This window comes from Archangium violaceum Cb vi76 (assembly GCF_000733295.1).
In the GTDB taxonomy this organism is placed as follows: domain Bacteria; phylum Myxococcota; class Myxococcia; order Myxococcales; family Myxococcaceae; genus Archangium; species Archangium violaceum.
Genome location: NZ_JPMI01000216.1, coordinates 1 through 57,257 on the forward strand (window position 1 = coordinate 1; position 57,257 = coordinate 57,257).

The window sequence follows — 57,257 nt, forward strand, 5'->3', positions numbered from 1 at the left end:
ACGCTCCGGTCATCGTCGGGGTCGAGCGGGTCGCGCTCGCCCGGGTCGAGTTTGCCGTCGCGGTTCGAGTCCTCGATGCCATCGGCCACGCTGCCGTCGTCGGTGTCGGAGTCGAGCGGGTTCGTCGTGGTGGCGGTGTCCTGATCGGGCTGGAAGATGGACAAGTTGGTGCCCGAGCCCTGGGGCGTGTCCAGGCCCAGTTCGGTGCCGTCCTGGAGGCCATCACCATCGGTGTCCTTGTTGCGCGGGTCGGTCTCGCCCGGGTCCACGTAGCCGTCGCAGTTGGCGTCCTCGTTGCCGTCCAGGATGCCGTCGTCGTCGGAGTCGTCATCGTTCGGATCCGTACCGGTGGCCGTCTCGATGCTGTCGGCGATGCCGTCCTTGTCGGTGTCGACGCCGATGAGCCAGGTGTAGGTGGCCGGCGTGGGGTCCACGACGCCGCCATAGGTCCGGGCGCGCACGGCGAAGGTGTGACGGCCGTCGGTCAGGTCCGTGTAGTTCTTCGGGGTGCTGCATGGCACGAAGGTCCGCCCATCGAGGCTGCAGTCGTAGCCGCCGATGTCGAACCGGCCCGGGGAATCGAAGGTGAAGGAGATGGTGGTGCTGCGGGTCTCGGCCTCCGGCGGGGTGATGGTGAGGATGCGCGTATCCGGCGGCTTCGCGTCGATGGTGAAGGGGACGCTGGTGGAGGAGCTGGTGTTGCCCGCCGCGTCCTTCGCCGTGGCGCTGACGGTGTGCGGGCCGTCCGTGAGCGGAGTCGGTGCCGGGAACGACCAGTTGCCCGCGCTGTCCGCGACCACCCGGCCAATCACCTTGCCATCCACGCTCACGATGACCGTGGCGTTGGGCTCGGCGGTACCGGTGAACAGGGGCCGCTGGATGGTGAGCACGGCGCCCGAGGTGGGCGCGGTGATGACGGGCGGGTTGGGGGCCACCGAGTCCACCGTGAAGGTGGTGCTCGCCGGCTGGCTCGGGGTGCCCGTGCCGTCCGTGGCGATCGCGTTGACGGTGTGGGGGCCCTCGCCCAGCGGCGTGGTGCCCGTGCAGGACCAGTTACCAGAGGAGTCCGTGGTCGCGGTGCACAGCTCCGTGCCGCCCGAGTTCCTCACGGTCACCGTGGTGCCCGGCAGGGCCGTGCCGGTGTACGTGGGCGTGTTGTCGTTGGTGATGGAGCCATTGGCCGGCGTGGTGATGACGGGCTTCGGGACGATGGCCACCTCGATGCGCGTGGGGCCGCTGCCGGCCGGGCTGCGCGAGGGCGTCGTCACCGGGTCGATGCCCAGCAGGCCGCCCGCGGTGATGAAGGCCTGGTTCTCCACCGAGCCCGTGGTGGTGGTCTTGACCTGCATCCGGAAGGAGATGCTGGTGCTCTCGCCCACATCCCCCGGGGCCACGATGCCCCGGATGGTGCCGCCCGCGGAGGACGTGGCGCCCGTGCCCAGGTACACGGTGATGGAGTGGGTGGCCGAGTCGTAGAACGCGGTGTCATCCCCCTTGGCATCGGTGCGCGGGCCCGGCGCGGCGGTGTCGCTCGCCGCCACCGTGAGGAGCTGGATGGACTCCGGCACGTAGTCGAGCAGCGCGGGCAGCGGATCCGTGAGGACCGTGTCGCGCGAGTGGTCATCGCCCACGTTGCGGGTGGTGATGGTGTACTCGAGGATGTCGCCCGGGCGGACCGTCCCGTCGGCGCGGGTGATGTTGCGCACGGACTTGAGGGTGTTGGTGAAGTCCGGGGCCTGGGTGGTGATGGAGGTGATGAAGCCGCCCAGCCAGAACTTGTCGCCGCTGGTGTTGACCTTCACCGTGGCCGTCTTGGCGCCCGCGGCCACCGTGACGTCCACCACGTCCAGGTCCATGCCGGACAAGCTGCCGGGCGTGCCGGTGAGCTGGGGACGGTCATACCGGTGGCTGATGGGCAGGGTGTCGAGCACCCCGTCGGCGCCGGTGGGAACGCCGGTCAGCGGCGTGTCGGTGCGCACGCCGGTCCTGTTGGTGGTCCACGAGCGCGTGCTGTTGAAGAAGTTGTTGGGCGGGTTGAGGTCGTTGCTGAGCAGCGTGCCGTTGAACTCGAACGTGTCGTTGATGTCCGGCGCCGGGTCATCACCCTCGAAGGCGATGACGCCCAGCTTGGCGTCCTGGGCATACGTCGGCACGTGGAAGCCCGCCAGCGAGATGGTGGTGCCGGGCGTGCCCGCCACCACGCGCATGCTGTCGAAGAGCTTCAGGTGCCGCTTGGTGATGGAGCCCGGCTCCTCGTAGAAGACCACCATCCACCAGGCGTCGAAGAGGTACTCGCCCGTCGTGGTGTCGAAGGGGATGGCCTGCACGTCACTGACCTGGTAGACGCCCGGGCCGTACGCCTTCACCAGCTCCGTGATGTCCGCCGTGGACTGGTACTGGTACTCCGTGCCCGGGTCCTGCTGGAAGGCGTAGTCGTCGGCGGTGAGGAACTTCTCGAAGCCGGCCACGCCCGAGCGCGACACCGTGGCGGTCAGGTCCGGCGCGGCGATCATGTCACCGGCGGACGAGTTGAAGCGGGTGGCCGCCCAGTAGATGCGCGCGTGCGCCACGCGGGCCCCGGGGGGCAGGGTGAGCACCGCCTGGCTGCGGGCGTGCAGGGGATTGGCCGGTGCCGGCGCGCTGCCGTCAGGCGGGAGGTAGGGACTGGTGACGGCCCCGGTGTTCTCGAGCGTCCAGTCGTTCAGGGTCCAGAAGAAGTCCGGGGAGGTGTCACGGCCGGAGCAGGTCCGCTCGCCGTAGACGAACTCGTTCGGCGGCATCCTCCCGGTGAGCGGCCGCGGCGTGGTGCTGCGGCAGTCCTGGCCGAGCGTGTTGCCGATGAGCGCGAAGTTGCCGTACAGGTCGGCCGTGTAACGCAGCTTGGGGTCCGCGTTGTTGGTGGGTGTCTGGGCCCGGGCGCTGCCGGCCGTCAGCAGCACCGCGAGGGCGAGCAGCAGTGCCGGCGCGCCCTTCAGCGGCGCGAGGCTCCGGCTCTCGGTGGGGAGTGGCGGTACGTGATTTCTCATAGGTGCCACGAGGGACTCGGGGGTGGAGAAGGACCGGGACGCCCCCTGTGCAAACTCGACGCCATCGGCCGTTCGGGTGTTCAGCTTAGGTCACTTTGATTCCCGGCCGCGAATTTCGAGCCCTCGCTCGCCTGCTCTTCCTGGGGCGGCGGTTGCGACTACAAGCATGTGGCGGAGGGAGGCGTGCTTCCCGAGGGGGCGGGGGAGCGTGGCGGAACGCCTCTGTGGCGAAACGCCACGCCACACCCATGGGGCGGCCCACCTGATATGAGCGGCGCCCATGAGCATGATGAGCTGGCTGCTGTGGATGGTCCTCTCCTCGCTGACGGGCAGCCCGGTGCTGTCCGGCCTGGCGGTGCTGGCCCTGGTGATCCTGGTGGATCGCTACACGGTGGGAATCCTCCCCAGCCCGCTGAGGGCCATGGGCCGGTGGCAGCGGGCCTCCAAGCTGCAGCGGCTGCTGCGGTCCAACCCGCATGACCGGCGGGCGCGCTACGAGCTGGCGGACCTGTGGGTGCGGCGGGGGAAGTACGCGGCGGCGGTGGAGGTGCTCAAGCCGAACCTGGAGGCGGGTGACGACGATGTGGGGACGCTGTTCCTGCTGGGGGTGGCGTACCTGGGGGCGGGTGACGCGGCGCGGGGTGAGCTGTTGCTGGACGAGGCGGCGAAGCAGGAGCCGGGCTACCAGATGGGGGCGGTGGACCTGGAGCGCGGGCGCTTCCGGCTGGCGCGCGGGGACACGAAGGGCGCCATCGAGGCCCTGAAGGGCCTGTGCGAGGCGCGGCAGGGGACGGTGGAGGGGCGGGTGCTGCTGGCCCGGGCCCTGGACAAGAGCGGCCGGGACGCGGACGCGGCGCTCCTGCGCGAGGAGGCCTGGAAGGAGTACGTGGCCGCTCCCAGCTTCCAGCGGCGCCGGGAGCGCCTGTGGGCCTGGCGGGCACGCCCCAGCCGGCCCCTGGCCTACGGGGTGGCCCTGGTGGCGGTGCTCGCCCTCGGCCTCTCCGTGTTGAGCCGGGTGACGGCCCCCGAGCCCTCGCCGGACGGCTACGGCTTCTACGACGAGTAATCCTGCTAAGCTGCGACTTCCATGTTTCCGACCCCCGCCCAGGTCCTGAGGCAGCGCGAGGGGGCGCTCGCCGAGACTCCATTCCCCCTGCTGCTGCACGCGCTGGCCATCGAGGAGCGCACGTGCACGCTGGAGCTGAAGGTGCGCCAGCGCGAGAAGCGCATCACCTTCGAGGACGGCGCGCCGGTGGCGTGCTCCAGCAACCTGCTGCACGAGACGCTGGGCAAGTTCCTGGTGGAGAAGGGGAAGCTGTCCGAGGTGGACTACCAGAAGGCGCTGGCGGAGAGCGTCCAGACGGAGGTGCCCATCGGGGGGCTGCTGGTGCAGAAGGGGCTCATCAGCCCGTTCGACCTGTACAAGCAGATGCAGGCGAACATGGCGCTGAAGCTGCTGGACTGCTTCCGGTGGACGGACGCGCGCTTCCGGCTCATCGCGGACATCGAGCCGCCGGACACCAGCGTGCGGATGAACACGTCGCAGCTCATCCTCACGGGCATCTCCACGATGATGCCCTTCGACGAGGTGGCCACGCACTTCACCTTCACGGATGACCGGCACTTCGCGCAGGTGCCGGGCGTGGAGGGGCCGAGGCTGTCCTCGAAGGACGCGCGGCTGTTCCAGGCGCTGCGCTTCCGGCCCACCTTCACGGAGCTGCAGCAGCGCTCGGGGCTGGACACGGATGCCACGCTGCGCCGGCTCTACGCCTTCTGCCTGCTGGGGCTGGCGGACTTCGCGGAGGAGGTGGACAAGCGTCCGCAACCTGCGCCCTCGGCGGTGGCCGCGGCGCCCATGCCGGGACCGGCGCTGACGCCGATGCCGGGCTCGCTCGAGACGGTGGATGTGGCGGCCCTGGCCCCGGCGGCCACGGGGCTGCCGTTCTCGGACGAGGACGAGGCGGTGAAGAACGCGCTGCTGAGTGCCTTCATGTCGCACCGCGGCCAGGATCCCTTCGACTTGCTGGGGGTGCCGGAGGACGTGCAGCCGGTGGCGCTGCGCAAGGCGTTCCTGGCGCTGACGGACAAGTTCTCGCCGCTGCGGTTCCAGACGGCGGACCTGAAGGAGAAGGCGGAGGGGCTGTTGGTGGGGTACGCGAGGGCGTACGGGGCGCTGTCGGAGGTGGAGCAGGCGGCGCTGTGGCGCAAGCGGAGGGCGGCGGCGCGGGAGAAGAAGGTGGGGACGGGGCGGCCGTCCACGGCGGAGCAGTTCCGCATCCGGACGGACCTGCTGGACGCGAGCACGCAGTACGACGAGGCGCGCAAGCGGCTGAAGGCGGAGAACTACGCGGGCGCCTTCGAGTACTTCGAGTACGCGTGCGACATCGACCCCAAGCCGCTGTACCGGGCGTACCGGGCGTGGGCGCGCTACCTGATGAAGCCGGAGGCGCACGGGAAGCTGGCGCTCCAGGAGCTGCTGGACGTGGTGAAGCAGGAGCCCGGGTGCGAGGAGGCGTGGTTCTTCACGGGCGAGGTGTCGCGCGGCGAGGGCCAGTGGGCGCAGGCGGAGGATGCGTACCGCAAGGCCTTCAAGCTCAACCCGAAGAACCGGCAGTACGTGGACCTCATCCAGGACACGATGAAGCGCGTGAAGCGCTGAGCTCACTGGAGACGGACCTGCCCATGCTTCCCGGTCAGGCCCGGGTGCCGCGCGGCTTCCGGGCTGGGGCCGGCGGGCGCTCCGGCTTCATGCGGATGCCGTCGAGAATCACTCCCAGCATGCGGGGGTAGAGCTGCTCCGCGGTGATCTCCAGCTCCTCGAGCACGTCTGGCCGCAGGAGCTGGTCCACCAGGGTGAGCATCATGCGGACGACGAGCCGGGGCTCCACGTCCGCGCGCAGCGCACCGGCCTTCACCCCCGCCGCGAGGAACGCACCGAAGCGCGCCTGCACCGACTCGCGCCGCAGCTCCGCCAGCTTCTGCCAGAGCATGGGGGCGTCCCGCTGGAGATCCCGCAGCAGCGTGGCCGAGCTCCCGTAGCGGCCCGCCAGCGTGCGGACGAAGGTCTCCAGCCGCACGCCGAACTCCACCCGCTCGTCCTCGACGATGGCCTGCAGCGCCGCACCGAGGCGTGCGAGGCCGGTCTCGATGACCACCTCGCCCAGCGCCTCCTTGCTGGAGAAGTGCCGGTAGAGCGTCTTCTTGCTCATCCGCAGCTCGGTGGCGAGCTCATCCATCGTCACGCGCGAATAGCCGTGGGTGAGGAAGAACTGCTCGGCCTTCTCCAGGATGCGGGTGCGTGCCTCGTCCGCTTCCGTCACGCGAGGGCTCCCTGGCGAGGCCCCTCGTACACCATTCCCACGCCGCCGCCGGGGCCGATGGTGACGTTGCGGCGCACCGGGCGCTCTGGCGTGTCGCTCGCGAGCGAGAAGCGGTGCACGGCCAGCAGCGTGCCCAGGACGATGCGCATCTCGTACTGCGCGAAGGCCGCTCCGATGCAGCGACGCGCGCCGCCGCCGAAGGGCAGGTACTCGAAGGGCGAGTACTTGCGCTCGAGGAAGCGCTCGGGGCGGAAGCGCTCCGGCTCGGGGTAGGTGGCCGGGTCCACGTGCGCCAGGGCGATGGCGGCCATGAGGGCGGTGCCGGGTGGCAGCTCGCGCCCGCGCAGGGTGAAGGGCGCCACGGTGCGGCGGCCCACCACCGCGACGATGGGATGGAGGCGCAGCGACTCGTCACACACCGCGGTGAGGTAGGGCAGCTTCGCGAGCGCCTCCGGGTCGGGCACCGGGCCCAGCGGGGCCAGCTCCTCCAGCAGCCGCTGCTTCGTCTCGGGGATGCGGTGCAGGTGGTAGAGGGCCCAGGCCATGCCGATGGCCGTCGTCTCGTGGCCGGCGATGAGCAGGGTGCGCAGCTCGTCCTTCAGCTCCGCGTCCGTCATGGGCTGGCCGTCCTCGTCCCGCGCGGTGAGCAGCAGGCTGAGGATGTCGGTGTGGCCGGCCTCGTGTCCACGCCGGGTGGTGAGGTCCTCCGTCAACAACTGGTCCAACTCCGTCACGTAGCGCTGGAAGCGCGCCCAGGGGCCCATGCCGCCGAAGGAGCGGCGCAGCGGCACCGCCATCATCAGCAGCGGCGTATACGCCTCCATGTAGCCCGCCAGCACCTCGCGGTAGCGCCGTACGCGCTCCGGCTCCTCGATGCCGAAGACGGCGCGGATGATGACCTCGAGCGAGATGGACTGGGTGAGCTCCTGGGCGCGGAAGGGGCCGCCCGGGCGCAGCGTCTCCACCGCGCGCAGGGTGAGCTCCTGCATGAGCTGCCCATAGGCGCGCATGCGCTCGCCATGGAAGGGGGGCATGAGCAGCTTGCGCTCGCGCTTGTGGCGCTGCCCGCCCATCAGCAGCAGCGAGTTGTCTCCCACCGCGGGCGCCAGGGGGAGCTGGCCCAGCGGCTCGAAGGTGGCGGGGTCCGCGCTGAAGATGTCGCGGATGCCCTCCGGGTTTCCCGTGATGACCACGTTGCCCACCGGCAGCGGCGCGGTGAACGGATCTCCGTAGCGCTCGCGGCAATCGACGAAGAAGCGGGTGACGTCCCGGATGAAGCGGAACGTCTGCACCGGGGTGATGCGAGGCCCGGACGGCAGTTGCGGGGTGCTCATGGCTCGTCCTCCTGGGAACGGCGCTGGAAACCGAGGAAACTATAAAAGTTTCCCGAGTTTCCGGCAACCCTTCCTGGGCACGGGTCACATCAGCTCGACGGCCAGGTCCAGACGGGGCTCGAAGTGGCCCGAGGGCAGGGCGTCGAGCTGTCCCTCCCAGCGCACCTGGGCCCGGGGGGAGAAGCGGACACCCCGGCGGCCCCATTGTCCGAGGAGCAGGTCCATCCGGAGCGAGGCCTCGGCCTCGTGCCGCAGACCCCGGTGGAGGGTGTACGTGGGGGACCAGGCGGCCTCCAGGCGCACCGCGTTGGCCAGCGAGCCGGGCAGGTCCACGCGCTGCGAGAAGGAGAGCCGGGGGCCCACGGCGGGCGCGAGCTCGTCACGCCCCCAGCGCAGCGCGGCCCGGGCACCCAGGCCCAGCGCGGCGTGGTGCTCGAAGCGGCGGCCCTCGTCCAGTACGAGGAGCGCCTCGGCCTGGGCGGTGGCCCGGTGCGGCAGCGTCTGTCCCTGCTCCCTCGATTCGAGCAGGGCCTCCATGCCCCAGCCCAGCTCATCGAGCAGGGTGCTCCGGTGCCAGGGCGGCTCGCGCAGCAACGTCCGGTAGCCCAGGAGCGTGAGCCGCGAGTCCAACACGCGCGGCAGTCCCCGCCGGGGCTCCAGGCGTATCTCACCGTCGAGCACGCGCAGCTCGCTGCTGGGCCGGTAGCCGTGCAGGTACGGCTCGCCCAGGGCCTGGCTCAGGCCCGCCGTCCGCAGCCCCACCACGGGCCGCACCCGTCCCGAGGGCGCCAGGTCCATGCCCACCATCACCGCCGTCCGCGCCGCGCCCGAGCTCCGTGGGGCGCGCGAGGACAGCTCCCGCTCCACCCGCGTCTTGCGCGTGCGATCCCTCTCCAGGAAGGCGAGGGGATCCACCTCGGAGAAGAGCCCCGTCTGAAGTCCTCCCTGCACCTCGGTGGCGGTGATGAAGGTGGCCTCGATGGCCTCGGCCCGCGCGAGCAGCCGTGCCTCCGCTTCCGTGGGCTCCCGCTTGTCCGCGGTGGCCAGCGCCTGCTGCAACAGGGTGATGCGATCGAGCGTCGCGAGCTTGCGCTGCAGCACGTCCTCCCGCTCGAAGAGGAACTGGCGCTCGCGCACGTCTTCCTCGGGCGTGGACACGGCCGTGTGGATCTTCACCAGCAGCGCCCGCTCCACCTTCAGCCGCTCATCCTCGGCCCGGTCCACCTCCGAGCGCTCCACCCGTACCGACCAGGCGAGGTACGCATGCAGCAGCGTGCGCACGGACTCGCGCTCCGGCTCCGGCGCGGAGGCGAGCACGGCCTCGGCCAGCGCGGGCACCCGGGACCAGGCCTCGCGGCGCTTCTCCGGCTCGGGGGATTGGAGCCGCCGGTGCAGCAGGCGCAGCCTCGTGTGCGCCTCGGGCCCCACCCGCGTGGCCAGGGCCTCGAGCGCTTCCTCCCGGGCCTCGTGGGCGCGCAGGGCCCGCTCGCCGGTGGACTCGAAGTCGTCCGGGATGTGCTCCAGCAGCTCCACCCGGGTGAACGCATCCAGCACGGCACCGGGCAACACCCAGAGGGAGCCGGGTGAGCGCACCCGGCGGTCCTCTTCCAGCGCGCCGTTGACGAGGAAGACGAGCGCGCTCGCGCAGTTGTCGGTCAGGAAGTAGTAGGGCAGGTAGCCGCGCCGCTCCATCTCCCAGATGCGCTCCAGCAGCCGCACCTGTTCGCTCGGGGTGAGGCGCAGGCGGAAGCGGCGGATGGTGCGCTGCTCCAACTCCAGCGTCTCGTGCGCGAGGTCCCCCATGGTCGAGGTGAGGAAGCCCAGCGAGAAGCCTCCGGCCAGCCCCCTCGCGATGTAGCGCGGGCCTCCCGTCTCCACTCCCGTCAAGGCCACGGGCTGCACCACCGCCTCGAAGCCCGGCCCTCGCGGGATGGCCCCCTCGTGCCACACCGGCCGCATCAACAGGTGGCCGAAGAGGGACTCGGGCTGCCGGCCCGTGGAGGCCACCATGAGCAGCTCGAAGTGCGACAGCTCTCCGGCGTTGGCCCACCTGTCGAAGGCGGGGCATGGCGCGCGGGGCGGCGGCGTCCAGAGCCCCTGCGCGGCCAGCAGCTCCCCGAGGGCCCGCGTCTTGGAGAGCTCCTGGCAGGACACCCGGTCATCCACCGGGAGGGCCTCCTCGCGCAGGGACTCGGCCGGGACGAACAGCTCCTCGGCGAAGGTGACCAGGTCCAGGGACGCGCTCTTCTGTCCGCGCGCCCGGCTGAAGGCTCCCGCATAGGAGAGGAGGGACTGCTCGCTCAGGGTGAGCGGCCGCTCGAAGGGGGCGAGCCAACCGGACAGCCGGCGCCAGCCCCGAGCCCGGCTCCACTGGCGCGCATCGTCCCAGCGTTGCATCACCGCGTGCACCACCGCGCGGCGGCGCCACAACCGCTCCAGCTCGGCGTCGGTGAGGCGGGTGGTGCGCAGCGTGGCCCGCCGCTCCTGGGTGGGGACGAAGTCATAGAGGTGGAATTGGCGCCGGTCCTCGCTCCAGTCCGGCCGGCGCTCGGAGTCGTTGCCCATGCCCAGCGGCGCCGGCTCCGGGTGCAGCACCAGCTCCAGCGAGCCGCCGGGAGGACGGCGCAGCGCGGGGGGAAGCGCGGCGAGCCCGGCCTCCACCTCCGTGACGAGCGCCGCGTCCTTCGAGGCCGGAGCGCGCAGCACCAGTCCATGCTCCGTCTCCAACGTGCGGACGCGCTCGGCGAGTGTCCTCGCGGCGGCGGGTTGCGCCACCACGAGCCCGGTCACCAGCGCCACCAGGGTCCTCATTCCACGACTCCGTAGGCCGCGAGGAACGCGAGCCGGTCCTCCTCCAGCCGCTGCTCGGTGCGAGCGAGCTGCCCCACCCGCGCGAGCCATCCGAGGGCGTGCTCGGGCGTGAGCATGGAGGACTCGGCGAGCGCGAGCAGCTCGCTCCGGTGCTCGCGCAGCACCCGGCCGAAGAGCCGGAGGTTCTCGCGGCGGATGCGCGCCATGGCGGCGAGGTCCTCGATGCTGGGGCCGGCCCCGAGCGCCAGGTCTTCCCGCAGCTGATGGGTGCGCGCGCGCAGATACGCCTGGGCGGCCTCGCCCACGTTCGCGGGAGGAGGGGGGCCCGCGGACGGGGCCTTCATGATCATCCAGAAGGCGAGGCCCAGCCCGCCCAGGGTGGCACCCACGACACTGAAGGACAGGACGTTGCCGCCCCTGCTGCTCTGGGAGTTCTCCGAGCTCCCCCCGGATTGGGACTGACTGGCTTCGCCCTCGCCCGAGTTGCCCGAGTTGGACTCACTCGAGGGGCCCTGCGAGCTCTCCCCGGACTGGGACTGGCTGGAGTCGCCCTGGCTCGAGTTGCTCGAGTTGGAGTCGCTCGAGTTGCCCGAGTTGGATTCACTCGAGGGGCCCTGTGAGCTCTCACCGGACTGGGACTGACTGGAGTCACCCGAATTGGACTCACTCGAGTTGCCCGAGTTGGACTCACTCGAGTTGCCCGACGCGTTGGACGAGGCGCCCGAGCCCGAGTCCGAGTTCGAGGCGCTCATGGAGCCCGCGCCCACGGCTCCAGGTGTCTGACATCCCGAGACCAACAGCCAGGTGATTGCCCCGATGACGCGTGTCCGCTGACCCTTCATCTTCATGCTGCCCCCTGAGGTGATGTTCACGCGCGGACAGCCTAGCCATTGGCGTGCCGACGGTCCTGCCTCGGACTTCCAGGGGGTTGCGGGGACTCACTCCAGGTCCGTGCGAAGAGCACTTGGCGCTCATGTGCAGGCCCATGCACGAGCCCCGCGCATTGACGCGGTGCGCTCAGGATGTGGGTCAGCCAATCACCGCGTCTCAGTGCACCACGGTGACAGGCCGTCCGGCGTGCTGAACGACGCGGTCGCTCACGGAGCCGAGCAACCACTTCCCGCCGGGATTGAGGCCGCGGGCGCCGATGACGATGTGGTCGGCGCCGAGCTTGTCGGCCATGGAGACGATGGTGTCGGCGGGGCGGCCGATCTCCACGACCTTTTCGACCTGGGCCTTGGGGAGATCGGAGGCGACTTCATCGAGCATGCGCCGGACGGCATCCAACTCCTCGGGGGAGCGCTGGGGCCCGGAGATGATCTCCGAGTCCAGGAAGCCGAGGGCGAGCATGCGAGGGGGCTCGAGGACGAAGAGGAGGGTGATGCGCGAGCCCGTCTGCTGTGCCAGGTCATGGGCGAAGCGCGCGGCCTTGCGAGAGGTCTGCGAGCCATCGATGGCGACGAGGATGTGGTGGATCACGTCCGCCTCCGGGGAAGGAACCGGGGGCGAGGACCCCCATACCGTCAGGGTGGGGCGGGGCGCGCCAGGGGCAAGGGGAAGGCGCCCGCCCGCCCGTCCGCAGGGCCGCCAGGGCGGCTACGGCTTCACGGTGGTGATGAACTTCGTCTTCCCGCCCTCGACCTGGAGAATCACGGCCTCCTTCACCGCGTCGCGATTCTTGTCGAGGTTGATGGTGCCACCCACGCCCGGGAAGTCCTTGGTGGCCGCGATGGCGTCGCGGATGGATGCGCGCGACAGGTCCGGCGCGCGCTTCATCGCGTCGATGGCGAGCTTCGCGGCGTCATAGGCCAGGGCCGCCACGCTGTCCGGCAGGGCGCCGCCGTGGGTCGCCTTGTACTTCGCGATGAACTCCTGCACGCGCGCATCCGGGTTATCCACCGAGTAGTGGTTGGAGTAGTAGCTGCCCTCGAGCGCGGCGCCGCCCAGCTCGAAGAGCTTGTCGGACTCCCAGCCATCGCCGCCGAGCAGCGGCACGGAGAGCCCCAGCTCGCGCGCCTGCCGGGCGATGAGGCCCACGTCCGTGTAGTAGCCGGGCACGAAGAGGGCCTCGGGCCGGGCCTGCTTGAAGGCGGTGATCTGCGCGCGGAAGTCCGTATCGCCCTTGGAGTAGCTCTCGTTGGCGACGATGGCGCCGCCCATCTCGGAGAACTTCCGGCTGAACACGCCCGTCAGCCCCACCGAGTAGTCGCTCTTGTTGTCCTGCAGCACGGCCACCCGGTTGAGCTTCAGGTTCTCGCGGGCGAACTTCGCCATCACGAAGCCCTGGAAGGGATCGATGAAGCAGACGCGGAAGATGTAGTCGCCCCGGCGGGTGACTGCGGGGTTGGTGGAGGTGGGGGTGATCATCGGCACGCCGGCCGCCTGGGCCTTCTCCGCCATGGCCATGGAGTTGGTGGAGGCGGCCTCGCCGAGGATGACGGACACCTTGTCGTGGGAGATGAGGCGCGTGGCCGCCTGGGCGGCCTCCTCGGGCCTGCCCTGGCTGTCGTAGACGCGCACCTCCAGCTTCTTGCCCTTCACCCCGCCCGCGGCATTGGCCTCCGCCACGGCCATGGCGATGCCATTGCGCGCGGAGACGCCGAAGGTGGCTTCGCTGCCCGTGAGGCTGCCCACCTGGCCCAGGAGGATGGTGTCCGTGTCCGCCGGAGGAGCCCCCGCGGCCGGGGAGGGAGCGGGCTGGGAAGCGGGCGCGGGGGAGTCCTTCTTCTCACAAGCGGCCACCAGCACCGTGAGTGCGGCGAGCAGCATCGGGACGGCGGAACGGCGCATGCGTACTTCCTCCACGAATGGCGTCGCCCGCCTTCTAGCGCACTCCCGTCCCGCTGGCTTGCCTCGCTCCTTCGTGCTCACGTTGACACCCGGGGAGGGGCCGATTTTCCTTCGGCCGCCCCTCAGGAGGACACCGGGAATGCGGCTTCGGGAGATGACATGGAGGTTCATCGCGCCATGCGTGGTGGCCATGGTGCTGGCGGCCTGTGGATCGGGGGGGTATGACCTGACGTGCGCAGGGGCGGAGGACTGTCTCGAGTCCGAGCTCTGCCATCCGACGGACAAGGTGTGCGTGCAGTTGTGTACCACCCAGGAGCACTGCCCCCTGAAGGCCGAGGCCTGCGAGGCGCTGAGCGACCCGAGCGGTCCGAAGATCTGCAAATGCCCGGCGGGAACGGCGTGTGTGAGTGACAGGGAGTCGTAGCCGCCAGGGGTAGACTCCCAGGCCGGCGGCGGGGGACCCGTGAAGAGGCTCGAGGCCGACGAATGAGTGATGAGACGGGTGAGGGCCGGGGACCCTCGTACGATGCGCGGGAGGATCTGGAGAGCCGGTTGCGCCTGGCGACGCCGGAGTACACCACGCGCGGCATCCTATTCCTGGCCACGTTGACGTCCGTCCGGGAGCTCGGTGGTGAGGAGATGGTGAAGCGCTGCGTGGAGGCGAGCGGGGAGTCGGAGTTCGTGGAGTTCTTCAACTATCCCACCAGCGCCCTCCTCCAGATGCTGGGCACCGCGGCCGGGCTGCTGGGCGCCAGCCGGGGGGGCTACGCGGAGGTCCTGCGGTACATCGCGAAGCGGACCGTGGAGCTCTACATGACGTCCGTGGTGGGCCGGTCCGCGCAACTGGTGTCCTCGACGGACCCCATGCGCCTGGTGCGGACCCTGGAGGCGCTCTACAAGGTGTCGATGGTCTACTCGGCGCCCACGGTGGTCTGGAAGGGGCCCAAGCGAGGAGTCCTCACCGTTCAACGCACCTTCACGCCCCTGGCGTATCACGAGGGCGGGGCGCTCACCCTCGGGGTCATGTTGGGCTTGAAGAACGTGGAGGCACACGCGCGGCCCACGGGACCGCTCAGTCTGGAGTTGGAGCTCTCCTGGGAGTAGGCGGGGCGCGGGTTCAGCGGCGGGTGAGCTCGAGGTAGATGAGGTTCTCGGTCTCGTCCCGGAAGAGCGCCTGCCGGCGGAGCTGACTCCTGGGAATGTCGCTCATCCATCCCGCCACCTCGGACTCGTCGCGGTAGATGAGCCACCAATCCATGCAGGCCTCCATGTATGCCTTGAAGGCGGAGTCCTTGTGCGGGTCGGCGTAGTTTGCCAGGAGCAGCCGCCCGCCGGGGCGCAGCATGGAGAAGAGCTGGGCGGTCAGGCGGATGGCGACGGGCTGCGGGAGGTAGTCGTAGAGCCCGGATGCGTAGACGAGGTCCATGTCCTCGAAGCGCAACTGGTCGCGCAGGATGTCCTTCACGGAGCCGGCCACCGGCTTGATGCCCAGGTATCCGAGCTCACTGTCGATCACCCCCAGGCTCTGGAGATCCTGATCCAGCGCCAGGAACTCGCTCACCTGCCGCTGCTGCACGGCCCGCGAGCGCCGGGACTCCCGCAGGTGGCCGCACGCCACGGAGAGGATCCGGGCATCGGCTCGCTCCTCCGACACCTTGTCGATGTACCGCGCCAGATAGTCCCTGCGCCCCCGGAGGGAGGCGGTGCTCGTCTGCGCACACAAGAACCGGTTGAGCTCCACTCCGGTGGCCGTGGTGCCGAGGCGCTCGGGGGCGAGATCCTCGTAGACGAAGTCGAGCATCACCGCGTCGCCGGCGTACCGGCGGGGCTTCTCGAAGCCGCGGCGCGTGAAGGGCTCCTGACGGACGAGGGAATGAACCGGGTGGGGGCGGCACGTCTCGATGCAGAAGCGCCGCCAGTCCTCGGGGACGAGCGTGGCGCGCGCATGTCCCAGGGACGAGAGCAGGGTGCGCATGCCCTGGGAGATCTCCCCGCCGAGTATCTGCGCATGGGCCAGGTCCAATGCTTCCGTCAGGGGAGCCCGCCACCGCGAGGCCCACTCCTCCGTCACGTTTGATTCGTGCGAGCTGCCATTCACCTGATGCGCGTGTTCCTGCATGTCATTTCTCGTTGGCTCGCCCCCCTCTCCCCCCCAGGTGAGGGCTCCTGCGCCTGGGAGTCCGTTTGTATGGGCTGATGCCCACGTTGAGTAAAATGGCTTGTGACGGCCCACCTCTTCCTCGGGAAATGCCCCCTGCCTGCTGCCCTGGCGGGACCATGCGTGAGAGGAATCATCCGCGCGAGGCTCGGAGCACCTTGCTCGCGACGGCATCGAAGAGGAGGTTGGGTACCCACTTCGCCACGCCGACGGCGCTGGCCATCTGCCAGGGGAAACCGTACTCGGCCTCGGCGCGCAGGATGGCCTGTCCCATCAACTCCACGGCCGCGTCCGCCTCCAGGAGGAAGGGCATGGTGTGTTGGATGCGGGCGGTCATCTCGGTCTTCACGAAGCCGGGCTGGATGCAGGTGACGCGCACCCCGGTGCCCTGAAGGTCCACGCGCAGGCTCTCCAGGAAGGTGTTGAGGAAGGCCTTGGAGGCCGAGTAGGCGGCGTTCTGGGGGAGACCCCGGCAGCTGGCGAGGCTGGAGACGCCCACCAGGTGTCCGCGGCCGCGCTCCACCATGCGGGGCAGCACCGCGGACAGCGTGGCGGCGGCCCCGGTGACGTTCACGTCGATGACCTGCTTCGCGTGCTCCCAGGGGAAGTCCCGGGCGTTCGTCTGCCCGCCCACGCCGGCGTTGGCCACCACCAGGTCCAGGCCGCCACAGGCATCATCCAGCGCGCGGATGCGCTCGAGCGTGGTGTCGGCGTGGGAGACATCCAGCTCCATGGGCTCGACGTGGGCGCCAGCTGCCCTGGCTTCTTGCGCGAGCGCCTCCAGGTGGGCACCGCGCCGGGCGGCGGCGTACACCTTCACGCCCCGCTTGCCCAACCACAGCGCCAGACCGCGTCCAAGGCCGCTGGAGGCTCCCGTCACCAGCGCCGTCCGATAGCTCATCTCGTTCATGGGCTTCCTCTCTGGGAGGAGCCTGGCGCGGGGGGAATGGAAGCGGCCAGCGGCGTTGGCTTCATCTGTTCTCCACGTGAATCCAGCGGACGCCATGGCGCCTTCTTCCCCGCTCGGTTTGTCAATACCACTCAGGTGGTAGTGACAGCGTTTGTTGGGGTTTGTACGGGAAGAAAGACTCGATGGGTTGTGTCACCATGACATCCCTTTCACTTCCCCGCCGAGGAGCGACCGCATGAGCCGTGACTCACGTGAACGGACACTCACCTCCAAGCTGACGGAGGCCCTGACCAGCTCTCTGAACCTCTCGGAGGTGTTCGCCAACGCCGAGGACCTGCTGTTCCGGCTGACGCCAGCGGACTACATGGCGCTGTGTGTGTCCCGGCCGGGCCCGCGGGGTGATTACGACTGGTGGGTGACGAAGATGCCGGCCCCGTTCCTCGCCCGCTACTCCGAGCTGGCCGAGCATGACTTCGTGCGCTGCGCGGTCATGCGCGAGCGCGACAAGGTGTTGCGTGACGAGGAGATGGTGGCGCATCGCAAGGTGCTGGAGCGCAGCCGGTGGTACGCGTACTGCCGCGAGCTGGGCATGCCGCTGGAGCACGTGATGTCGGTGTTGCTGGACGTGAAGGGAGGGGTGCACGCTGGCCTCACCTTCTACCGGGAGCGGCGCCGGCCGTTCTCCAGGCGGGACCAGGCCCGGCTTCAGGCTCTGACGCTCCTGCTGACCCAGACGGTGCGCAATTGCCGGATGTACGGTGAGGTGGCGGCGCGCGGACAGGAACTGAGCGCGTACTTCCAGCATCGGGCCACCCGGTGCATCGTGCGGGTCAATCCCCTCGTGGAGAGGATGCGGACTCCGCCCACCACCGCGTTGCTGATGAAGTGGTTCCATCCGTCCGAGCTGGTGGTGCCTTCGGGTCTTCCCACGGTCCTGGTGGAGCGGCTCGCGATGCTGGCGGCCATGGGCGGAGCCGGGGCGCCCGGTCTGGACACCTGGGAGCGAGCAGGTGAGGAGCGGGGCCTCGCGGGCCAGGACCTGCGGGTGACCTTCTCCCGGCTGCCGATGCAGGACGGCCAACACCTCTGGGCGTTGGAGTTCCAGGAACTGCTGCGTGCCATTCCCGTGCCCGAGGCCTGGCGTCAGAGCCTCACCGCGCGCGAAGCCGAGATCGTGAGCTACGTGCTCCGGGATTGGGACAACCAACTCATCGCCGACCACCTGGACCTCGCGCTGGCAACGGTGAAGAAGCATCTGCAGAACGTCTTCGACAAACTGGGGGCGGACAGCCGGACGGCCCTCATCTTCCGGGCGTCGCTCCTCTGCCGGGGGGCCCTGTCATGACCTCTCCTTCTCCATTGGCCATGCCTTCTGAGTGGCAGCAGCGGCTCACTCCGCGCGAGGCGGAGATCGTGAACTGTCTGCTGCGCGGTTGGGACAACCAGTTGGTCGCCGAGCATCTCGGCGTCGCGTTGGGAACGGTGAAGAAGCACCTGCAGAACATCTTCGGCAAACTGGGTGTGGATGGCCGGGCCGCGCTCATCTTCCAGGCGGCCTGTAATCGAGAGCCCAGCTGAAGCACGGGAGAGGGGGGCGGCAGTGCCCCCCCTGTCTCTGCCGTCAGTAGCAGGCACATCCCGCGGGTTTGGTGCACTGGATGGAGATGGAAGTCGGTCCGTGAACGGATGCGCGAAGCTGTCAAAAGCGGGGCAGGGAGAGGAGGTTGTCCGTATGGCGGCCGTTCGCGATGGTTCGCAGGTACGGCGGATTGGTTCGGACGACGTCCACCTTCACATCCCCGTAGGGACTCTGGACTCGAGCGTCACCGTTCTGGTTGTCGATCCAGTCGATCATCTGCTCACGAGAACACGCATTGGCCTCTCCCGATTGAGGATTACGCCAGTGTACCGCTGTGATGTGCTCGTGCATGTTGCTGCCGCTGGGGATGCGGATAGCGGTGATGTAGACCATGAGAACTCCTCTCGATGTCGGACGTGCATGAGGAAGGGCGCAACACCGGGGTGGGCCCTTCCCCATGAGCCCGACCTGGCACGCACCGGTAATGGCTGGCGTGCGAAGCGCAAGATGCAGGGAGGAGACGGAGGCGTCTGTACCACTCAGGAAGTACGCGCCGGGTACTCCCCGCCCTCATCGGAGAAGAGGCTGCTGAAGAGGACACGCGTGTTGCGCGCGGACAGCACCAGTGCCGCCTGTTCCCTCGGGTCCGTCAGCGAGCGCAGTACCGAGGCCAGTTCGGCCACATGATCCCCATCCGCGTCCCCATGGCCACGCAGGAAGGTGACGGCCTTGCGGATGTTCGGGATGGTGTTGGCCGCGAGCAGTCGCTCCACGGCGCCGCTGGCGTATTGCACGGACAGGTATTCCAGCACGTAGGCCGTGCCGAGGAACGCGGCGGGCACGCCGGACCGCGTGGTGTAGCGGTTCCAGGCGACGTAGGCGATGACCGCGGGGCTCAGCTGCGCGCGCTCGACCCGCCCGGCCGGCCACCCCAGGTTCTTCAGGTCCGCCAGCAGCCACCGCTCGTGGCCGCGTTCCTCCGTGGACTTCTGCAGGAGCAGCTCCGCCAACTGGGGATGCGAGCCCATCCGCTTCATCCGGCGGCCCGCCTCCGCCAGGAGCGGCGTGGTCCACCGCACGTAGTGGTACGTCTGCACCAGGTAGTGGGCGTAGCTGTCGGCATCGATGCTCCCGTCGATGAGCCGCCGGGCAATGGGGTGCGCGTTCAGCTCCTCCACGAGCGTGCGCGCCTCGTGCTCCAGGGCCTTCATCCAATCCATCTGCGTCTGCGTCTCGTTCATCGTGTGCATGGACGTCTCCTGTCCGGGGCCATCTCGGCTCCCGGGGGTGAATGGGAAGTGAGTGGGGAAGTGGGTCAGCCCCGAGCGCGGCGCGAGCCACCGCTGCCCAGGGAGGCGAAGCAGGCCAGGGTGGTGTCCGGAACCTCATCCAGCGCCGCGACGAGCGGCAGGGAGTAGCGGTGGAACCCCGAGTCGTAGAGCGGCTCGGCGATGAAACGCGCCCCCATCTTGTGGGCGAAGAGCGACAACACCCGGGGCATCCGCAGTCCGCTGAAGTTTCCCTGCCGGGCGCACTCCCGCTCCGAAGGGGTGAAGCGAGGGGCGCTCGGCGTGGCCGGCGGCTCCGCGGGCGCGTGGGCCCGCGCATGCCAGCGCTGGCTCACCAGCCCCTGCCGCATCGCCAGCTGATGGATGAGCCGGGCGTCCTCCTCGGAATCCGTCTCCATGTTCGCGGACGCGATCCAGTGCGTTACTCCCCGCTGCCGGCTCTCCGCGTAGAGCCCGGCCTGCAGCCACACGAGCGCCTCGGAGTGGCGCCACTCCTTGAGGACGCAGAAGCGCGTGCTCTCCGCGAACACCAGTCCCGGCATTCCCACGTCTGACAGGTCCAGCTTCTGCTCCAGCTCGATGCCCAGGTGGCCACCCGTGGCGTACGCCACTTCGGGATTGGGCAGCAGCAGCCTCGAGGTGGCCACCGGCGTATCGTCCGCGTAGACGATGAGATGAACCGTGGTCTCCAGGGTGTCGAAGCCATTCACCTCTCGGAGTGTCGGAGTGGCCTTGCTCGAGAGCAATCCCATCTCCTTGCCGAAGACGGCCCAGCGGAGGCGCAGCGCATCGTCGAGCTGCCGCTGGGTCGTGGCGACGCGGCAGGACAGTGTCGTCATGTTTCCCCTCACATGAAGAGACACGGCCTCGTGCCGTGTCTTCGCCCATTTCTTCGTCGCCACCGGCTCGAGTTCGCCGGGCCCTGTTTTTTTCTTCACCGTTCGCGCTGGAACGTGGGTGTTGCCGTTTGTCCATACCACTCGAGGGGTACAGACAGCGGGATCCGTCTCCCCCAACCTCTCCCGCCGCACGTAGGCCATGTCTGTCGAACTTCAGGGGTCCCGTTCCGAATGAGTGGGGGCGACACAATGAACGCATGGGCGAAAGAGTCCTGGCGAGGAGAGGGGATGCGCCAACCACCATCGACCGACGAGAAACTCCTGCATGAGCGTGTGCTCCGGCGGGATCCCGTGGTTTCCACCGAGGTCTTCAACAGGTACATGCCGTGGCTCGTCAAGGTCGTGATGAAGTGGAGGGGCCTTGTCGAGGACGACGCCAATCAGTGCGCCGCCGATGTGATCTTCAGCTACCTCAGCAAGCCTACCTTGTATGACCCGGGCAGGAGTCCCCTGTTTGTCTACCTGAGGCAGGCCGCCCTGTATCGGGCGCGGGACAAGCATCGGAAGGCGGATGCACGGGACCGGAAACATCAAAAATTCGCCAGCGATGTCGAACTTCGCGCGATGGATTCGAATGGAGCGTTGGAGAAATCCGTGGAGGCGAAGCTCGTCATGGAACAGCTCGAGAAGCGCCAGGTCTTGAAGAATGAGCGGGACAAGAAGGCCGTCATGCTCATCCTCGTAGGGGAGCGCTCCACGGAGCGTCTGGCGGAGGCATTGGAACTGGGCCCGCTGCCCAGGGACGAGCTGAAGCGGAAGGTGAAGCAGAATCTAGACCGCCTCAAGAAGTTGCTGGTGCGTTTTGGACAGTCGCTGGAGCGTGGGGAAAAGGAGGAGCCCGATGACGAATCCTAAGTGGCTCGCGGTCGCGGCCCGGAGCAGCGGGCAGCACACCTGGACGCTCGGCTACGTCTTCGAGAAGTACCGCGAGTACGAGAGCAAGTCCGCCGAGGCGCTCGCGGAGGAGCTGGGCTGCTCGCTGGAGACGCTCGCGTGGCTGTCTCTGTGTCGGCGTCCCAGCCAGGAGCACTTCGCCGAGCACCTGGAGCAGATTGGCAATCGCTTCGAGGTGGAACCCCATCTGCTCGCGGCTGTGATCCGGCACGTCGAGGTCCTGGATCGTCTTCCCCCGAGCCGGGGCGCGCAGGAGGAGGAAGGGGAGGTGACCGTCCTGCTCGCGGCGAGAGATCACTCCGACGAGGGCGATGAGGATGACGAGGACGAGACGAGCCCATGACCGAGACATGGCTGCGGGAAGCCGTGGTCGCGTGCTGTCTGCCGTCCTCCCCGTCACTGAGCGAGCTGTCCAAGAAGATCAGCATGGTGCTTCCCATTCGCCTGCTGGCCATGCCCGGTCTCACGTGTGGCATGGCGCGAGACTGGCTGGACGCGAAGGGGCGCGAGCATGGCGGGCTGCCGCGCACGAGCCGCCGTCTGCATGGGTGCATGGTGGCGCATGCGGGCTGGGGCGCCCTCTTCTACGACGCGCGGGACGAAGCGCTCCAGCAACGCTTCACCCTGGTGCATGAAGTGGCGCATTTCGTGCTCGATCACCATCTCCCCCGGGCCCGTGCGTTTCGAAGCCTGGGGGAGGAGATCAGTCCGGCCCTCGACGAGCCGCGGGACGCTGCGCCCCATGAGTCCCTGTTCCTGACGCTCCAGCGGATTCCTTCCGGCGCCCAGGTCCGGTTCATCGAGCGCAATGTCTCGGGCGACCCCTGCACGGGCAAGGCCATGGAGTCGGAGCTGCGCGCGGATCGCCTCACCTATGAGCTGTTGGCTCCTGCTCGGGAAGCGCTTCCCCTGGTGCGGGACCTCGGCCGGCAGGAGGCGGAGCGCGAGCTGGCCTCTCGCTTCGGGCTCCCGATGCGAGAGGCCCGGACCTATGTCCGGTTGTTGTTGGCGCGGGAACCCGCGCGCCGTCCCTTCTTTCTGAAGTTCACGCCCACGGAGGATCGGTAACGATGGATGACGGAAACCCGTCAGTTGGTGAGAGGGGATTCATCGGAGACGCGGATTACAAGGCGAGCCTGGGGGAGGAGCTCTCCACCACGCTCGATCTGCGCACCTGGGAGAAGGGGTGGGAAGTCGAGCGGTTGATCTCCCGCATCCGCACGCAGGTCTCCAGCTCGGAGACCGCGGAGGCGCGCATCCGGGATGTCATCCGCCAGGAAATCTTTCCCGACCTCAAACGGCAGACCCGGATTTCCGAGGCGGGCGTCTATGAGGCCAGTCCCGACAGGTTGAAGACCGTTTTCGAGAGCCTGCTCTTCCCGGGACGGGTCGAGGCGGTGAGCAGCATCGCCGCGTTCCATGACAGTCTGGCGCTGGGCATCACCCAGATTGGCGTGGCCATCGTGGGCTACGGGGGCGTGTCCGGCACCTTCTCCCAGCGCCTGTTCCGCAAGGACGTGAGCGCGCGCACCCCGGACACGCTGAAGGTGGTGCAGGACTGTCTGGAGCGGCGGCACGAGCGCGGCATGCGGGACGACCTGTCCATGCTGATGCGCCGCTACATCCGGGCCTACGCCGAGCGGGCCATCCTCCTGGACAGGTCGCAGGCGGAATGGCGCATCGGTTCGGGCAATCCCTGCTCGCGGGAGATGCTCTCCGGCGCCAACTACAAGCCCCTGTTGAGTGCCTCGCTCGACGTGCTGCGGCGGCTCATCCGGAAGCACAAGAAGTTCGTGTTCGTGCCCAGGGAGTTGGACGAGGAGGGCTACCTGACGATCGGAAGTGCCTTGAAGCCAGGCGAGTACGCCATCCTCCACACACTCGAGGAGGACAGCAGCTACTTCGTCCGGCGGTGGCACTACGACGGCCGGATGGGGGATGACGCGCTCGCCTTCGTGCGGGAGTACTGCCCGGAGGTCTTCATCGGACTGTTCCGGGCCTCCGAGCAGACTCCGCCGCGGCTCTTCTACGCACACCGGGAGCACGTCCACATCGCGGCCCATGTGGCCCTGGCCGATAGCCTCGTGCGGCCCGACCGGGGCTTCCCGATGCTCCTCGATGTCGCGGATGTCTCGTGCCGTGGCGTCTTCGGTTCGGAATCGTTCCTGGGCCTGGTGAACGACGCCTATACGCGCGCGGGCTCGAAGCATCACCTCTTCGGCGGTCGCTGACGGGAGACCTGAGACATGGCTGATGACAAGAACCCGAAGTCCCCGGGCACGGATGTGCCTCCCTCCGGCCAGGCCCGCCCGGTGTCTCCCCAGGGCAGCCCGAGGGCTCCCACTCCGCCGCCCACCACGGCCCCCCGTGCTGCGCCTGCCCGTCCCGCGACTCCTCCAGGTTCGAATCCAGGTTCGAACGTCGTCCGGCCGGCGGCTCCGGCTCCGCAGGCGGCTGGCCAGGGCACTCCGCCACCTTCGGGGACGGGCCCCGCGCGTGGCGGGCCCGCTCGTCCACCGCAGCCGGCTCCCGCGAAGGCCGGGTCACCTCCAGCGGCGGACGGGGCTCGCGGCGAGCGTGCTCGTCCCGCCACGCCTGTGGAGCAGAGGGCGCCACCGGTTCCGGAGAAGGACGTTCCGGCCAATGAAGTCATCCGGGAGCTCCCAGAGGATGTGCTCGGAGCGCTCGAAGAGCTTCAGCGCGAAGCCAACGAGGTGACCGCGAAGCTGGATCCCGAGCTCGAGGGGGCGGTGGGCTTCACCCACTTCGACACCGCGTCGAGCCAGGACAACCTCGTCACCGTCCTGATGACCCGGAACGATCTCCACCAGCTGGCCTCCCAGACGCTCGTGCGGGTGAAGTCCAAGGAGGACAAGCGCGTCTACCTGGGCCTGGTGGTGCGCGGTCCCTTCGCCGAGCCCGATGCCGTCTCCGCCAACTCCACCATCGCCGTGGGCGTGGTGGTCCAGGGCAAGAAGCTCACCTATACCTTCGACTACCACGGGCGCGCGGAGATCGAGATCCTCGGCGAGGAGCTCGAAGGCGGGAAGCTGGTTCCTCCGGGCCGCCGGCCCCGGCCGAAGAGCCCCGTCTTCCTCCTCGATGAAGCGGAGAGCGAGCGTGTCCTCGGCATGAAGGGGAACCTGTGTCTGGGAATGGTGGTGGGCTACAAGAACATGGAAGCCCGCTTCGACCCCATGGACAAGTCCGTCCTGCCTCGTCACACGGGCATCATCGGAACGACGGGTGGAGGCAAGTCCACGACCGTCGCGACGCTCATCCATCGGGCGCAGAAGGCGGGAATCGCCACCATCGTCTTCGACGTGGAGGGGGAATACACGCATGTGGACAAGCCCACCGAGGACCCGGCGATGGGCGAGGCGCTCAGGCGCCGCAAGCAGCAGCCCGAGGGCGTGAAGGAACTGCACATCCATCACCTGATGGGCCGGGACAGCCGCAATCCCAGGCACAGGAACCTGCACCCCTTCGCGTTGAACTTCTCGAGCCTCTCGCCCTACGCCATCTCGGAGATCCTCGGCCTGTCCGAAGCCCAGCAGGAGCGCTTCCACAAGGCCTATGACGTCACGAAGCTGTTGCTGGAGGAACTGGGCATCTATCCGAAGACGGCCGAGGAGCGTCAGCAGGTGTTGGAGCTCGATGAGCTGTCGACGGGCTACCCGCGCATGACCATCCAGCACCTCCTGGACGTCGTGAGCACCTACATCTACAGCCTGAGTGACGAGGGGAAGGCGGAGACCCGGAGCCGCTCGAAGTCCTCGTCCCGGAAGGCGAGCAGCTCGTCGGAAGCGGGTGAGGGCGCCGAGGCCGAGGAGCCGGTCCAGCCGAGCATTCCCCCGCTGTACAGCGAGTTCAAGCACCACTTCGGCCGGGTCATGGGCCGGGTGATGGCGCATGCGAGCCGGAACGAGATCAGCTGGAAGGCGCTGGCCAGCAAGCTCCACTCCCTGCGCCGCCTCAAGCTGTTCGATGTCGGCTCGGCGCCCGGCGTGGACTACGGCTCGATGCTGACCCCCGGGCGGGTGTCGGTGATCGACCTGTCCGATACGGACTCACCCCAGCTCAACAACCTCGTCATCGCGGACATCCTCCGCGGGCTCCAGGAGACGCAGGAGGCGCGCTACCAACGGGCCAGTGAGCAGGGACGGTCCGTCACGCCGGTGCTCATCATCATCGAGGAGGCGCACGAGTTCCTGTCGGCCAGCCGTATCTCGCAGATGCCCGTGCTGTTCGAGCAGGTGGCCCGGATCGCCAAGCGTGGCCGCAAGCGGTGGCTGGGGCTCGTCTTCGTCACCCAGTTGCCCCAGCACCTTCCCAGCGAGGTGCTGGGCCTGCTCAACAACTTCATCATCCACAAGATCACGGACAGCGCGGTCATCTCCCGGATGCAGAAGACCGCGGGCACCATCGACGAGAGCCTCTGGAACAAGGTGTCCAGTCTCGCGCCCGGACAGGCGCTCGTCTCGTTCAGCAGTTTCACCCGGCCGTTGATGGTCGCGGTGGACCCGGCCCCGGTGAAGCGGCTGCTCGTGGAGTAGCCGGGGAGGGGAGGGCTTCTACCACCTGGGGGGGAGAGACCGGGGTCTTCTCGGAGTCCATCATCGGACACACCCTTTGAATGGACTCCGAGGAGGAACATGCATGAACCTGGACTCGCGCGAGCGGGCGCTCACCTTGGAGTTGAAGGAGGCACTGGCCAGCTCCCTGGAGCTTCCGGTGGTGCTGTCCCGGATGGAGGGCGCGCTGTTCCAACTGCTTCCGGCGGAGCACGCGGCCTGGTGCGTGTCCAATCAGGTCCGTCCCGCGGGTTATGAGTGGGTGACCACGGGCAGGCTGGCCGCGTTCATGGACCGGTATCGGGAGGTGGCGGGCGGCGACTTCGTGGCCGGCTCGGTGTCACACCTGCCCAACGTGGTGTTCCGGGACTCGGAGATGGTTCCGCGCGAGGTGTTGGTGCGCAGCCCGCCCTACCTGCTCTGCCGTGAGCTACACACCCCCTTGGAGCGCGTCATGTCGGTGCGGCTGGACATGAGACAGGGCTGGCACGGGGGATTGACGCTCTACCGCGAGCGCTCCCTGGAATTCTCCGAGCGCGAACGGGAGCTCCTGCAAGGGTTGACGCCCTTCCTGGCGCGGACGATTCGCAACTGCCGGAAGCTCGGCGGCAGGGTGATGGGCAGACGGTTCCCGGAGTCGCTCCTGCGCCAACGCGACCTGGAGTGCATCGTCCTGACCCCAGCCTTCTCTGAGGTTCAGCGCACGGCCCGGGTCACCGCGTTGCTGGAGGAGTGGTTCTCTCCCTCCGAGCGGGGTCCCTCGGGTCTCCCTCGCGAGTGGTTGGCGCAATTGGTGTGGCTCGAGCGCATGGAGGGCGCCGGTGCGTTCGGGTTGGACACCTGGGAGGGTGCTCGCGGGGAGCGGAGATTGAGGGTGACGTTCATCCGGCTGCCGCAGCAGGAGGGCCAGCGGCCGTGGATGGTGGTGCTCGATGAGTTCTCCTCTTCGCTCTCCGTTCCCGCGGTCTGGCGGCAGGAACTCACCCGGCGTGAGGTCGAGATCGTCGGCTACGTGCTCCAGAACTGGCTCTATGAGTCCATCGCCGCGCGCTTGAACATCAAGCCGTACACGATGAACACGCACGTGAGGAACATCCGCAAGAAGCTGAAGGCGGAGAACCGTTCGGAGCTCATCTCCAAGGCCGCGCTCCTCTTGCTGGAGGAACGGCAATAAGCGCCTGTCCGGGTGGCGTGGGCAAGTGGGCGGTCCACTGCCCACCGGCCCACGCCCATTCGGAAGCCGCCGTCAGGGCTGCTTCTGCAACTGGACGGTCATGGACGTCATCCCGCCCGAGGCGTTGAGGGTGAACGCGCCCGCGGTGAGGTGCGCCTCGGTGAGCCGCACCGCCAGGGAGTCGGTGATGGTGTCATTGCTGCTGAAGTCGATATCCCAGAGCTGGAACACCCACGGCTCGGCCAGCAACTGGCTCGCCTTCGCGGTGCAGCCCCCGGAGGTCCAGGCCGGGGTGTAGCTCTCCACCTCGGGAGTCTCGGTGGAGGTGGTGGAGCCCGGACACCGCATCGCGACGACGACATCCGGTGCGGAGCCATCTCCATCCCAGGAGGTGCCATTGTCGCTGGAGGCGATACGGGCCGAGGTGGGCTGCACGCGCCAGACGCTGTTCGGATCCACGCCGCACGTCTGATCCGTCCGGCACACCTGGGCGGAGCCACAGGCCGAGCACGTGGCCCCCGCCTTGCCGCAGGCGGAGGCGGTGTTGCCCGTCTGGCAGACATTGTTGAAGCAGCAGCCCGCGCAGTTCGAGGCGCTGCACTTCTGCTCGGTGCCGCCTCCTCCCGGGGTTCCTGGCGTGTCGTCATCACCGCCGCAGCCAGTCAGGATGGACAGCGCGAGGACGGCCCCTGCGAAAAACCTGTTCATGTCTTCTCGATGGAAGGGGAGGGTGCTCGAAGTGGGGAACGGCGCCGGGACGGACCTCTCCCCCTCTCGAAGGCCCGTCCCGGGACGCACCAGCCAGGGCCAGCGGTCGCCGCGCAAGATGCGCCAGGGCGGACACCGTGTCTGTACCTCGCAGGTGGTATTCCAGGCGGTCGTCCTCTCCGCGCCGCGAGCAGGGCAAGGGGCCTCTCGCGGGCCTTCACTCCCAGTCGCCGGGTAACCAGCACGCCGGGCGCTGACGGCACGATTTTTAATGCGGACCAACTTAGTCCTGTTTAAAGAGCCACCACGCACAGGTGCCTCCACAACTGGGGGCACCGGATGGCTGGAGAGATTCCAAATGCTCCGGATGAGCAAGATGACCGACTACGGCATCGTGCTGCTGACCGAGCTGGCGCGCGCCGGGAGTGAGACGCGCACGGCGAGGGAGTTGGCGGCCGGTACCGGTGTGCCCCTGCCCTCGGTGAGCAAGGTGCTCAAGGGGCTGCAGGGTGCCGGCCTGCTGGTGTCGCACCGCGGCGCGAGTGGCGGCTATGGCCTGTCCCGGCCCGCCGAGCACATCCCCCTCACGGAGATCATCTCCGCGCTCGAGGGCCCCGTCTCCCTCACCGAGTGTGGAGCCCAGGGGGGCCATGCGCCCACCGGGACCTGCGAGCTGGAGACGGTGTGCCGGGTGCGCGGCCATTGGCGCGTCATCAACCGCACCATCCAGGACGCGCTCGGGCGGCTGACGCTGGCGGACCTGTGCGCGCCGGTGCCGCGTCTGGTGGGCCTCGGGGTGCCCGCCCGCCCGGCCGCTCCCGCCCAGAACCCGAACCCCATCCCCACCACGGCCGGAGGTGCCCACTCATGAGCACGCAGAGCATCCAGGAGCTCACCAAACGGCAGTACGAGGCCGGCTTCGTCACCGACGTGGAGTCCGAGGCCATTCCCCCCGGCCTCAACGAGGACATCATCCGCCTCATCTCCTCCAAGAAGGGCGAGCCGGACTTCATGCTCGAGTGGCGGCTGCGTGCCTGGCGGCACTGGCTCACCATGAAGGAGCCGCGCTGGCAGAAGGCGGAGTACTCGCCCATCAACTACCAGGACATCATCTACTACTCGGCTCCCAAGAAGAAGCCGAAGCTGGACAGCCTCGACCAGGTGGACCCGGAGATCCTCAAGACGTACGAGAAGCTCGGCATTCCGCTGCACGAGCAGAAGCTGATGCAGAACGTGGCGGTGGACGCCGTGTTCGACTCGGTGTCGGTGGCCACCACCTTCAAGGACAAGCTGGCCAAGGCCGGCGTCATCTTCTGCTCCTTCTCCGAGGCGGTGCGCGAGCACCCGGAGCTGGTGAAGAAGTACCTGGGCACGGTGGTGCCGCACTCGGACAACTTCTTCGCGGCGCTCAACTCGGCGGTGTTCAGCGACGGCTCGTTCGTCTATGTGCCCAAGGGCGTGCGCTGCCCCATGGAGCTGTCCACCTACTTCCGCATCAACGCGGAGAACACCGGCCAGTTCGAGCGCACCCTCATCGTCGCCGACGAGGGCGCCTACGTGAGCTACCTCGAGGGCTGCACCGCGCCCATGCGCGACACCAACCAGCTCCACGCCGCCGTGGTGGAGCTCGTCGCGCTGGACGGAGCCACCATCAAGTACTCCACCGTGCAGAACTGGTACCCCGGTGACGAGGAGGGCCGCGGCGGCATCTACAACTTCGTCACCAAGCGCGGCATCGCCCACCACCGCTCCAAGATTTCGTGGACGCAGGTGGAGACGGGCTCGGCCGTCACGTGGAAGTACCCTAGCGTCATCCTCAAGGGGGATGACTCGGTGGGCGAGTTCTACTCGGTGGCGCTCGCCAACCACCGGCAGCAGGCGGACACGGGGACGAAGATGATCCACCTGGGCCGCAACTCGAGGAGCACCATCGTCTCCAAGGGGATTTCGGCGGGCCGGGGGCAGAACACCTACCGAGGGCTGGTGAAGGTGCTCAAGAGCGCCGAGGGCGCGCGCAACTACACCCAGTGCGATTCGTTGCTGCTGGGCAGCAAGTGCGGGGCCCATACGCTGCCGTACATCGAGGTGAAGAACTCCTCGGCGCAGGTGGAGCACGAGGCGTCCACGTCGAAGATTGGCGAGGACCAGCTCTTCTACTGCCAGCAGCGGGGCATTTCGAAGGAAGACGCCGTATCGATGATCGTCAATGGCTTCTGCCGGCAGGTCTTCAAGGAGCTGCCCATGGAGTTCGCCGTGGAAGCGCAGAAGCTGCTCAGCGTGAGTCTGGAAGGGAGCGTGGGATGAAGCCGCTGCTCAGCATCAAGGGCCTGCACGTGCGCGTGGCGGGCCGCGAGGTCCTCAAGGGAATCGACCTGGAGCTCATGCCCGGCGAGGTGCACGCCATCATGGGTCCCAACGGTTCGGGCAAGAGCACGTTGTCGCAGGTGCTCTCCGGCCGCGATACGTACGAGGTGACGAAGGGCGAGGTGCTCTTCGATGGGAAGGACCTGCTGTCCATGCAGCCCGAGGAGCGGGCGCACGCGGGCGTCTTCATGGCGTTCCAGTACCCGGTGGAGATTCCGGGCGTGGGCAACCTGCACTTCCTGCGCACGGCGCTCAACGCCCGGCGGCGCACCGAGGGCAAGGAGGAGTTGGATGCCATGGACTTCCTCCAGCTGGCCCGGGAGAAGTCCAAGCTGGTGCAGTTGGACCAGGCCTTCATGCAGCGCTCGGTGAACGAGGGCTTCTCCGGCGGCGAGAAGAAGCGCAACGAGATCTTCCAGATGGCGGTGCTGGAGCCGAAGCTGGCCATCCTCGACGAGACGGACTCGGGGCTGGACATCGACGCGCTGCGGATCGTCTCCGGAGGCATCAACGCGCTGCGCTCGGCGGAGCGGAGCATGCTCGTGATTACCCACTACCAGCGGCTGCTGGAGTACGTGGTGCCGGACAAGGTGTCGGTGCTGGCGAACGGGCGCATCGTCAGCACGGGCGGGAAGGAGCTGGCGTTGGAGCTGGAGAAGAAGGGCTACGCGTGGCTGGGCCAGGGCGCTGGCGGCAAGGAGGCGCGGCCGTGACGGACGTGGGGCTCCAGCACTACCTCGATCTGGCCGAGCGCTTCCAGGCGGAGCGGGCGGCGGGTGCCCCGGCGTGGCTGCGGGCCTTCCGGCAGGAGGGCATCGCGCAGCTGGCGCGCCAGGGTTTCCCCACGTCGAAGCTCGAGGACTGGAAGTACACGAACGTGTCGCCCATCTCCGGCCAGTCCTTCAGCCCGGTGCGCACCGTGCACGAGGCGGGGGTGGAGGCGGCGGTGGCGCGGCTGGCGCTCCCGGGGACGGGGCCCCTGCTGGTGTTCGTGGATGGCTGGTATGTCCGGGAGCTGTCTCGGCTGGAGGGGCTGCCCGCGGGCCTCACGGTGCGCAGCCTGCGCGAGGCGCTGCAGGATGGCGAGCCGCTGGAGGCGCTGGTGGGCAGCCGGGCGCGCGCGGACGCCAGTGCCTTCACCGCGCTCAACGCGGCGCTGCTGGAGGAGGGCGCGGTGGTGCGGGTGGCGCCGGGCACGGTGTGTCCCGAGCCCGTGCAGTTCCTCTTCCTCTCGCGCGGTGACACGCACGTGGCGCTGGCCAGCCCCCGGGTGGTGGTGCGGGCCGGGGACAACAGCGAGCTCACGCTGGTGGAGAGCTACGTGGGCGCGGCGCCGGGTGTCTCCTTCACCAACGCGGTGACGGAGGTGGTGCTGGGCACCGGGGCGCGGGTCACGCACCTCAAGCTGCAGGCCGAGTCGGAGACGGCCTTCCACATCGGTGGCCTGCACGCGGAGCTGGGGCGGGACAGCCGCTTCGCCTCGCACATCATCTCCCTGGGCGGGGCTCTCGCGCGCAACGAGGTGCATTCCGTTTTCGGCGCGGAGGGCGGCGAGTGCACCCTGCAGGGCCTGTACGTGGGCCACGGAACGCAGCACCTGGACAACTGGACGAACCTGGACCACGCGCACCCGCGCTGCTCCAGCCGCGAGCTGTACAAGGGCGTGCTGGACGACAAGGCACGTGGCACCTTCCACGGCAAGGTGCTGGTGCGCCCGGACGCGCAGCAGACGGACTCGCGCCAGTCCAACCGCAACCTCCTGCTCTCGGAGGCGGCGATGGCGGACGCGCGGCCGCAGTTGGAGATCCTCGCGGATGACGTGAAGTGCGCGCACGGCGCGACGGTGGGCCGGCTGGACGAGCAGGCGCTCTTCTACCTGCGCTCGCGCGGCATCTCCCGGGCGGAGGCGGAGTCGCTGCTGACGCACGCCTTCGCCAAAGAGGTGGTGGGCGCTGTTCCCCTGGCGTCGCTGAGGGATCAGGTGGAGGCGCTGCTGGCGCGCAAGCTCCCGGGAGCGAAGGAGGGAAGGGCATGAGCGGGGCACCTTTCGACGTGGCGCGAGTCCGCGCGGACTTCCCCATCCTCCACCAGGAGGTGCGGGGCCGGCCGCTGGTGTACCTGGACAGCGCGGCGACGACACAGAAGCCCCAGGCCGTCATCGACGCCCTGGTGCGCTACTACACGCACGACAACGCCAACGTGCACCGCGGCGTGCACGCGCTCTCGGAGCGTTCCACGCAGGCCTACGAGGGCGCTCGCGAGCGGATCCGCGAGTTCATCAACGCGCGCGACACGAAGGAGATCATCTTCGTGCGCGGCTGCACCGAGGCCATCAACCTGGTGGCGCAGTCGTTCGGCCGCAGCAAGGTGGGCCCCGGTGACGAGGTGCTCATCACCGCCATGGAGCACCACTCGGACATCGTGCCCTGGCAGATGCTCTGCCAGCAGGTGGGTGCCACGCTGAAGATGCTCCCGGTGGATGAGCGGGGAGACCTGCGGCTGGAGCAGCTCGAGGCGAACCTGACGGAGCGCACGCGGCTGCTCGCGGTGACGCACGTGTCCAACGCGCTGGGGACGGTGAATCCGGTGCGCGACATCGTCAAGCGGGCCCACGCGAAGGGCGTGCCGGTGCTGGTGGATGGGGCTCAGGCGCTGGCGCACTTCCGGGTGGACGTGCAGGACCTGGACTGCGACTTCTACGCCTTCTCCGGCCACAAGATGTTCGGGCCCACGGGCATCGGCGTGCTGTACGGCAAGGCCTCGGTGCTGGAGTCGATGCCGCCGTGGCAGGGCGGCGGGGACATGATCCTCACCGTGACGATGGAGAAGACGGTCTACAACCGGCTGCCGTACCGCTTCGAGGCGGGCACTCCGGACATCTCGGGCGCGATCGGGCTGGCGGCGGCGATGGACTACCTCGACACGGTGGGGCTGGACGCCATCTCGGCGCACGACCAGGAACTGCTGGAGTACGGGACGCGGGCGCTGGAGGGCGTGCCGGGGCTGAGGCTGTTCAGCCGGGCGCGGGAGCGCTCCGGGGTGTTGTCCTTCCTCATGGAGGACGTGCACGCGCACGACGTGGGCACCATCCTGGACCGGGAGGGCGTGGCCATCCGGGCGGGGCACCACTGCGCGCAGCCGTTGCTGTCGTGCTTCGGGGTGGCGGCCACGGTGCGGGCGTCGTTGGCCATGTACAACACGCACGAGGACATCGACGCGCTGGTGCGTGGGCTGCACAAGGTGCGGGAGGTGTTCGCGTGAGCTCGGACCTGCAGGACCTGTATCAAGAGGTGGTGCTGGAGCACGGCAAGCGTCCGCGCAACTTCCGCGAGGTGGAGGGCGCCAACCGGCGGGCGGACGGTTACAACCCGCTGTGTGGGGACCAGCTCACGGTGACGCTGCGGATGGACGGCGACGTCATCAAGGACGTGGGCTTCGTGGGGCAGGGGTGTGCCATCTCCCGGGCCTCGGCGTCGCTGATGACGGGGGCGGTGAAGGAGCTGTCCCGGGCGGACGCGGAGCGGCTCTTCGAGCTGGTGCACAAGCTGGTGATGGAGGGCCCCGAGGGGTTGGACATGGAGGCACTGGGAAAGCTGGCGGTGCTGTCCGGGGTGAATGCGTTCCCGGCCAGGGTGAAGTGCGCGAGCCTCGCGTGGCATGCGCTGCGCGCGGCGCTCGAGGGCAAGGAGTCCTCGGTCTCGACGGAGTAGGGAGGAAGCTGGGATGAGAGGATTGCTGACACCGCTCGCGCGCGACTGCGAAGTGACGATGATTCCGAGCGGCGAGCGGGTGACGGTGCCCGCGGGCACCGAGGTGCGGGTGCTCCAGACGCTCGGCGGCAACGTGACCGTGCAGGGCGACTACGGGCAGCTCATGCGCATCGACGAGAAGGACGCCGAGGTGCTGGGCGCCGACTATCTCGCGCAGAACCCGAAGGCCGAGGAGCCCAAGGCCACCGAGGGCACGTTCGACGAGGAGCGTGTCTGGGAGCAGCTGCGCACGGTGTACGACCCGGAGATTCCGGTGAACATCGTGGAGCTGGGACTGGTGTACGCGTGCAAGGCCACGCCGTTGCCGGAGGGCGGTCACCGGGTGGAGATTCAAATGACGGTGACGGCCCCGGGGTGCGGCATGGGGCCGGTGCTGGTGGATGACGTGCGCCAGAAGGTGACGGGCCTGCCCGGGGTGAAGGAGGCGGACGTGCAGTTGGTGTGGGAGCCGCCCTGGGATCAGAGCCGCATGTCGGACGTGGCGCGGCTGCAACTCGGCTGGATGTAGCCCCGTGCATATCCCCTCTCCCTTTGGGAGAGGGTTAGGGTGAGGGTCTGAATCTGGCCCGCACCGGGCCGTCAGGAGGGGATATGCGAAAGCCAGTCTGGAGTGGTCTCGTTCTCTGTGCCCTGCTCGGATGTACGGGGCCGAAGTCCTCGACGGGGGGAGAGGAGCCCCAACCCCCGCCCGCCACGGTCGAGGCACCCACGGAAGCGCCTCCCCCGAGTGAGCCGAAGGCCCCCGCCGCCGCGGACTCCGCGCCCCGGGCGCTCCAGGTGACGGCGTCCCCGGCGCCCAAGGACGACATCATCCTCAAGAGCGTCGAGCTCCAGGGGGACACGCTGGTGGCGAGGGTGATGCACTCGGGCGGCTGCAAGCCGCACACGTACGAGCTGCTCTGGAGTGGCGGCTTCCAGAAGTCCGCGGCGGGCGAGCCTCAGGCGGAGCTGGTGCTGGCCCACGAGGCGAACGGGGATTCCTGCGAGGCGCTGCTCAACCGGACGGCGAGCTTCGACCTCGGCCCGCTGAAGCAGCGCTGGCGTGAGCAGAACAAGAGCGAGCACGGCGCGGTGGAATTGCGCTTCGCCGGCTCGCAGCTCACCGGCCGTTACACGTTCTGAGCGGGACCGGCACGGGGCCGGTCCTCGCGTGAGCTCACGGCGTCGCGAGGTCCGGCGCCGGGGTGCTCTCCGGCGGCTTCGGGGCGACGGGGGGCAGATTCAGCTCCTCGGCGCGCGGCTGCAGCCCGGTGACGGCGGTGATGAGGCTCTCCATGCCGTTGAAGAAACCGATGGCCTCCAGCGGCCGGTTGAGCCACCCGGTGGTGATGCAGTAGTGGCTCGTGTGGGGCGCGGTGTGGTGCACGTCGTGATGCCCGCGGCCGAGGATGATGCCCCGCGCCTGCAGCCACGACACCAGGGGCGAGACGTGCTCCATGTGCGACCACTTGTGGAACTGGTTGGTCCCGAAGACGCCCAGGCACAGCATCAGCACGAAGGTGAGCGCGGCCGAGGCCCACGGCGCCTCCGGCCCCGAGGGCAGCAGCAGCGCGAGCCCCAGCACCGGCACGCTCACCAGGCAGTTGTGGCCGTTGGTGGCCACGAAGCCATGGCGGGTGATGTCGAGCGGATCCTCGTGGTGGACGCGGAAGGGCGTGACGAAGGTCTTCCCCAGCACCGGCGTGGTCCGGGAGAACCACGTGTCGAACAACCAGTGCACCAGTCCGGACACGAAGTCGGCCGTCACGAAGCCCAGCACCGCGCTCAGCGCGATCATCACCCCCGTCTGCGCGCCGGCCGCCTGCGCCACGCGGCGGGCCAGCAGGGCGCACAGGACGAAGAAGAGAACGACGCCGAGCTTTTCCTGCCACTGCGCGGGGCGGGCCTGGGTAGACGAGGCAACGGACATGCGGGGTTCCTGGGGTGGAGGCCAGGCCCCGGAGTGGGTCCTGCCTTGAGTGTTCATCAGCCTACACCATCAGTGGACCCACTGCCCCGCCGGCTGGCCGCTCGCCGAGGTCACGAGGGGGTGTCGTAGACCTTGGAACTCCCATGAACGTCCGCATCGAGAAGAAGGGTTCCGTTACCACCGTCATCCTCCACCGTCCCGAGGTGCGCAACGCCGTGGATGGGCCCACGGCCGAGGCGCTCGCGGCGGCCTTCCGGGAGTTCGAGGCGGATGCCGAGGCCCGGGTGGGTGTCCTGTTCGGCGAGGGAGGCACCTTCTGCGCGGGCGCGGACCTGAAGGCCGTGGCCGAGGGCCGGCTGCCGCACCTGGCGCCGGAGGGAGAGGGTCCCATGGGGCCCTCGCGGATGGTGCTGAGCAAGCCGGTCATCGCCGCCATCTCGGGACATGCCGTCGCGGGAGGGCTGGAGCTGGCGCTCTGGTGCGACCTGCGCGTGGCCGAGGAGGACGCCGTGCTGGGCGTGTTCTGCCGCCGCTGGGGCGTGCCGCTCATCGACGGGGGAACGGTGCGGCTGCCCCGGTTGATTGGCCTGTCGCGCGCGATGGAGCTCATCCTCACGGGCCGTCCGGTGCCGGCGCAGGAGGCGCTGGGCATGGGGCTCGTCAACCGCGTGGTGCCCCGGGGCGGTGCGCGCGAGGCCGCCGAGCAACTGGCCCGGGAGATCGCCGCCTTCCCGCAGGCCTGCATGAACGCGGATCGGCGCTCGGCGTACGAACAGGCCGGGCTCCCGATGGAGCAGGCGCTGCTCCAGGAGTTCCAGCGGGGCGTGCGGATACTCGAGAAGGAGTCGCTGACGGGCGCGAAGCGCTTCGCGGGGGGCGCCGGCCGGCACGGCTCGTTCGAGGAAAGTTGAAAGCTGGTTCAGATTTCAGCCAATTTTGACGCGCCGCGACTTGAGCAGGGACAGCCAGTGAAAGTCTGTTCTCACCGCGAGGCCGCTCCTCTACCCCCCAGCGGCCCCGGAGGCTCCATGTTCAGTCGAAGCGCGCGTCGTCCGTCGTCGTTCATGTCAGCTCGTGGGATGCGCTTCGCGGCGCTTCTGCTCACCACCGCCGCGGGCTGTGGTCCGCTCGAGGGAGATGCTCCCGAGCAGCAGGCCCCCTCCGACGTGGTGCAGGTGGAGAACGGGCTCACGCAGGTCACGGGTTTTGGCACCAACCCCGGCAACCTGCTGATGTACCGGCACGTCCCGGCGAGCATGCCGGCCAGCGCGCCGTTGGTGGTGGTGCTGCACGGCTGTACGCAGACGGCCGCGGCCATGGAGAACACCGGCTGGACGGCGGCGGCCAACGTCTACAAGTTCTACGTCGTCTACGCGCAGCAGCAGAGCAGCAACAACGCCAGCAGCTGCTTCAACTGGTTCGAGCCGGGTGACATCGCGCGTGGCTCGGGTGAGGCGCTCTCCCTCAAGCAGATGGTGGACGCCATGCGGTCCGCCTACTCCATCGATCCGGCGCGCGTGTTCATCGCGGGCTTCTCGGGCGGTGGGTACATGGTGCCCGCCCTGCTCGCCACCTACCCGGACGTCTTCTCCGCGGGCGCCATCAACGCGGGCGGGCCCTACAAGTGCGCCACCTCGATGACCGCGGCCTTCTCCTGCATGAGCCCGGGCGTGGACAAGACGCCCGCCGCCTGGGGAGACCTCGTGCGCGGCGCCTACTCCGGCTACACGGGGGCCCGTCCCCGCGTCTCCATCTGGCACGGCACGAGCGACTTCACGGTGAAGAACTCCAACGCGACCGAGGCGATGGAGCAGTGGACCAACGTGCACGGCATCGACCAGACGCCGGACTTCACCGAGACGGTCGCCGGCTTCCCGCACAAGGAGTACCGCAACAGCGCGGGCACGACGCTCGTGGAGACCTATGACCTGACCGGCATGGGCCACGGGGTGGCCATCGACCCGCAGTACAGCTTCCCGGGCACCTCCACGGTGTGCGGCGCCACGGGCTCGTACCTGTCCGACGTGAACATCTGCGCCGTGTACTACCAGGCGAAGTTCTTCGGGCTCACGGGCGGTGGTGGCGGCGGCACGGGTGATACCACCCCGCCCACGGTGAACCTGACGGCGCCGGCCAACGGCGCCACGGTGAGCGGCACCGTCACCCTCACCGCGAGCGCCTCGGACGCGGTGGGCGTCACCCGGGTGGAGTTCTTCGTGGATGGCTCCCTGGCCGGCTCCGACAGCGCTGCCCCCTATGAGCTGGCCTGGAACAGCGCCAGCGTGGCCAACGGTACCCACTCGCTCAGCGCCAGGGCCTACGACGCCGCGGGCAACTCGGCCACGGACGCGGACACGTCCGTCACGGTGAGCAACAGCGGGGGCACGGGCACGCCGGTGACGGTGAGCTTCACCAGCGTCGCCGCGGAGGATGGCTACATCAAGGCGAACGCGGACGGCAGCCTGCCCGCGATTGGCACGCTCATGGGCCTGGCGCTCGGGCGCGGCACGGACGGCAAGTACAACCGCTCCTTCCTCTCGTTCGACACCTCCGGCCTGCCGGACGGCGCCACCATCACCCGCGCGTACCTCACCGTCGGCTATTCGTCCGGCTCGGGTGACCCCTGGGCGAGCCCCGCCGGCAACACCCTCGTCATCGACGTGAAGACGGGGACCTTCAATGCCGCCGCCACCGAGACGGCCGACTGGGGCGCCGCCGCCAACGCGAGCGCCGTGGCCAGCATCCCGAAGTTCACTCTGGGTACGGCGAACTCGGCGGACTTCTCCGGCGCCGGCCTGGGGGCCATCAACAAGACGGGGAAGACCCAGCTGCGGCTGGGTTTCACCCAGAATCAGGCGGCGACGGCCTACCTGTTCATCCAGGATGGGGCGAACGCGAAGCTCACCGTCGTCTATACGCCATAATCGTGGGTTTCCCGGGGCGGGACGGCGCTCCGGGTGTTAGTGTGACCCCACGGCCACGGGTATGAAGCAAGGCCCGTTCCTACGCTCCCCCTCCCACCGGGCGGGGGGGCGCTTCGAGGCACTCCCACCTCGCGGGGCTGTCAGCCCGGTGGGTCGCCTGCCGTCCCCGCCCCGCGCTATACCGTACTGTAGGCGCCTGCCCCATCTTTGGAGGGCGCAGGCCTGTAAACCCCTTTCGGAGGAAGAGCACATCATTCGCGAACAGAGAAGTCCCCGCGGCGGTAGCCGCGATCAGAGAACCAATCGCCGTATCCGCGCTCGCGAGGTCCGTGTCGTGGGATCCGATGGCGCCCAGCTTGGCGTCATGCCCCTCGAAGCGGCCCTGACGCTGGCTCGAAATGAAGGACTCGATCTCGTCGAGATCAGCCCCATGGCCCAGCCACCTGTCTGCAAGGTGATGGACTATGGCAAGTTCAAGTACGAGGAGAAGAAGAAGGCCGCGGAGTCGAAGCGCGCCCAGGTCGTGGTCCAGCTCAAGGAAGTGAAGCTGCGCCCGAAGACCGAGGAGCACGACTACGAATTCAAGGTCCGCAACACGCGCCGGTTCATCGAGGAAGGCAACAAGGCCAAGGTCGTCATCCAGTTCCGGGGTCGAGAAATCACCCACAAGGAGCAGGGAACGGCCATCCTCAACGACGTGGCCGAGGACCTGAAGGACGTGGCGGTGGTGGAGATGCCGCCTCGCATGGAAGGGCGCTTGATGTTCATGATTCTCGCGCCCACGGCCAAGGTCGCCCAGAAGGCCCGCGAGCTGGTGCGGCAGGCGGCCGCCAGCAAGAAGTCCTCTCCTCCTCCTCCGGCGCCCGGTGCCGGAAAGCCGGCTCCCGCCGCTGCCGCTGCCCCTGCCGCTGCTGCCGCCGCCGAGGCGGACGAGGACTCCGACGAGGGCTCGCAGGCAGCAGCCCCGAGTCCGGCTCCGTAGGCGGAAGTACCCGCACGCGGTGGACGTGCTCCACCGCGTGTGGCGCTACCCCTGGCCAGGGCCCTCGAAGCGCCGAGGGCCTCCGTGGAAGTGCTGGTCGAGGAAGGCCTCGGCCCGCTCCCGCGCGGCGCTCGTCTCGGACGAGAAGCCCCCTTCCTCACCCCAGGCGGCGAAGCGAGCGCGCTCCAACACCGGGGCGGGGCGTGGGTCCGGGTCGGGCGCGAGGCCGCGCTCCACGGCCGCGAGCAGGACGTGCGCCTGCTCCACCACCCGGAGCGCTTCCTCGAAGGCCACCGTCCCGCCAGCGAGTGCGTTGAACAGCCGGCAGGCGTAGCGGCGGCAGCCCTCCGGGCGCTCCGCGTAGACGGAGCACTGCCGCTCCTTCAGCGCCGTGCAGCCCTGGCGGAGGGCCGGAGCGCCATCCGCGAGCGCCACCACCTCGAGCCCGTTCCGCCGGGCGGTGTCGACCTCGGCCGGCTGGAGCGGAACGTGGCTGAAGAGGTTGCCGTCGCAGCACAGGCCGCAGCGACGGCACAGCTCGGACAGGGACATGCATCAGCCTCCTGGTGTGGACCTGCCCATCGGGTTTTCAGGGACGAGGTTCTATGCGGATGGAACGCTTTTCGGCGGCGCGGCACTCCGCACATGAGCAGGCTCCACAAGCGGAACAGATGAAGGTGCCGGGCTCGGAAGAGCGGGCGCAGGGCACGGCCAGAACGTCTCCTCCCAGCACCTGATCCACCCAGCCCGGAGCAGGCTCCCTCCCGCTCCAACCCTTCATGGCGGGGAGCAGGAAGGGGAAGCGCCCGCGGCATGCGCCACATGCCTGGGTTCCCCAGCTCGTCCTGCAGTCAGCGCACTCGCAATGGAAGTCGCCACCAGGACGTGCCTGAAATCCGTGTTGAGGTTCCACCTGGGCGGGACAGGTTGGGCAATGCCTGAGCCCATCCACGAGCCGTATCGCCTCCTCCAGTGCCACTTGAAAAGCCTTCGCTCGTTCGAGCTCCTCCTGGGCACGCATGACCGCAGCATTTGACTCACTCTTCTCCTGGTTGAGCGAGCTCGTGCGGCTCCCTCTCTTCGAGGCTTCTCGAGCCGCCTCCGTGGACTGCAGATGCCGGGCCTTGAGTTGCTGGTGCCTTGACTCAAGGGTGCGCACCACCTCCGCCGGCTCGAACGCGACACGCTCATGCTGAGCAGGTGGCCGCATCACCACGACCTTCTTGTCATGCAGTTGGAGCCAGCCTTGTGCGTGTCCCACCGGGAGCCCCTCCGGAAGGGGGGCCTCCACCCGGGCCGGATAGCGCAGGAATCGGGAGGCGTTCAGTGCCCAACGCAGGGCCCGGACGACACGCTCGACACTCCCGATGTCCCAGGGGGCCACCGGGAGCATCCCCGGGCCCCTTCGCTCCGCCTTCTTCAGATCATTTCCCAGCGTATGCAGCCGTTGGAGCACCTCGGGCTCAAGCCGTTCCTCCCCACTACTTCCCGCCAGATGCAACACGAGCGTGGAGGATGTGCCGTCACCAGGACCCGCCTGGGCCATGGTCTCCAGGTGTCGCCTCGCGACCTCCGCATCTGGGCTCGCCGAGATGGATGCGGGGAGGGGAACGATGCGCCACTGCTCGTGGCTCGTTGATAAGGAGATGACTCCTTCCTCATCCCAGCGCAGCTGCACTTTCTCCCCTGGCCCCTCGAGTACGATGGGCTCGCCTGGCCGCAGCGAGGCCTCGGGATCCTGGGGCATATACCCCAGTTGATCGAGTGCGCGGATCACGAGCAGCAGGCAGAATGCGTCGAAGCTGCGGCAGACGCGCTGATGGCCCTGGTATACCTCACCCGGGCTGCGCACCTGGGTCTGGCGGTACGCCGCCCACTCCCGCCAGAGCGTCGCGACATGACGGTAGTGGATGTCGTTCCGGAGGATGTTCGTGAGGGAGAGCAAGTTCCCCACCTGGGCACGGCGCGGGATTCCCTTGTAGAGAGCGGAGCTCATCAGCCCCAGGAGTGCGTACCGGAGCCGCTCAAGCTCCTGGAGGGTGGCGTCCGCCCGGCGGCGGCGCTCGTCCGCGTCGACGGCCTTTCCCCACAACCCACACACCCGTTTCTGCCTCCAGTGAGAGCCGGCGAGTGCCTGCGCCTCGTAGTCCTTCGTCTTCTCGAAGACCCGGCGAAGCTTGCGGACGTCGTGCATGCGCTTGCGGACATAGTCCAACAGGTGGTCCACCAGCCGGGCCGAGATCCGGTTTTCGTAGATGTCTACAAGGTCGTCGCGCACCAGCGCCTGAATACGCTTGGGATGGACGGCCCTCAATGTGCGGCGCTCCCAGTCCTCCGAGTGGGTGGCCAGGTACGTGGTCGCCTGGGGGGGGATTCGCCGCGCGCGGTCCACGGGCGTCTTCTCGATGTCCACCCTCAGATGCATGCGTGGCCTGAGGCAGACCTGCTTCAGGTGACCCAGGTGCTCGTCGATGGCCCGGTCAAGCCGCTGCAACTCCACCTGTTCGGACATTCCCGGTGTCACTGGAGTCACGTCCAGCCAGTCGAGCCACGTCTGGCCTCCTTCGAGCAGGGGCCGGAGCCTCTCCCCCATCGACTTGACGCTGTAGGCCTCCAGTTCCTCGGGGATCAGATACTTGCCGAACGAGCCATCCCGCCGTTGCCCGCTCAGGGCCTCGGTCAGCGTCCAGCGTCCGCTGGCATCGGGCACGAGGAAGTCCCCGCTCGTGACCGGGACGGAGTTCAGGAAGCAGTCACCCGGTCCTGGCGTCACCACCTGCCAGAGCCCGAACAGCGGCGTGGGGTCCGGGGGCGCGGGCAAATCGGCACCGGTGAGACGGTTGTGGTAGGCCGCGCTCATGCGGCCTCTTCCTCGTCATCCACTCCCAGGTGCTTCCGCCGTTCGTCGATGAGCGCCAGTGCGCTGGTTGGAGCCCTGGTGGCGTCCAGCCTCGGCCATTCTTGCAGGAGCTGCTCCCGGAGTTTGATCAGGTCTTCACCCCGCGTGTCGTGCTGGTTGCGCAGCTTCCTCAGCAGCTTGGTTGCGAGGATGTGGTCGGTGGCCTCGCCCAGACTGCCTCCTGCGGCGAGGATCACCGGCACATAGGCCATCATCTGCCGCTCCAGCCGGTTGCTCAGGCTGATCCGGAATCGCCGCTCGAGCAGGCTCTCTAGCTTGTCTCGCAGGAATCCGTAGGCCTGTACCGCCTGCTTCGCGTGCTGGTCCTTCGCCTGCTCGAAAGCCCTTCGGAGTGCCTCGAGCCCCAGCGGGTTCTGCTTCTCGAGAGGCTGTGCCTGCGGCTTGAACTGCTTGGGTTGTGCCCGCAGGAATTCCATCACGTGGGCCCGGTCATAGGTCTTGTCGGCGAACTCCTTCGTGGTCTCGTCGTGGTTGGCGGTGCCGATGAACCAGACGTTCTGTGGCAAGGGGAGCATCCTCCCATGTTCCAGCCCGACGGGAGACGGCTCTGCGGGCGCGGTCATCAGGCGCAGCTTCTGCCTGCGCGCCTCCAGCTCCATGGCGGAGAGCAGGTCGGCGAAGTACTGCTCGGGGTGGGACAGGTTCATCTCATCGAGCACGATGAGGAATGGGACATCCTTGAAGTGGGGACAGCGGGCCTTGTAGAGGGCCTGCAGGAATTCCGCCTCGTAGAAGCGCCGCTCGAAAGCGTTGAAGTGGCCGATGAGATCTTGCTTGTCGCGCCAGCCCGCCTGCACCTCGACGACCTCGCCACCGGCGCCAATGGCCCGGGCGAACGCGAGGGGAAGTGTCGTCTTGCCCGTTCCGCTGCTGCCCTGCAGGAGCAGCAGTGGGCTCATCGCGAGCCCCGCAACGAAGCTCCGGAGGACTTCCGGTGGGTAGAACAGCACCTTGCCCGCCTTGGCCGCGTCTGGATCCTGGGCGATGCGGTGCTGGAGCTCCTCCACGAAGGACTTGAGATTCAGCGGCGCGTCTCGCACGAGCTGCGGCGCGCTCAGCCTGTCATCCGCATCCATCAGACTGAGCGATGGGAAGGGACTGGTTCCGTCCGAGCGACGGATGCGCTCGTCGACGTCCTTGCGGAGATCCTCGAGCGCCGCCTGGAGCAGGTCCCGGCTGCTCTGCAGCGAGGCCTTGTGGTCGCGGAGCGCCTCGAGTTCCGACACCGCGATGGTCTGCCGGGTCAGGGCGTTCTTGAGTTCCTGGTTCTCCTGCTGGAGGGTGAACTGCTCCGCTTCCCATTGGCTTTTCTGGGAGAGCAGCTCGCGCAGCTGCCGTGCCGCCTCGGCCCCGGGTCTGGAGGCCAGGCTCTCCTTCAACTTGTCCCTTTCCTGACGAAGCTCCGCCAACTCCGCTAGCACCTGTTCGGGCGTCTGGTGCCCGAAGCGCCGGTCCGCCTCCTCACGCCCGCCCAGGATGCGCTCCAACCGGTCGCGCTCGCGGCTCGCGACGTCCAGGCGCTCCTGGAGTGCCCGAAGGCGATGCTCCAACTCCTCTGTATGGGCCGCCGCGCGCTGCTCGAGCCGCTGGTCGAGGTTGGCCCGGGCGCTGAGGAGGTCCTCGCGATCCCAGCCGAGCTGCTCCTCGCGCTTCTCAAGGCTCCGTTCCGTCGTTCGGAGGGCCTCCCGAGCCAGCTCAAGCTGACGCTGGATGCCGTGCAGCGCCTCCTCCTGCTCCTTCCGGGTCTGGCGCAGCCGACCCTCATGGTTGACCCGCTCCTGCCGGAGGTGCTCCTCCTGCCTCTCGCGCTCCTGCCGGAGGTGCTCCTCCTGTCTCTCGCGCTCCTGCCGGAGGTGCTTCTGCTGCTCCTCGCGTTCCCGCCGCAGCTGCTCCTCCTGCTCCTCACGCTCCTGCTGGCGCTGCTGCTCATGTTCCGCCCGCTCCTCCTGGAGCCGGGTCTCATGCTCCAGACGCTTCTGCTTCAGCTCCGTGTCCAGCGCGTTCCGTGCGGAGGCTCGCTCCGCTTCCCAGGTAGCCCGCTCGCTGGTGAGGCGCTCCCGGTTCTCGGAGAGCTGCTGCTGGAGGAGCCCCGCTTCCTCCTCCAACTGCCGGAGCGATTCGCGCCGCTGCTCGGCGAAGCCGGCCTGGGCATTCAGCTCCCGGCGGACGAGGTCTTCCTTCTCCTCAAGGAACCGGGCCTCGCGCTCCTTCAATTCGGCCTCCTGGCGCGTGAGCTGCTGGCGCTGCTCGGCCAGCCGCGCGAGCTGCTCCTGTGCGTTCGAGATACGTTGCTCCAGGTCCGCTTCCTTTTCCTGGGCACTCGTGGCTCGCCGGTCCAGGTCCGCTTGCTGTTCCAGCAACCGCAGCAGATCCGTCTCCGCGTCCTGCTCCCTGGCCTTGGCCTTCTCTTCCCGCTTCTGACAGGCGGCGAGCGCCTCTTCGGCCTGCTTCACGGCCTCGGCGAGCCGGGCTTCCAGCTCCGCGACCGTCCCCGTCGCGGGTTCGGCCTCCGCTTCCGTGGAGCCGCTGCCCATGACCGCTTGGAGGAGCGCCTTCGTCCTGCCGAGCAGGGAACCCGCCTTCGTTTCGGAGGGGACCGGCTCCAGTGCATCCGCCGCAGTGGCCTCCGGTGGTCCGGGCTGTGGCGTCACGGATGGAGCAGGCGCCTGGGGCACGGGCGTGGGGACCGGTGCCGTCTTTCCGGAGGAGGCCTTGTATTTGTTGTTCTTCTTCCCCATCTCTGTCCCTCACCTCAGCGGTGGATTGCGTGTGCCGTTGGCGAGCCCCGAGAAGAGCCCCACGACGTGGTAGACCCTGTTCACCGTCTCCTGCACGGCGGTCATCGATAGCGCACCGTCTCCGCCGTGCAGCTCCCGGCCGGCGATGCTGGCGATCAATTCCAGCTCGTTCAGCAGCCTGGGCTCCCGGCGGGCCGCTTCCCGCAGCGGATGCCGGTTGTCATCCCGTGCCGTCAGCAGGGTGGCGACGATCATCGGGCGCAGCCGCCAGCCATCCGGGTGCTTCAGGACGGACTCGACCTGACTGCGCTTCACGTTGGCCAGCGGCTGCGGCAGGGGAACCTCGAGGCCCAACGCCGCCGCGGTGGAGGTGTAGATGCTGGCCGAGTGCTCTGGCTCCCGGGAGATCCTCCGGAGGATGTCTGGAGATCTATGGGCTCCCAGGAGATGGGCGAACAGGGCCTCGGTGACCCGGCGCGCCGTTAGGAGCACGCCGCGGAGCTTCGGGTTCGAACTGCCCGTGCCGAGATGCTCCACCTCGAGGTAGGCCAGCTCCATCTCCAGGACGTGGGCGTAGTAGGGCAGCCGGCGGATCTCGGACGTTAGCCTCTGCTCAACCCCCAGCTCGGCCTTGCCCCTCAACTGCTCCATCCACGCTCGGACTCCCTCCATGCCTTCGCCCAGCGCGCGTCCCAGCAGCTGATCCACCAGCTTGCTCAGCGTGGGCTCCTGCTCCATCTGCCGCACGATGGCGCGCCGCAGAAAGGTGCTGGCCCCCAGCCCGAACGGATCGCACACGTGCCAGTCCCCCGCTGTATCCGCGTCTTCGGGCAGATAGAGGTATGTGGCCAGGTAGACGGGCTGCGGCCGATCCTCGATGAGCGAGACGCGCTCGATGTCGATGGTGCCAAGTTCGAACGTGCCTCCGTCCTCCTCTTCCTCCTCCATCGACGGATCCGAGTGCCTCAGCGCCCGCCCGTGGCGGCGCGTGACCTCCAGGATGTCGGTGGCGTCCGGCGTGGCCTGGGTGGAGGCCCTCTCCGGACGATGCAGGTATGCCGGACGGGGCTCGGGTTTTCCGGTCGTTCCCAGGACCAAGTTGGGGTAGCCGTTCGGCTTCATCTCCGTTTCGGCGTACTGCAGCCGCTCCACGAAGCGCGGCCAGAGTTCCCCGGTCCAGGGATCCTGGAAGACATAGCCTGCGACGACCCGCCGGGATTGGAGTGTCTCCTGCTCCAGCACTTCCAGGCCCAGTTTGGTGGGAAGACCCTGATGATCGATCAGGCCCTTCTCCAAGATCTCTCCGGCGATGAAGGCCATGAGGTCGGCGTGGAGGTGGAGCCGGGTGCTGATTCCCTCGGGGGTGGTGACGCCCGCGCGGAACATGCCGAGGACGGCCTTTTGCAGCACGTTGAGCTGGCGCTCCCGTACCTCGGGAGCGACGACACGGTACGCCCAGGCCGGCCACAGCACGTAGCGGCGCTCCCGCCACCGCGCGTGCGCGCGCGGCCGGAAGTACAGGACCGTGTCCTCACGCTGGAACGACAATGCCATGTCTTCCCTCGCAGAGTTGGCGGAAGGCTACCAGTCCAGGAATCGCCGTCGCGGCTGCCTCTCCGCGCAGCATGGACCCATCCCCCACGACGATCAGCAGACGCTGTTGCCGGCTCATCGCCACGCACAACCGGTTCTCCAACATCAGGTGGCCGTACTTGCGGCGCAGCGAGAGCACCTCTTGCTTCGAGGCACGCAGGTCATTGCTACGCGTCATCGACAGGAGCACCACGTCGAACTCCTTCCCCTGGAAGGCGTCCACTGTGCCCACGCGCAGGCGCTCCTTCCGATCTCCTGTCTCGCGCCATGCGGAGATGATCCGGTACTCACCGTCCTCACCCTGCTCGGCCATCCCCAGCCGCGCCAGCTCCCGGAGGATGGCCTGGACCTGCGCCGAGTAGAACGTGATGACGCCGAAACCCAGGTCGGGCCGCTGCTCCGCCAGCCGCTTCACCTCCTGGGCGATCCACCGGGCCTCGAACGGACGAGACTTGCTCTGTCCCCCGTGTTCCCGCCCCTGGCCCAGGGTGGCATCCACCCACGCGGCAACGGCCTCCCCGTATCCCACCAGCCCGTGCACGAAGTCGGAGGCCGGGCGCCCCGAGCCAAACGCCTCGCCGTGTTTCTTGTAAAAGGTGTCGCTGACGAATTCTCCCAGCACCGGGTGCATGCGGTATTGGACGTCCAAAGTGACTGTGCGGGGGATTCTGTCCCGTGCCTGGCGTTTTTTCATGTCCAGGAAGAGCCTCTCGAAGAGGCTTTGCCGGAGCGCTTCTCGTGTCTCCTCCGAGGCGGAGTGATCGAGCTCGCTCTCCACGTCCTGCTCCAGGATGTGGGGCAGCTGGCGTTGGTCCCCCACGAGGATGATGCGGCGCTCGGCCCGGGACATCGGGATGAGCAGGTCTAGCGGGTTGGCGCGCGCTGCTTCATCGACGATGACGTTGTGGAAGAGGGTGTTGTCTCCCTTGGCCTGACTCATCTGGTAACCCACTGCCTGCTGGCAGGTGGCCGCCAGGACGACCGTGTAATCCCTCACTGCTTGGTGGAAGCCCTCCACGTCATGCTCGAGATCGTCCAGGTAGTCGTGGAGCACCGCGGCTGGTCCGGCGGCGGTCTCGCGGACCCGCCGGTACAGGGCCTCGATGATGTCCGTGAGGAGCGTCTCGACGTCCGCGTGGACCGTAGGGGCTCCCGTGGGACGCTGATCCGGCAGCAGGCGGTCCACCAGCCGGCCCTGGAGCACCTTCAGCTCCTCCAGGAATGGCGGCGGTGTCTCCGAGTCCCAGCCCGAGGCACGCTCCAGCAACTCCCGGTCCGGTGGTTCCAGCAGTGGGTGCAGATCGAGCAGATTCAGCACCCGCCGGGCGTTGCGCCTGCCATCATCCGAGAAGGCCACGGCCTCGGTGCGCAGGGCACGCACCACCTTGAGGGCCTGCTCGCGCTCCTCGCCGCTCGCCGCGGCTTTGGAAGAGCGCCCGTGCCTCAGCTCCTGGAAGAGCGCCAGCAGCCGATCCTGCAGGTCGGTGGGGAGGTGCTCACGCGCCAGCGCGGAGACCTCCTGAAGAAGGGGGATTGCTTCGCCTTCCTCACGCGGAGCCGCCACGTAGGCGGCGGCGAGGTTGCGCACCCGGCGGAGCACGTCCGCCACGGGCCGCTCGGGCATGGCCGCCAGATCGGCGCGCACGTCCTCGGCCTGCTTGCGGCGCCACCGGTGGAATCCGTCCGTGTCCGCCTCCTCCGCTTGGCCTCGCCGCCGGCCCACCTTGATGGCGGGCAGGCCGAACACGCGCGTCTTCGAGGCGGCGTTCTCCACCGCGTCGTGCTGGTAGCTCGTCAGCAGGGTCTGGCCGGAGATGCCCTCCTTCTCCTCGATCTCGGCGAGCCGGACCTGAAGTGCTGTGATGACCTTCGTCTTGCCAGTGCCAGGGGGACCCTGGATGAGCGCGATGTCGGGCGTATTCAGCGCGGCCTCCAGGGCCTTGAGCTGCTTGTCGGTGGGCTTTCCGTCGAAGAGCTCCCGCGCCGCCGCGCTCAGGGCCTTCTCCGTCCGGCGCCGGCGCTCCGGTACGTCCTGTCCCTCGATGAGCAGACCGAGCTGGGGCATGGGGCTCTCTGCCGTGGCGATGAGTCCGTGCGCCTGCTCCCTGCGCTCCAGTCGCTTGCGATCTCCACTCAGGCTGACGAAGAGGACTCCCGGGCTCGGAGGCTTCGCGTCCTCCCCCTGCAGGGGGCGCATGTCCAGCGTCTGGCGGGTCGCGTCGGTTGACACGAGCGCGGCGGCGAAGGTCCGCTCGCGCCGCCCACGTTGGCCGGGTTCCGCCGGGGACGGCTCTTCCGAGGCTCCTGGTAGCAGCTCCGCGGGAGGGACCGCCGCCGCCTCCAGATCCACCGCCTCCATGTCTTGGAACTGCCGCAGCCGCTCCTCAAGGTTGCTGGTGGCGTGCAGGTGGAAGCGCCACAGGCCGTTGCCCTTGAGCTCGCACCGGGTGTAGCGCAGCAGCCCGAAGGCGCGCGCCCGCCGCAGGATGCTCGCCCGCTCCAGAGCGTTGTAGGCCTTCCAGAGGTGGAGATAGCTGGTGGAGCGCTCCACGAGCTGGTCGAGCTGCGTGCGTGCCACCCCCCGGAACTCCCCGGCGAGCGTCACATCGCAGAACCGCCAGCGCCCCTCCACGAGCAGCAGGGGACGGCGCTCGTCGTACCTCTCTGAGCGGCGCTGCTCGACGACCCGGGTGATGCGCAGCCGGTCATCCCTTCCTCGCACCACGTCCACGGCGAGACCGGAGCCCAGCAGCCGGAAGGCCCCGAGCTGCTCGGCCTGGGGATGGGCACTGCCACTGAGAAACACCCGCGAGGTTCCCGCTTCTTCGGGCGAGCGCAGCAGCATCTTCTCCGTCAACCAGGACACCACGCTGGCCACGGTCACCAGCCGCGGGTGCTTCTGCCGCACCTGCTCCACCAGCCTGTCATCCACCCCCAGGTCGATGTCTCCCGGCCACGTGTAGCGCAGGGGGAACTCGTTGACCTGGAGCAGGACCCGCTGTGTGTTGGCGCCCTTGGGCAGCGCGTGGGCCACCCAGCATAGGCGCGGCAGGTTGCGCTCCTCCAACTCCTGGAGCAGGGTCTGGTTGCGCGAGTCCACACCGCGGATGGCCCACGCTCCGCTTCCCACGCGCAGCAGCGTCTGGCCCGTTGTCTCGGAGAATTGGAGCAGCGCCTCGGACCTGGGGGCCAGCCGGATGCCGAACCCTCCCGTTGTCTCCGGTTCCACCTCGAGAGTGCTCGGCTTACCAGCCGAGACTTCGTGGATGTTCATCTTCCCTCCGTGCGCAGCTCGAAGCCGACGATGCGGTGGAGCTGCTCCAGTTTCCCCAGGTGCAGCCTCCACGAACCCTGGCCCGCCTCAAGCGGGAAGTCCACGGCCTGTTCTCCGACCTGGTTGCTCCGCGTTCCGCTCTTCGAGCTGAGCGGGTACACCGAGCCATCAAGGCTCTTCAGCCAGAGGCGTCTGCCCTGGAGCCGCACCTCGAGCCTGGGCGCGTTGGAGCCTCTGCCGATATGGCCTGTCGCCAGCCGCTCGGTAATGACGAGCGGAGTCTGCTCGGTCAGCACGGCCTGGGCCTGCCGCTTGCGGCCGGGGTCCGGTCCCCGCACGAGGCTCGTCCGATTCACTCCTTCCGGGCGTGGCGTGCGGCAGCGGGGGCATTCCGCCTCCTCCACGGTGTAGCCCGTCCGGCATGCGCCGCAGGAGATGACCACCGGATCCGACAGCAAGAAGCTCGCGAGCACATAGGCGGGTTTCGCGGAGTCACACCAAGGGCAGGCGCTCGCGGTGACGTAGTACGTGCCGCCACACCCGGGGCAGCCGAGCGTGGCATCCGCGGCGGCGTGGAGGCGTTCGGCCCAGGTGGAGAGACCCGGGCGCGCGAGCCGGTCCGTCAGTCCCCTTCCGAATGTGTGCTGGCAGAGTTCCTTGAGCCGCGGAGACAGCACGACGTCTCGCGGAATGCCCAGGCTGGAGCGGTTGCGCTCGTCCTCCGGGTGGTCGATCCAGGGGAACTCCCCCCGGAGTGCCGCCTCCTCCTGCTCCGGCTCGCCCTCGGTGACGGTGTCGCCTAGCAGCGGGTGCACCTGGGCCAGGGTCTGGAAGGCGATGACCGCGAAGGCGTGCGCGTCCGTGAGCGTGTCCACGCCCCTCAGCCCTCGTACCAGCTCCGGTGCTCCATAACCGGGCGTGTAGATGCCCGTCGTGGCGGAAGGGGACTGGTAGTGCAGGTTGTCGGCGTCGATGAGGCGGAGCTCGTGTCCGTCCGGAGCCGCCGAGACGAAGATGTTGTGGGGTGAGGGGTCCGAGTAGACCAGCCCCTTGCCATGGAGCTGGGACAACAGGTCCGCGGTACGTGCCAGCAGCCTCAAGCGGCGCCGCAGCCCTCCCCCGGAGAGGTACCACTGGGTGAGCGACAGCTCCTCGCGCGGCAGGTGGGTGAGTCGCTTCAGGGGCACCATCCCCGTAAGCAGCTCCATCACATAACCCACGTGGGGGTTGCGAAGCATCTCCAGTGGTCGGGCGAGCTCCAGGTCGCCAAGGGCCAGCCGCTTCACCTGAAGGAGCTGGTTGCGGAGGCGATCGCGACGGGAGGCGGATCGGTCGAAGACGAGCTTGGCGGCGAGCTTGCCTCCCTCCACCTCGAAAACCGCCCCCTGGCCGCCCTGGCCGAGCTGCCGCCCGAGCCTGTAGCGCATGCCATTCATGTCCACGACCTGGCGCTCTCCACCACTCATGGGGTGTCCCTCTCGTCCCTCGGCTGGCTCCAGACCACGGCGAGCGTCTTGTCATCGAGGTGCTGAGGCGTGGGCCAGTCCCTCAGCTCCCGGGAGAGCTCGCGCCACCGGGCACCCGGCTCGAGGGGCGCGAAGGTCTCCAGGAGCCACGAGACGAAGCCGTCCACCCGGTTCTCGAGCAGGTCATCGGAGATGCCATCGGTGGCGAGGACTGCGGCCACCGGCCGCTCCCGCGTGTCGAAGCTCTGGACCGACCACGCGCCCGGGCCACGGGCCGCGCCCAATGCCGCAGTCTCGTTGGAGAAGGCGTCCCCACGCCGGCCGAGGACCCACCGCGCGGGTTCTCCCTCCACCCGGACTGCGACCATCCCATCCCCGAGGCCGGCGACCACGAGCTGTCCGGGAGGCCGCACCAGCGCGAACAGGCATGTGGCAGCGCAGTCCTCCGGCGAGGCGGGGGTGATGCGCAGCCGCCAGAGCAGCTCCACCAGCCGGACCAGGTGCCCCATGGGAGCGTTCTCGGCGGCCGCCCAGTGGCGGACCGCGTCGCGGACGGCCAGGCACGCCATGCGTGAGCCACGCCTCGCCTGCGGGCGAGAACCGAGCCCGTCCGAGACGACGACCAGTGTGCCGAAGTCGCCCCTCACCCCCAGCCAGGCATCCTCATTGGGACGGCGCTCGGCGTGGTGGAAGGGGCCCTTCACGGAGGCTCCGAAGTAGTGGGTGTGCACGTTCGAGCTCCGTCTCCTCAGAAGTCGAGCTCGTCCAGAGCCGTGGGTTCCACCACGGCGACGCTGTTGGGGTTCGAACTGCGTGAGCGGGCCGTGACGCTCATCGTCACCCAGCGGAAGAACTGCCGGACCTGCCGGGCCTCGTGTGCCTCGAAGACGCGCGCGTCCGCTTGCGCGAGGAAGGACTGGAGCATGCCCTTGTCCGCGTCCTCGCCGATGCCCAGCGCGAAGCGCGTGGCCTTGGACGCACGCTCCGAGCCGAGCAGATGTTTCAAGGGCTCCTCCCACGCGTCCGTCGGCTGTCCGTCCGAGACGAGTACCAGCGCGGGGCGGTAGGCCCGGGAGGGCACCTGCTGACGATCCTCCAGCAGCCCCGTGACCACTTGCAGGGCGCCGCCCAGCGGGGTGCCTCCCGAGGCCGTCATGGGCTGCCACTGCGTCCGGGCGGCGGGCTGGAGCGGTTGGTGTACCCGCGCGCCGCCCTGGCCGAAGGTGACGATGCCCACGTGGATCTCCGCTCGGCTGTCATCCTCCCGGGCGAAGGTCTCGAGCATGTCCTTCACGGCGGCATTGAGTGTGTCGATCTTCCCGTTCGTGCTCATGCTGCCGCTCACGTCGGCCATGAGGATGACGGGCAGGGGCCGGGCGGTGGAGGCGGTGAACTCCTTGAGCTTGCTCATCGTGTGCTCCTCTGGATTCGGGCGGAAGGTTCAGCGCTGGCCCCGGTGATGCCAGTGCGAGCGGTAGCGGCGGGGGCGCAGGTGGCTCAGGTCGCGGTTGCGGTAGACAGTGAGGATGTGCCCCTCGTCGGTACACACCACATGCACGCCTTCGTAGGCCGTCAGGTCTATTCCCTCATGGGCGTAGCGGCGGATCTCCTGGTGCCCGATGACGTAGAACTCCGCGTCACGGGTCCGCACCACGCGTCCGTACCAGAGAGCCGCGCAGACGGCTTCCAAGGGAATTCCCCGCATGCGCATCCGCTGCTGGGCGTGCTGGCTGAGGGAGTAACCCTCACTGAGAGGCTGCGGGGAGATGACGGGGGCGGTGGGCATCGCTCGGTTCCTTCATTCGGCTGCGGTGGGTGGGATCCGCGGTGTTCTCTCCTCCCCATGAGCGAATGCCGTGCCAGCACGAATGGATGCACCTCTATGTTATTCAAGCTGTTGATCTCACTGGCTGTTTTCCTGGAGACAGCGTGCATGCGGCGCCTCCTCCTCGCCCGAAGCCCTCGTGTTTCCGGCATCAACCTTCCGCTCCATCGGAAGACTTCTTCCGGCCCGCAGGGTCCTTGCGTTCCCGCAGTGTCCTGTCAGTCACGTCGCAGAGTTCCCCGATGGGGACGCCGCGCACGGAGGAAAGTCGGCGGAGCTCGCGTGCCACGAAGGCCATCAACTCCTTGTTGAGCTTCCGGGTGGGGAGGCGAGTCCCGGGCCGGAGCAGCGGATCCAGTGGCTGGGAGAGTGCGAAGGCTTGCGCCACATCCCTGAGGAGTGCTGCCTCCTCGGTGGGGGAACTCCCCGCCTCGAACTCCTCCAGCGCGTACTCCATGGCGTCGCCTGGTGAGAGGGGCTCGTAGGCGTCACAGCGCGCGGCGATCAGCCGGTAGGCGACGCTGAAGAGGTCTCTCAGGTTGCCCGGCAGCGGGTGCCGCCGGAGGGTCTTGATGATCTGGTCGTGGTGCGAGGCACCGAGGCGCGCTTGGCTTGGGGTGGCTCCCGAGCGGCGTGTCGCCACTTGGTACGTCGCATCCCAGAGCCACAACAGCTCCTCTGGCACTTCACGCAGCGGCGGCAGGCGCAGGCGCAGCAGGCCGATGCGATCCAGGAAGTCGGCATCGAGTCGCTCCCGCAGGGCCGTTGGTGGGAGGTTGGTCGCCGTGAGCAGGCGGAAGTCGCTCTTCTTCGGCCTGGTATCCCCCAGCCGCAGATACTGCTTCTCCTCAAGCGCCCGGATGAGCAATCGCTGGAGATCCTTCGAGATGTCGCCGATCTCGTCGAGGAATAGCGTGTCCTTGTCCGCTTCGGCGAGCAGCCCGTCCCGGTCCTCCCTCGCATCCGTGAAAGCGCCCTTACGGTAGCCGAACAGCTCGGCGCGCATGGTCTCCGGGCTGTATTGGCCGCAGGCCACCGAGGGCCAGCGTGTGTCATGCTCCAGGCTCCGGTAGGGACTGTGCAGGCGGATCCAACTCGCCAGCTTCGTCTTGCCCGTGCCGCGCTCACCCAGGATGAGGACGGGAACCTTGAGCTGTGCGAAGCGCCGGGCCTCGGTGAACAGCTTGCGGAATTGCTCGGAGCGGAATTGTTTCAGGTCCCAGGGGATGCTCCCCTCATCCGAAGTCACCTCGGCGGGCCGCGAGGTCATGTAGACCTTGTAGAAGCTCTCGATGCCCACCTGCAGTGGGACGACCGTCGGCTGTCCGTTGCGCTCATGCTTCCGGTAGGACTTCACGAGCTGGAACGGCTGATCGATGAAGCCCGTCTCCGCCATGAGCACCCAGATGGTCTGCATGGATGGAGTGCCCGGGGTGGCGTGGATGACGAGCTCTCGGTCCCTGAAGCGTTGCCGCAGTTCCGGCACCTTCCCGCGCAGGAACTCGAAGATGGCCTTGTGGTCGGTGGGATCCTCCGCCCGCCAGGGCTCGAGAGAGATGCGCAGGCCGGGGCGTCTCTCTAGGAGAGCCTGGCGCGTTTCATCCAGTGCCCTGCGCTCCAGGGCGATCTTCTCGTCCGAGCCCTCGCGGTGGAGCAGGACGACTTCGTGGATCTTGCCCTTGAAGGGAGAGTCATCGTCGCAGAACAGCGCGAGCGTGGGTCCGAGGATGGGCTGGCCGTCCGGCTCTCTCAGGTACTCATCACTTCGATCCTTACGCTCGTAAGGATCGTTCTTCTGCGCCACCCACGAGACCAGGACGGGGCCACCCGCGCTCAAGGCGACGCCCTCGTCCCGGACAGAACGAATCGCAGCAGTGGCATGGACTCCCCCGGTGTCGAAGCTCGGGGGAGGTTAGCACGTCCACGACTACCTGGTACTGGGTTCCCAAGGAATTCCGCTACTTCACCAGCACCAGGTCCCTCGACTGGACGAGGTCCACCTCACCGGCGAAGTGCGCGAAGTCCTCGTACTGCTTCACGGGGACGCGGGCGCGCTCCAGGCGCAGCGTCTCGTCGATGGTGAGCGTGCGCCCCTCCTGCTTCTCCGTGCGCACCAGGCGCCCGAAGGGGCCGTCCACCTTCAACTGGGCCTGGGGATCCGACAGCCGGAAGCCCTGCGGCATCGTCAGCGCCACCACCGTGCGGCTCGTCTCCGTGTCGTCGATGTAGAGCGGCGTGGTGCGCGTGCTGAGCTGCACGTACTGGCGGCCCAGGCTCGCCGGCATGGTGACGGGCGGCAGCAACAGCCTGTCCTTGTCCGCCCGGGCGAAGCCGGCCGCCTTGAAGGCATAGCGCACCGTGAAGGGCGCCCCCACCTCCTCCGTGCGCTCCAGCTTCAGGTCCGTCAGCTCCGCCCCGCCGAAGTAGCGGGCCACCGCGCTCTGCAGCGCCTGGCGCCGGCGCTCGCCGGAAATGGCCTCGAAGGCCTCCGCCAACTGCGCCGCGTCGAAGCCCGTGTACTGCTCCTCGCCCTTGCCCGTCAGGTGGCCGTTCCCATCCACCTCCAGCGTCAGCTTCACCAGCTTGCCGGGCTGCTGCTTCGCGGGCGGCGTCTTCACCTTCTCCATCGGGCGGCCGGGCTCGGGCAGCAGGTACGCGTCCCGCTCGCCCATCGCCGACTCGGGCAGCTCGCCGAAGGGAGCGAAGCGCGTGGTGGTGTCCAGCCACACCGGCCCCTCGCCCGGCACCTCCGCCCGCAGTGCCACGTACGGCAGCAGCGACTCCTCCGGGAAGAGGTACTCCGCCGGGTCCGCCGAGAAGGTGCGCACCGCCACGAGCCGCGCCGGAATCCCCAGCGCCTCCAGCCCCGCCTTCATCACCCACAGCCGGCTGCCCCGGTCCTGCGCGATCGAGCCCGCCGCCGACTGCGTCAGCCCCGCGTCCCGGCCGGTGAAGCGCTTCATCACCGCCGTGTACAGCGCCTTCACCGCCTCCAGTCCACGCTTGTCTCCGGCCGTCTCTCGCGCGAATGCCTCCAGCTCCCAGTTGAGCGCGCCCCTGTCCAGGAAGGCGTCCGAGTACACCGCCACCAGCTTGTCGTTGCCCGTGGTGCCCGCGCCCACCACCACGAAGGGCAGGTACTCCTTGCTCGACGGAGGGCCGTCCGGCTCGGGGATGAAGGGCGGCACGTTGCGGGCCTCGAAGGTGAAGAGCTCCTCGTCCCCCTTCACCACCGGCGGCGGCGCCTTCATGTTGTGCGCGTCCACCTTCATGCCCGTGCCCTTGGGCGCCACCACCGTGTACGTGGCGCGGTGGTCTGGCATGTCGGCCACGCGGAAGTAGAAGTCCGACGCCTTGAAGCCCGGCTGCGCCGGCCCACGCGAGGACTCGGCCACCAGGTACTCCACCTCCACGTAGTCCCCCACCTGCACGCCCGGCAGGCTGATGGTGTCCTTGCCCTCGATGTTCTCCGGCTCCAGCACCGTGCCGTCCGCCTTGATGGTGCGCAGCGCCAGCACCTGCGCGCCCGAGGGCAGGTTCATCTCGGCGATCTCCTGCACGCCGCTCTGCTCCAGCGCCTTCTGGATGCCGTGGATGCGGGTGACCTGCGAGCCGTCCTGCCACACCTGCGTGGCCGCCGCGTCCAGCACGTACACCGCGGCGCTCTCCTGGGGGCCCGGGTTGGCCTCGTAGTCCTTGATGGCCTGCCGGCCGTCGATGGCGTGCGCCTGCAGGAGCTCCTGCCCCGTCTTCGCGCGCACCACGGCGCGGCGCAGGGCCAGATTGCTCCCGTCCAGCAGCAGCGACTGCTCGCGCAGCGCCAGCGCCCCGGCCGCGTCTCCGGCCAGCTCCCGCACGTCCGCCAGCTTCTCCAGCACCCGCGGGTTGCGCGGCCAGAGCGCGGTCAGCGTCTTCAGCGTGGCCGAGGCCTCGTCGAAGCGGCGCAGCGCCACGTACGCGGCCGCCAGCGACATGCCCGTGGTGATGTCGCCCGGGTTGCGCACGAGCTGCTGCTGGTAGAGGGCG

Annotated in this window: 48 protein-coding genes (1 of these 48 running past the window's edge); 23 read left to right on the plus strand and 25 right to left on the minus strand. The window is 68.5% G+C overall.

The features are described 5' to 3' along the window. The coding region (locus tag Q664_RS28425; protein WP_043402721.1) for an Ig-like domain-containing protein at positions 1–3,026 on the minus strand (3,026 nt) is incomplete at its 3' end. A 286-nt stretch (positions 3,027–3,312) separates the two neighbouring features. Here Q664_RS28425 and Q664_RS28430 point away from each other — a divergent pair. Next, positions 3,313–4,092, plus strand: coding sequence for a tetratricopeptide repeat protein (locus Q664_RS28430; protein WP_052518792.1), 780 nt, complete (start codon positions 3,313–3,315; stop codon positions 4,090–4,092). 21 nt (positions 4,093–4,113) lie between these two features. Next, the gene (locus Q664_RS28435) at positions 4,114–5,685 is read left to right on the plus strand and encodes a DUF4388 domain-containing protein (RefSeq protein WP_043402724.1); all 1,572 of its coding nucleotides are present in this window, start codon (positions 4,114–4,116) and stop codon (positions 5,683–5,685) included. Between the two features lie 34 nt (positions 5,686–5,719). Here the strand turns inward: Q664_RS28435 and Q664_RS52770 are convergent, their stop codons facing one another. From Q664_RS52770 to Q664_RS28465, 6 genes are all read right to left on the minus strand, one after another. Next, complete coding sequence (locus Q664_RS52770; RefSeq protein ID WP_052518781.1) at positions 5,720–6,346, minus strand: TetR/AcrR family transcriptional regulator; 627 nt, start codon at positions 6,344–6,346, stop codon at positions 5,720–5,722. After that, a complete protein-coding gene (locus Q664_RS28445) occupies positions 6,343–7,680 on the minus strand; it encodes a cytochrome P450 (protein ID WP_043402727.1) in 1,338 nt (445 codons plus the stop codon). The genes Q664_RS52770 and Q664_RS28445 overlap by 4 nt, the downstream gene beginning before the upstream one ends. Positions 7,681–7,764: 84 nt before the next feature. Next, positions 7,765–10,491: a lipoprotein N-acyltransferase Lnb domain-containing protein gene (locus Q664_RS28450; RefSeq protein WP_052518782.1), complete on the minus strand. Its 2,727-nt coding sequence runs from the start codon at positions 10,489–10,491 to the stop codon at positions 7,765–7,767. Next, complete coding sequence (locus Q664_RS60175; RefSeq protein ID WP_200883778.1) at positions 10,488–11,339, minus strand: hypothetical protein; 852 nt, start codon at positions 11,337–11,339, stop codon at positions 10,488–10,490. The genes Q664_RS28450 and Q664_RS60175 overlap by 4 nt, the downstream gene beginning before the upstream one ends. 199 nt (positions 11,340–11,538) lie before the next feature. After that, positions 11,539–11,970, minus strand: coding sequence for a universal stress protein (locus Q664_RS28460; RefSeq protein WP_043402735.1), 432 nt, complete (start codon positions 11,968–11,970; stop codon positions 11,539–11,541). Between the two features lie 117 nt (positions 11,971–12,087). Beyond that, positions 12,088–13,281 carry an ABC transporter substrate-binding protein gene (locus Q664_RS28465; RefSeq protein ID WP_043402737.1) on the minus strand — a complete coding sequence of 398 codons (1,194 nt, stop codon included), beginning with the start codon at positions 13,279–13,281 and terminating at the stop codon, positions 12,088–12,090. 139 nt (positions 13,282–13,420) lie between these two features. Between Q664_RS28465 and Q664_RS28470 the strand changes: the two genes are divergently transcribed. Then, entirely contained in the window at positions 13,421–13,705 is a 285-nt protein-coding gene (locus tag Q664_RS28470) for a hypothetical protein (protein WP_043402739.1), read from the plus strand. Between the two features lie 62 nt (positions 13,706–13,767). Beyond that, the gene (locus tag Q664_RS28475; RefSeq protein WP_052518783.1) at positions 13,768–14,385 is read left to right on the plus strand and encodes a TIGR02265 family protein; all 618 of its coding nucleotides are present in this window, start codon (positions 13,768–13,770) and stop codon (positions 14,383–14,385) included. Positions 14,386–14,398: 13 nt separating this feature from the next. Here the strand turns inward: Q664_RS28475 and Q664_RS28480 are convergent, their stop codons facing one another. Together Q664_RS28480 and Q664_RS28485 are read right to left on the minus strand one after the other, a co-directional pair. After that, on the minus strand, positions 14,399–15,400 hold the full coding sequence (locus Q664_RS28480; RefSeq protein WP_052518784.1) for a class I SAM-dependent methyltransferase: 1,002 nt from the start codon (positions 15,398–15,400) through the stop codon (positions 14,399–14,401). A 172-nt stretch (positions 15,401–15,572) separates the two neighbouring features. Further along, positions 15,573–16,349, minus strand: a complete 777-nt coding sequence (locus tag Q664_RS28485; RefSeq protein WP_043402742.1) for an SDR family NAD(P)-dependent oxidoreductase — start codon at positions 16,347–16,349, stop codon at positions 15,573–15,575. A gap of 235 nt (positions 16,350–16,584) precedes the next feature. Here Q664_RS28485 and Q664_RS28490 point away from each other — a divergent pair, with 235 nt between their 5' ends. Beyond that, complete coding sequence (locus tag Q664_RS28490; RefSeq protein ID WP_043402745.1) at positions 16,585–17,694, plus strand: response regulator transcription factor; 1,110 nt, start codon at positions 16,585–16,587, stop codon at positions 17,692–17,694. 20 nt (positions 17,695–17,714) lie between these two features. Beyond that, positions 17,715–17,927, plus strand: a complete 213-nt coding sequence (locus Q664_RS28495) for a response regulator transcription factor (RefSeq protein ID WP_043402753.1) — start codon at positions 17,715–17,717, stop codon at positions 17,925–17,927. A gap of 121 nt (positions 17,928–18,048) precedes the next feature. Here the strand turns inward: Q664_RS28495 and Q664_RS28500 are convergent, their stop codons facing one another. The 3 genes from Q664_RS28500 to Q664_RS28510 all read right to left on the minus strand — a co-directional run bounded on the left by Q664_RS28500 (position 18,049) and on the right by Q664_RS28510 (position 20,056). Beyond that, a complete protein-coding gene (locus Q664_RS28500) occupies positions 18,049–18,321 on the minus strand; it encodes a DUF3892 domain-containing protein (RefSeq protein WP_043402756.1) in 273 nt (90 codons plus the stop codon). A gap of 146 nt (positions 18,322–18,467) precedes the next feature. Next, entirely contained in the window at positions 18,468–19,178 is a 711-nt protein-coding gene (locus Q664_RS28505; RefSeq protein ID WP_043402758.1) for an iron-containing redox enzyme family protein, read from the minus strand. Positions 19,179–19,243: 65 nt separating this feature from the next. Beyond that, positions 19,244–20,056 (minus strand): GNAT family N-acetyltransferase, encoded by an 813-nt coding sequence (locus tag Q664_RS28510; protein ID WP_043402759.1) that lies wholly within the window; start codon positions 20,054–20,056, stop codon positions 19,244–19,246. Positions 20,057–20,305: 249 nt separating this feature from the next. On the opposite strand from Q664_RS28510, the gene Q664_RS28515 reads away from it, so the two are divergent. From Q664_RS28515 to Q664_RS28540, 6 genes are all read left to right on the plus strand, one after another. Then, positions 20,306–20,971 (plus strand): RNA polymerase sigma factor, encoded by a 666-nt coding sequence (locus tag Q664_RS28515; RefSeq protein WP_152622387.1) that lies wholly within the window; start codon positions 20,306–20,308, stop codon positions 20,969–20,971. Beyond that, the gene (locus Q664_RS28520) at positions 20,958–21,353 is read left to right on the plus strand and encodes a hypothetical protein (RefSeq protein WP_043402763.1); all 396 of its coding nucleotides are present in this window, start codon (positions 20,958–20,960) and stop codon (positions 21,351–21,353) included. Before Q664_RS28515 ends, Q664_RS28520 begins: the two co-directional genes overlap by 14 nt. Next, entirely contained in the window at positions 21,350–22,078 is a 729-nt protein-coding gene (locus Q664_RS28525; RefSeq protein WP_052518785.1) for an ImmA/IrrE family metallo-endopeptidase, read from the plus strand. Before Q664_RS28520 ends, Q664_RS28525 begins: the two co-directional genes overlap by 4 nt. Before the next feature lie 2 nt (positions 22,079–22,080). Next, entirely contained in the window at positions 22,081–23,241 is a 1,161-nt protein-coding gene (locus Q664_RS28530; protein WP_043402764.1) for a hypothetical protein, read from the plus strand. 15 nt (positions 23,242–23,256) lie between these two features. Further along, complete coding sequence (locus Q664_RS28535; protein WP_043402772.1) at positions 23,257–25,566, plus strand: ATP-binding protein; 2,310 nt, start codon at positions 23,257–23,259, stop codon at positions 25,564–25,566. Between the two features lie 103 nt (positions 25,567–25,669). Continuing rightward, on the plus strand, positions 25,670–26,758 hold the full coding sequence (locus Q664_RS28540) for a response regulator transcription factor (protein ID WP_043402779.1): 1,089 nt from the start codon (positions 25,670–25,672) through the stop codon (positions 26,756–26,758). A 72-nt stretch (positions 26,759–26,830) separates the two neighbouring features. Here the strand turns inward: Q664_RS28540 and Q664_RS28545 are convergent, their stop codons facing one another. Then, the gene (locus Q664_RS28545) at positions 26,831–27,466 is read right to left on the minus strand and encodes a hypothetical protein (RefSeq protein WP_043402782.1); all 636 of its coding nucleotides are present in this window, start codon (positions 27,464–27,466) and stop codon (positions 26,831–26,833) included. 358 nt (positions 27,467–27,824) lie between these two features. On the opposite strand from Q664_RS28545, the gene Q664_RS28550 reads away from it, so the two are divergent. The 8 genes from Q664_RS28550 to Q664_RS52775 all read left to right on the plus strand — a co-directional run bounded on the left by Q664_RS28550 (position 27,825) and on the right by Q664_RS52775 (position 34,722). Continuing rightward, positions 27,825–28,337 (plus strand): SUF system Fe-S cluster assembly regulator, encoded by a 513-nt coding sequence (locus tag Q664_RS28550; protein ID WP_043402785.1) that lies wholly within the window; start codon positions 27,825–27,827, stop codon positions 28,335–28,337. Further along, on the plus strand, positions 28,334–29,770 hold the full coding sequence (gene sufB, locus Q664_RS28555; RefSeq protein ID WP_043402787.1) for a Fe-S cluster assembly protein SufB: 1,437 nt from the start codon (positions 28,334–28,336) through the stop codon (positions 29,768–29,770). The genes Q664_RS28550 and sufB overlap by 4 nt, the downstream gene beginning before the upstream one ends. Before the next feature lie 14 nt (positions 29,771–29,784). Beyond that, on the plus strand, positions 29,785–30,543 hold the full coding sequence (gene sufC, locus Q664_RS28560; protein WP_425117453.1) for a Fe-S cluster assembly ATPase SufC: 759 nt from the start codon (positions 29,785–29,787) through the stop codon (positions 30,541–30,543). Continuing rightward, positions 30,540–31,865 (plus strand): Fe-S cluster assembly protein SufD, encoded by a 1,326-nt coding sequence (sufD, locus tag Q664_RS28565; protein WP_043402792.1) that lies wholly within the window; start codon positions 30,540–30,542, stop codon positions 31,863–31,865. Before sufC ends, sufD begins: the two co-directional genes overlap by 4 nt. Beyond that, positions 31,862–33,091, plus strand: coding sequence for a cysteine desulfurase (locus Q664_RS28570; protein ID WP_043402794.1), 1,230 nt, complete (start codon positions 31,862–31,864; stop codon positions 33,089–33,091). The genes sufD and Q664_RS28570 overlap by 4 nt, the downstream gene beginning before the upstream one ends. After that, entirely contained in the window at positions 33,088–33,540 is a 453-nt protein-coding gene (gene sufU / locus Q664_RS28575; RefSeq protein WP_043402798.1) for a Fe-S cluster assembly sulfur transfer protein SufU, read from the plus strand. The genes Q664_RS28570 and sufU overlap by 4 nt, the downstream gene beginning before the upstream one ends. 13 nt (positions 33,541–33,553) lie before the next feature. Next, a complete protein-coding gene (sufT, locus tag Q664_RS28580; protein ID WP_043402801.1) occupies positions 33,554–34,108 on the plus strand; it encodes a putative Fe-S cluster assembly protein SufT in 555 nt (184 codons plus the stop codon). An 83-nt stretch (positions 34,109–34,191) separates the two neighbouring features. Continuing rightward, positions 34,192–34,722: a hypothetical protein gene (locus Q664_RS52775; RefSeq protein ID WP_052518786.1), complete on the plus strand. Its 531-nt coding sequence runs from the start codon at positions 34,192–34,194 to the stop codon at positions 34,720–34,722. Between the two features lie 34 nt (positions 34,723–34,756). Here the strand turns inward: Q664_RS52775 and Q664_RS28590 are convergent, their stop codons facing one another. Continuing rightward, complete coding sequence (locus Q664_RS28590) at positions 34,757–35,509, minus strand: fatty acid desaturase family protein (protein WP_052518787.1); 753 nt, start codon at positions 35,507–35,509, stop codon at positions 34,757–34,759. A gap of 143 nt (positions 35,510–35,652) precedes the next feature. Between Q664_RS28590 and Q664_RS28595 the strand changes: the two genes are divergently transcribed. The 3 genes from Q664_RS28595 to infC all read left to right on the plus strand — a co-directional run bounded on the left by Q664_RS28595 (position 35,653) and on the right by infC (position 39,415). Beyond that, complete coding sequence (locus tag Q664_RS28595; protein WP_043402803.1) at positions 35,653–36,420, plus strand: crotonase/enoyl-CoA hydratase family protein; 768 nt, start codon at positions 35,653–35,655, stop codon at positions 36,418–36,420. Between the two features lie 153 nt (positions 36,421–36,573). Beyond that, positions 36,574–38,433 carry an extracellular catalytic domain type 1 short-chain-length polyhydroxyalkanoate depolymerase gene (locus tag Q664_RS28600; protein ID WP_152622391.1) on the plus strand — a complete coding sequence of 620 codons (1,860 nt, stop codon included), beginning with the start codon at positions 36,574–36,576 and terminating at the stop codon, positions 38,431–38,433. A gap of 250 nt (positions 38,434–38,683) precedes the next feature. Further along, the gene (infC, locus tag Q664_RS28605) at positions 38,684–39,415 is read left to right on the plus strand and encodes a translation initiation factor IF-3 (protein ID WP_075207539.1); all 732 of its coding nucleotides are present in this window, start codon (positions 38,684–38,686) and stop codon (positions 39,413–39,415) included. A gap of 45 nt (positions 39,416–39,460) precedes the next feature. Here the strand turns inward: infC and Q664_RS28610 are convergent, their stop codons facing one another. The 11 genes from Q664_RS28610 to Q664_RS28660 form a co-directional block, all read right to left on the minus strand. Further along, on the minus strand, positions 39,461–39,967 hold the full coding sequence (locus Q664_RS28610) for a YkgJ family cysteine cluster protein (RefSeq protein ID WP_043402810.1): 507 nt from the start codon (positions 39,965–39,967) through the stop codon (positions 39,461–39,463). Between the two features lie 37 nt (positions 39,968–40,004). Then, positions 40,005–42,275, minus strand: a complete 2,271-nt coding sequence (locus Q664_RS28615; protein WP_043402813.1) for a hypothetical protein — start codon at positions 42,273–42,275, stop codon at positions 40,005–40,007. Beyond that, positions 42,272–45,073, minus strand: coding sequence for an AAA family ATPase (locus tag Q664_RS52780; RefSeq protein WP_052518788.1), 2,802 nt, complete (start codon positions 45,071–45,073; stop codon positions 42,272–42,274). The genes Q664_RS28615 and Q664_RS52780 overlap by 4 nt, the downstream gene beginning before the upstream one ends. Before the next feature lie 9 nt (positions 45,074–45,082). Then, positions 45,083–46,627 carry a hypothetical protein gene (locus tag Q664_RS28625; protein ID WP_152622388.1) on the minus strand — a complete coding sequence of 515 codons (1,545 nt, stop codon included), beginning with the start codon at positions 46,625–46,627 and terminating at the stop codon, positions 45,083–45,085. Continuing rightward, complete coding sequence (locus Q664_RS28630) at positions 46,605–49,940, minus strand: DEAD/DEAH box helicase (protein WP_043402819.1); 3,336 nt, start codon at positions 49,938–49,940, stop codon at positions 46,605–46,607. Before Q664_RS28630 ends, Q664_RS28625 begins: the two co-directional genes overlap by 23 nt. After that, positions 49,937–51,406 carry a protein kinase domain-containing protein gene (locus Q664_RS52785; RefSeq protein ID WP_052518789.1) on the minus strand — a complete coding sequence of 490 codons (1,470 nt, stop codon included), beginning with the start codon at positions 51,404–51,406 and terminating at the stop codon, positions 49,937–49,939. The genes Q664_RS28630 and Q664_RS52785 overlap by 4 nt, the downstream gene beginning before the upstream one ends. Next, a complete protein-coding gene (locus tag Q664_RS28640) occupies positions 51,403–52,137 on the minus strand; it encodes a PP2C family serine/threonine-protein phosphatase (protein ID WP_043402822.1) in 735 nt (244 codons plus the stop codon). The genes Q664_RS52785 and Q664_RS28640 overlap by 4 nt, the downstream gene beginning before the upstream one ends. Before the next feature lie 17 nt (positions 52,138–52,154). Then, a complete protein-coding gene (locus Q664_RS28645; RefSeq protein WP_043402824.1) occupies positions 52,155–52,817 on the minus strand; it encodes a vWA domain-containing protein in 663 nt (220 codons plus the stop codon). Between the two features lie 30 nt (positions 52,818–52,847). Next, positions 52,848–53,192, minus strand: a complete 345-nt coding sequence (locus tag Q664_RS28650; protein ID WP_052518790.1) for a DUF4258 domain-containing protein — start codon at positions 53,190–53,192, stop codon at positions 52,848–52,850. Positions 53,193–53,382: 190 nt separating this feature from the next. After that, the gene (locus Q664_RS28655; protein ID WP_043402826.1) at positions 53,383–55,068 is read right to left on the minus strand and encodes a sigma 54-interacting transcriptional regulator; all 1,686 of its coding nucleotides are present in this window, start codon (positions 55,066–55,068) and stop codon (positions 53,383–53,385) included. Positions 55,069–55,189: 121 nt separating this feature from the next. Continuing rightward, a protein-coding gene (locus Q664_RS28660) for a DUF3857 domain-containing protein (protein WP_043402871.1) crosses the window boundary here: on the minus strand, positions 55,190–57,257 show its 3' portion. 1,712 nt of this gene lie beyond the right edge of the window; only the last 2,068 of its 3,780 coding nucleotides appear in the window; its start codon lies beyond the right edge, outside the window; it ends in the stop codon at positions 55,190–55,192.

Excerpts from the sequence above, each read along its gene's own strand:
- Q664_RS28570 (WP_043402794.1), top strand. The coding sequence starts at position 31,862 with ATGAGCGGGGCACCTTTCGACGTGGCGCGAGTCCGCGCGGACTTCCCC.
- Q664_RS28510 (WP_043402759.1), bottom strand. The coding sequence starts at position 20,056 with ATGACGACACTGTCCTGCCGCGTCGCCACGACCCAGCGGCAGCTCGAC.
- Q664_RS28595 (WP_043402803.1), top strand. The coding sequence starts at position 35,653 with ATGAACGTCCGCATCGAGAAGAAGGGTTCCGTTACCACCGTCATCCTC.
- Q664_RS28525 (WP_052518785.1), top strand. The coding sequence starts at position 21,350 with ATGACCGAGACATGGCTGCGGGAAGCCGTGGTCGCGTGCTGTCTGCCG.
- Q664_RS28465 (WP_043402737.1), bottom strand. The coding sequence starts at position 13,281 with ATGCGCCGTTCCGCCGTCCCGATGCTGCTCGCCGCACTCACGGTGCTG.
- Q664_RS28590 (WP_052518787.1), bottom strand. The coding sequence starts at position 35,509 with ATGTCCGTTGCCTCGTCTACCCAGGCCCGCCCCGCGCAGTGGCAGGAA.
- Q664_RS60175 (WP_200883778.1), bottom strand. The coding sequence starts at position 11,339 with ATGAAGATGAAGGGTCAGCGGACACGCGTCATCGGGGCAATCACCTGG.
- Q664_RS28485 (WP_043402742.1), bottom strand. The coding sequence starts at position 16,349 with ATGAACGAGATGAGCTATCGGACGGCGCTGGTGACGGGAGCCTCCAGC.
- sufT (WP_043402801.1), top strand. The coding sequence starts at position 33,554 with ATGAGAGGATTGCTGACACCGCTCGCGCGCGACTGCGAAGTGACGATG.
- Q664_RS28435 (WP_043402724.1), top strand. The coding sequence starts at position 4,114 with ATGTTTCCGACCCCCGCCCAGGTCCTGAGGCAGCGCGAGGGGGCGCTC.
- Q664_RS28480 (WP_052518784.1), bottom strand. The coding sequence starts at position 15,400 with ATGCAGGAACACGCGCATCAGGTGAATGGCAGCTCGCACGAATCAAAC.
- Q664_RS28645 (WP_043402824.1), bottom strand. The coding sequence starts at position 52,817 with ATGAGCAAGCTCAAGGAGTTCACCGCCTCCACCGCCCGGCCCCTGCCC.
- Q664_RS28445 (WP_043402727.1), bottom strand. The coding sequence starts at position 7,680 with ATGAGCACCCCGCAACTGCCGTCCGGGCCTCGCATCACCCCGGTGCAG.
- Q664_RS28615 (WP_043402813.1), bottom strand. The coding sequence starts at position 42,275 with ATGAGCGCGGCCTACCACAACCGTCTCACCGGTGCCGATTTGCCCGCG.
- Q664_RS28500 (WP_043402756.1), bottom strand. The coding sequence starts at position 18,321 with ATGGTCTACATCACCGCTATCCGCATCCCCAGCGGCAGCAACATGCAC.
- Q664_RS28650 (WP_052518790.1), bottom strand. The coding sequence starts at position 53,192 with ATGCCCACCGCCCCCGTCATCTCCCCGCAGCCTCTCAGTGAGGGTTAC.
- Q664_RS28520 (WP_043402763.1), top strand. The coding sequence starts at position 20,958 with ATGACGAATCCTAAGTGGCTCGCGGTCGCGGCCCGGAGCAGCGGGCAG.
- Q664_RS28550 (WP_043402785.1), top strand. The coding sequence starts at position 27,825 with ATGCTCCGGATGAGCAAGATGACCGACTACGGCATCGTGCTGCTGACC.
- Q664_RS52785 (WP_052518789.1), bottom strand. The coding sequence starts at position 51,406 with ATGAGTGGTGGAGAGCGCCAGGTCGTGGACATGAATGGCATGCGCTAC.
- Q664_RS28625 (WP_152622388.1), bottom strand. The coding sequence starts at position 46,627 with ATGGCATTGTCGTTCCAGCGTGAGGACACGGTCCTGTACTTCCGGCCG.
- Q664_RS28505 (WP_043402758.1), bottom strand. The coding sequence starts at position 19,178 with ATGCACACGATGAACGAGACGCAGACGCAGATGGATTGGATGAAGGCC.
- Q664_RS28530 (WP_043402764.1), top strand. The coding sequence starts at position 22,081 with ATGGATGACGGAAACCCGTCAGTTGGTGAGAGGGGATTCATCGGAGAC.
- Q664_RS28470 (WP_043402739.1), top strand. The coding sequence starts at position 13,421 with ATGCGGCTTCGGGAGATGACATGGAGGTTCATCGCGCCATGCGTGGTG.
- Q664_RS52775 (WP_052518786.1), top strand. The coding sequence starts at position 34,192 with ATGCGAAAGCCAGTCTGGAGTGGTCTCGTTCTCTGTGCCCTGCTCGGA.
- Q664_RS28540 (WP_043402779.1), top strand. The coding sequence starts at position 25,670 with ATGAACCTGGACTCGCGCGAGCGGGCGCTCACCTTGGAGTTGAAGGAG.
- Q664_RS28475 (WP_052518783.1), top strand. The coding sequence starts at position 13,768 with ATGAGTGATGAGACGGGTGAGGGCCGGGGACCCTCGTACGATGCGCGG.
- Q664_RS28535 (WP_043402772.1), top strand. The coding sequence starts at position 23,257 with ATGGCTGATGACAAGAACCCGAAGTCCCCGGGCACGGATGTGCCTCCC.
- Q664_RS28450 (WP_052518782.1), bottom strand. The coding sequence starts at position 10,491 with ATGAGGACCCTGGTGGCGCTGGTGACCGGGCTCGTGGTGGCGCAACCC.
- Q664_RS28630 (WP_043402819.1), bottom strand. The coding sequence starts at position 49,940 with ATGAACATCCACGAAGTCTCGGCTGGTAAGCCGAGCACTCTCGAGGTG.
- Q664_RS28430 (WP_052518792.1), top strand. The coding sequence starts at position 3,313 with ATGATGAGCTGGCTGCTGTGGATGGTCCTCTCCTCGCTGACGGGCAGC.
- Q664_RS28600 (WP_152622391.1), top strand. The coding sequence starts at position 36,574 with ATGTCAGCTCGTGGGATGCGCTTCGCGGCGCTTCTGCTCACCACCGCC.
- Q664_RS52780 (WP_052518788.1), bottom strand. The coding sequence starts at position 45,073 with ATGGGGAAGAAGAACAACAAATACAAGGCCTCCTCCGGAAAGACGGCA.
- sufB (WP_043402787.1), top strand. The coding sequence starts at position 28,334 with ATGAGCACGCAGAGCATCCAGGAGCTCACCAAACGGCAGTACGAGGCC.
- Q664_RS28490 (WP_043402745.1), top strand. The coding sequence starts at position 16,585 with ATGAGCCGTGACTCACGTGAACGGACACTCACCTCCAAGCTGACGGAG.
- Q664_RS28495 (WP_043402753.1), top strand. The coding sequence starts at position 17,715 with ATGCCTTCTGAGTGGCAGCAGCGGCTCACTCCGCGCGAGGCGGAGATC.
- Q664_RS28545 (WP_043402782.1), bottom strand. The coding sequence starts at position 27,466 with ATGAACAGGTTTTTCGCAGGGGCCGTCCTCGCGCTGTCCATCCTGACT.
- Q664_RS28515 (WP_152622387.1), top strand. The coding sequence starts at position 20,306 with ATGAACGCATGGGCGAAAGAGTCCTGGCGAGGAGAGGGGATGCGCCAA.
- Q664_RS28610 (WP_043402810.1), bottom strand. The coding sequence starts at position 39,967 with ATGTCCCTGTCCGAGCTGTGCCGTCGCTGCGGCCTGTGCTGCGACGGC.